This is a genomic window from Streptomyces sp. NPDC051172 (genome assembly GCF_040682555.1).
In the GTDB taxonomy this organism is placed as follows: domain Bacteria; phylum Actinomycetota; class Actinomycetes; order Streptomycetales; family Streptomycetaceae; genus Streptomyces.
Genome location: NZ_JBFBBE010000082.1, coordinates 1 through 41,438, shown reverse-complemented (window position 1 = coordinate 41,438; position 41,438 = coordinate 1). Strand labels below are relative to the sequence as shown.

The following is a 41,438-nucleotide window of genomic DNA, read 5'->3' as shown; positions in this document are numbered from 1 at the left end:
CGCGGCCTGCTGACCCGCACCGCCCCCAACACCTACAAACTGATCCTTCCGGACACCTTGACGCTCGCGGGCAATCCTTAACTTCGCGGCATTGACTCATCAAGGACAAGGACTTCGCGGAGTTCACCGCCATCCGGGACCTGAAAGTGCAGTCGTATCTGAACCTGAAGTACGCGCTGCGCGACGCCCCGCCGCGTCTGTGGTGCAACTTCGGTTCCCTGCTGGGCCACTTCGGGCAGCTCGGCGAAGCGGACTACGCCGCCGCCAACGATTTCCTGAGCAGCGCCGCGACCCACGCGGCGGCCACCTCCGGCCATCCGGAAGTCACCATCGGGTGGACGCTCTGGGGGAGCGTCGGCATGGGCGCGGACGAGCTGACGAAGGCGTACTACGAACGGGCCGGCTCCTACAGCAGCATGCCGGTGCCCGAGGGCGTCCACCACTTCGTGCAGGAGCTGCACGCCCCCGTCCGGCGGCCTTCCGTCGTACACCTGGGGGACGCGGAAGAGGCCACGGTGGAGAAGTTCTACCCCGGCTATCTGGAGCCCGAGGACACCTCGGTGCCCCCGGCCGCGAGGCCCGCGCCTCCCGGTTTCTTCCTGCGCCGTCTGGTGTCCTCGGGCGACCGTTCCGCCGAGTTCGCCTGCCCCTTCGACCTGCGTACCGACGCCTATCTGGAGCACCACACCGTGCGGGGCGAACCGACGCTGCCCGGCACCTTCGTCACCGAACTCGCGGCCGAGGCGGCCCGCCATCTGGTGCCCGGCCGCTCCGTGATCGCCTTCGAGGACCTCAGGTTCGAGCACTTCCTGCGGGTGTACCGCGACGTCCCGACGGCGCCGAAGCGCATCACGGCGGAGATCGTCGAGGACGAAGGGGACACCACCGTCGTCCAGGTCCTCGTCTCCGAGGACGTGGTGTCGCCGGGCGGCGTCGTCCTGGTCGAGAACAGGCCGCACTTCGCGGCCCGGGTGGTCCTCGCGGACGAGTTCGCCCCCGCCCCGCGCTGGGAGCCCTGGGACAGCGCGGACGACACTCCCGTCCCCGATCCGTACCATCAGCCGGGCTCGCCGGTCCGGCTGAGCGGGCCGTTCGTCTCGACGACCGGCACAGCCATCCATCCCCTGGGCAAGAGGGGACGGTACTCCCTCTCCCTTCCCTCGGGCGACCCGGTGTGGCCGCGGTTCACCGTGCCGTGCGTGCTGCTGGACGGACTGGCCAGGGTCGGGGTGCTGGACCTGGTGGACGGCCGGCTGGTGCCGGTCGCCGCACCCCTGTCGATCCGCCGTATCGACCTCTACGAGGAGACGAACGACCACGCCCTGTCGACCGAGCCGGGCCCCGTCGACCTGTACGCCACGCCCCGCGGGTTCGGCCTGTCCGCGGACCGGGTGGACAACCGGTTCGTCGCCGCCCGTTCCGACGGCCGGATGGTCCTCCAGATGAAGGACCTCCGGGCGGCGCTGATCGGCTACGTGGACGCCCGTACGGGCGAGGCCGTGCCCGCCGACGGCGTCCGACCCCCGCGACCGACGTGATCCGCGTGACCAGGAAGGAACGTGAAGCATGCTGACGACTTCGCGGGAGTCGCCGCGTACCGTCGTGCCCGCCGCCACCGGGGAGCCGGTGCCCGGGGACCCGGCGGTGCAGCCGACGACCCGCATGGTGTGGCGGCCCGCCGCGCTGCCACCACTCACTCCGGACTCGTCGCGGCCGGCCGGGATGCGGGTCCTGCTGCTCGCCGGCGACGACGAGAGCGCCGAGCGCGTAGAGCGCGAACTGACCGCGCACGGGGCACAAGTGCGGCGCCGCACACCCGCGACCGCCGCACCCATACCCGACGACGGCGCGGTGGACGCCATCGTCGACCTCACCCTGGCCGGCGAGACACCCGCGCACGGCACCGAGGACCTGACGGGCGTGTGGCGCGAGCCACTGCTGCGGACCGTGACCGCGCTGCGCGAGCAGTACGAGAACTGGGCCGCGGAGACCTCCGCACGGCGGCTGTTCTATCTGGCCGTGACCCAGCTCGGCGGCGGGACGGGGCAGCATCCGGACGACGACCTGGCCCAACCGCTGGGCGGCATCTGGGCGGGGCTCGCCAAGACCCTGCACCGGGAGTTCCCCAACTGCAACGCGCGCGTCGTGGACACCGCGCTCTCGGCGGCAGGGGACCTGCCCGGCGTCGTCGTGAGCGAGCTGGGCCGGACCGGGGAGATCGAGGTCGGCCACCGCGACGGACGGCGCCTGACCCTCTCTCCCGTCGCGGCACCGGTCGGTCCCCCCGTCGTGAGCCTCGGCCCCGAGGACTGCGTCCTGGTCTCGGGAGGCGGGCGGGGCATCGGCTGGGAGCTCGCCCGCACTCTCGCGGAGCAGCACGGTACGCGGGTCGTCGTGACCGGCCGGGAGCCCTTTCCCTCCGCGGACGAACCGTGGTTCGGTGCGGACGCGGACGAACTCAAGGCGTACGAGCAGGAGTTGTGGTCCGGCAGCCGCCGGGGGCGCCCGCTGCCCGAGATCCGCCGCGACATCGCCCGCGTCCGCCGCCTGTGGGAGCTGGCGGGCAACATCACCGGCGCGCGGGCGCGCGGACTGCGCATCGACTACGTTCCGTGCGACTTCACCGACCTGGAGCAGGTGCGCGCGCTGCTGGCGCGAGAGGGCGACGCGCTGACCGGCGTCGTGCACAACGCGGGCGTGGACACCGCGGCCAGGCTGCCCAAGAAGACGGACGACGACATCCTGCGGACCGTGGCGACGAAGATCGACAGCTTCGTCCACCTCTTCGGTGAACTCGCCGACAGCAGGCTGAAGTTCTTCTGCAACGTGGGCTCACTCACCGGGCGGCTGGGCGGCATGGTCGGCCAGCTGGAGTACGCCGGCGCGAACGAGGCGCTCGCCCGGCTGGGCCGGTGGGCGGACCGCCGGGCCGCCTACCCGGTGATGACGCTCGCCTGGCCGACCTGGGACCGTATCGGCCTCATCGCGAACTTCTCGGCGACGCGGCGCTACATGGCGCCGCTCGGCGTCGCGGACGGACTCGCCAAGTGGCAGGCCGAGCTGCTGGCGGGCTCCGCCGGTGAGGTCACCTTCGTGGGACCGCTCGGCGACGCCGTCGACCCCGGCCAGGCCACCGGTTACCCGGTCGTGCCCGACCTGCCCGGATACGCCGAGGTGTACCCGAAGATCCACCACCTCGGCGAGGTGACCTCCTACGAGCCGCACGCCCGGCTGGTGTCGAGGATCCGCTTCGACCGCGACGCGATCCCGGCGCTGACGGACTTCCTGGTGGACGGCGCCGAGGCGGTCCCGGTGAGCCTGCTGCTGGAGAACGCGGTCCGGGGTGCGGAGTGGGTCGTACCCCCGGACTTCCCGGAGCTGCGCCTCGACTGCCTGGAGGACGTCGTCGTCCCCCTGGACCTGTTGCGGCTCGACGGGCCAGTGACGGTTTGGGAGCGGGAACTTCGAGGCGCCTACGACGGACGGTCCTGGACGGTCGAGGCCCGCTTCCGGCGCCCCGGTGGTACGGGCCCGGAGGCGCGGGCGCGGGTCGTGTACGCACCGGGGGACACCCGCTCACCCGCCCCGCCACGCAGCGGGCTCACCCGGATGACCACCTGGCGCTCGGGACCCGAGTTGCTGAGCTGGCGTTCCTCGGTGGTGCCCCGCGCACGGTGGACGCGTACCGAGGAAGGCCGCTGGGCCGGCGAGGTGCGCCCCTGCGCGCCCAACGACCTGTGGGCGACAACGGCCGTCCCGCGCACCGCGCTGGCCATGTCCGCGCTGGAGAACGTGGTGCGGCTGTGCGCGAGACAGGGCGCGGGGATCTCGGTCGCGGTCGACCCGCTGACCGTGGGACGCATCACCGTCCACGCCGAGGAGAACGGAAATTCCGTCATCGAAGGAGATCCCGCGCTCGGCACCTGGAAAATCGCGAGCGCGGCCACCGGCGCCCGCGTCATGACGATAACCGGATTCGAGGGCCCCGTCGCGGGCGATTGACGAACCGACCGATCACCGACATCTCAGAAGACCCCACGAAATGGGAGTGGAGCCAAATGTCGAACACCTTGAAGAACAAGGCAGTTCTGGAGCGCTACTACGAGGAATGCCTCAACAAGGGAAACCTCGACGTCATTTACGAGGGTGCCGCCGATGACCACATCAGCCACGGGACGGCCCCGAACGGCGAAGAGGGCGTGGAACACCTCAAGGAATGGGTGCGGATCCAGCGCGCATCCTTCCCCGATCTCCACGTGACGGTGGACGACTGGATCCTGGAGGGCGAGAAGGTCGTCAGCCGTTTCACCGCGCGGGGCACCCACACGGGCGAGCCCTACGAGGGGATTCCGGCCGGCGGGCGGGAGTTCGCCGTCCCCGGGATCGTCATCGACGAGTTCCGTGACGGGCTGATCGTGGAGAGCTGGTTCTCCCTGGACGCCTTCGATCTCGCGAAGCAGCTGGGTGCCTTCGGCTGAACGCGCGCCGGCACCGGCACCCCGCGGGTGCCGGTGCCGGGCGACGGGGCTAGCGCTTGTCCGTGATGGGCTCGGCGTGGGCCTCGGCGTTCCCCGAGACGGCGATCCGGTCCAGTGCCCGCTCCAGGACGACGGTGTCCTCCAGGGTGTGGATCTCGGTGATGCGCCCCCACTTGAGATACATGAACTGGGTCATGACGTTGTCGTAGCGGGTGCCGTCGGGCAGTGGGCCGCCGATCCGTACCCGGGTGGCCACTTTGGTCAGCCAGGGGCCGCCGGAAATGATGATCTCCTGCGGTTCGAATTCGGCCTCGGGAATGAGCCGGAAGACCCGCTGCCACCACAGGCGCATGGATTCGACGGTATGGCGCTCGCCGGAGAGCGCATGCTCCCCGTAGAAGACGTAGGTGAATTCGGGTGCGAGTGTGTCCACCATGGACTGCCAGTTTCCGGCATTGATGTCGGAGAACGCTTTGCGTAGCTTCGCGGCCACGATCCGGTGATACATGCCCGGCACCTTTCCGTAACGGCCCGCCCTAAACCGTGAAGAGGTAGATCGTGAACAACCGACCGAATCCCGTGCTGATCACGGGCTGTTCGTCCGGCATAGGCCGGGCCTGCGCGCTGCGGATGCACCGCAGTGGAATGCTCGTGTACGCCACCGCGCGCAGGCCGGAAACACTCGCCCCGCTCGCCGCGGAGGGTCTGCGCACGCTGCGGCTGGACGTCACCGACGAGGACAGCATGCGTGCGGCCGTCGACGCGGTCGAAGCGGAGCACGGCGCGGTCGGCACACTCGTGAACAGTGCCGGGTTCGCCGCCTCCGGTGCAGTGGAGGAGATCGAACTCGACCGGATGCGGCGGCAGTTCGAAACCAACGTCTTCGGACTGGCCCGCCTCAGCCAGCTGGTCCTGCCCGGCATGCGGGCCGCCGGCACCGGGACCGTCGTCAACATCTCGTCGATCTTCGGCCGTTACGCGGTCCCGGGCGGCGGCTTCTACCAGGCGTCCAAGCACGCCGTCGAGGCCCTCAGCGACGCGCTGCGGCTGGAGACGGCCGGCTTCGGAATCAGGGTCGTCGTCATCGAGCCGGGCCCCGTGCGCACCACCAACTTCGGCTCGACGTACGTCGACAACCTCCCGTCCGCGGACGAGGTCTACGACGAGTTCCGCGAGCGCACCGCCGAATACTTCGAGGCGATCTACACGGGCAGCCGCCGCACCGTGGCCGGCACCTTCACCGTCCATGCCGACGACGTGGCCCGCGTGGTGGAACGCGCCGTCCACAAGCGGCGCCCCCGCGCCCGCTACACCGTCGGCTTTCTCGCCCGAAGCACCATCGCGCTGCGGCGGCTGGCCCCGGACGCGGTCTTCGACCACCTCTTCGTGCGGCGCGCCTTTCCGGTGCCGCGCAGCACGGCCCAGCCGCGCAGCCTGACCAGGTAAGGACCCTTGATGACCACCACATCCACGACCACGTCCACATCCACCACGGCCCTGCGCACCGCCCCCGGTCCCAAGGGCGCCCCTCTCCTGGGCAGTCTCGGTCCCTGGCGCCGCAACACCGCCGAGTTCCTGCTCGGACTTCAGCGCGACTACGGCGAGATGGTCCGCATGCGGCTGGGACCGATGACGGTCCATCAGATCACCGACCCCGAGGCGGTGCGCAGGGTGCTGGTGGAGAACAACGCCAACTACGTGCGCGGGCCGCTCTACGAGCAGTTCGGCGTGGTCATGGGCAAGGGCCTGCTGACCTCGGACGGCGACTTCTGGCGCGGACACCGCCGGGCCGTGCAGCCGGTGTTCCTCAAGAACGCGGTCACCGACATCGTGCCCAACATCGTCGCGGCCACCGAGGAGATGCTCGACGAATGGGAGGCGAAGGCCGCCCGGGACGAGCCCGTGGACCTCATGACCGAGATGCTGCGGCTCACCCTGGTCACACTCAGCCGCTCGCTGTTCGCCTACGACATCAAGCCCGCGTCGGCCGTGCTGAAGCGGATCGTCGACGACGTCGTGGAGGTCATGTTCCGGCGGGGCACGCCGTCCGAAATGCTGCCGTCCTGGCTGCCCACGGCCCGCAAACGCAAGATCGACCACATCCACCGGGTCTTCGACAAGGTGGTCGCGGACGTCCGCGAGAACCACGCGCGGACCGGGGAGGGCCCACTGATCGCCCTGATGGAGCAGGCCGAGGACCCGGCGACCGGCGAGCCGTGGACCGACCGGCAGCTGCGCGACGAACTGCTCACCATCTATCTGGCGGGCCACGAGACCACCGCCGTCTCCCTGTGCTGGACCCTGCTGTCCATCGCCAACCACCCGCATGTGCAGGCCGAGTTGGACGAGGAGATCAGCGGCGTGCTGGGCGGTGCGACTCCCGACGCCGACCTGGCGGCCGAGCTGACGTACACGCGGATGGTGGTGGACGAGAGCCTGCGGATGTATCCGCCCATCTGGATCTTCCCAAGGGCCGCCGTCGGCCCCGACACCCTGGGCGGCTACGGCATCGAGGCCGGGTCGTCGATCCTGCTCTCGCCCCTGGCCTCGCACCACAACCCGCGCCACTGGGACAACCCGGTGGCCTTCGACCCGTACCGCTTCACCCCGCAGGCCGTACGGGAGCGGCCTCGCATGGCGTACCTGCCCTTCGGGGCGGGCCCTCGGCAGTGCGTCGGCAACAACATGGCGCTGCTCGAACTGCGGATCATCGTCGCGATGATCAACCAGCGGTTCCGGCTCAACCTCGTCCCGGGGGACTCGCTGCAGTACGGATCCCCGGTGATCTCCCTTCGCCCCCTGCGGGACGTGATGGTGCGTCTGCGTCCACGCGAGCGCAGGACGGGCGCCGTCTCCACGTCACGTGGGGGCGTCGGTGCACCGGCGGCCGAGCCGGCGTGCCCGTACCGCCCGGAGGGCGGATAGGCACACACAGGACCCAAGGCGGAAGCGGCCCGTCAGGGATTTCGGCGGCTGTTGAGCCGGGCGGCCTGGCGGGTGAGGTAGTCGCGTTCGGCCAGGTCGGGTGCCTTGCGGGCGGCCTCCGCGTACAGCCGGGCCGCCGTCGTCAGATCACCGTCGCGTTCGTGCAGATACGCCGCCACGGCGGTGTGGCGGGGCAGCGAGTCGTCGTCGAGGGCCGCGAGTGCTGTCAGGCCGGCGCGCGGTCCGTCGGCCTCGCCGACGGCGACCGCGCGGTTGAGGCGGACGACGGGGCTGTCGGTCAGGCGCGTGAGCTCGTCGTACCACTCGACGATCTGCACCCAGTCGGTCTCCTCGGCGGTGAACGCGTCGGCATGGAGTGCCGCGATGGCGGCCTGGGCCTGGAACTCGCCCAGCCGGTCGCGGGCCAGGGCGGCCTGCAGGATCTCGACCCCCTCGGCGATCAGCTTCGTGTCCCACCGGGTGCGGTCCTGCTCGGCGAGCGCCACCAGGCTGCCGTCGGCCGCGGTCCGGGCGGCCCGGCGGGCGTGGTGGAGCAGCATGAGGGCGAGCAGCCCGGCCACCTCGGGGTGGTCGAAGCCGGCTGCGAGCCGGCGGGTGAGCCGGATGGCCTCGGCGGCGAGGTCGACGTCGCCCGAGTAGCCCTCGTTGAAGACCAGATACAGCACGCGCAGCACGGTGGCGACGTCTCCTGGCTGGTCGAACCGCACTCCGGAGACGGTGCGCTTGGCCCGGCTGATGCGCTGCGCCATGGTCGCCTCGGGCACCAGATAGGCCTGGGCGATCTGCCGGGTGGTGAGGCCGCCCACGGCGCGCAGCGTGAGCGCGACCGCCGACGACGGCGTCAGCGACGGGTGGGCGCACAGGAAGTACAGCTGGAGTGTGTCGTCCACCGCTGACGCCGGCCCGGGAGCCGGCTCCTCCTCGATGCGGTCCTCGCGCCGACGGCGTGCGGCGTCCGCCCGCCGCGCGTCGAGGAACTTCCGCCAGGCCACGGTCACCAGCCAGCCCTTCGCGTCCCGAGGAGGGTCGGCCGGCCAGACGCGGAGCGCCTCGACGAGCGCGTCCTGCACGGCGTCCTCGGCCGCGGCGAAGTCGGCTCCGCGGCGGACGAGGACGGCGAGCACACTCGGCGTGAGGTTCCTGAGCAGGGCCTCGTCGATCTGAGTCACTTGAAGGTGCACTCCGTGGTGGTGGACTGCGCGCCCAGGAAGGGGCGCAGTTCCAGCCACTCGTGGATCGGCTTGCCGCCCGCACCCGGTGCGGCCGACAGCTCCCCGGCCAGTTCGACGGCACGCTCGTGGCTGTCGACGTCGATGATCACCCAGCCGGCGATGAGGTCCTTGGTCTCGGCGAACGGGCCGTCGGTGACCGGGGGGTGCCCCTCGCCGTCGTATCGGACGAAGGTGCCCTCGGGGGCGAGCGCCTGGCTGTCGACGAACTCGCCGGTCTCCTCCAGCCGGGCCGCGAAGTCGCGCATGTACTGCACGTGGGCCGAGATCTCCTCCGGCGTCCACTGCTCCATCGGCACGTCGTTGACCGCAGCCGGGGCGCCGCGGTAGTGCTTGAGCAGCAGGTACTTGGCCATCGTGGTTCTCCTCGGTGTGGTGCGGACCATTGTGGTCGCGTTCACCCCGGGGACGGAGCCGGACGCGGGTTCTCGACATCGCCGGCCAGGTTTTTCAGCCGAGTGAACAGTCCTCCTGAGGTGGCAGAGCGGGCACCTAAGATCGTCGGCATGGCACTGCGACCTGTTCAGGTGAACATCAAGGCGGTCGACGCCCCGGCGGTCGGCCGGTTCTGGGCGGAGGCGCTCGGCCGGCATGCCTACAGCCCCGGTGTGACCACCTACGTCGGACCCGCCGGCGGTCTCGTCTGGCCGCACCCGACCGTCCTCGGCATCGACGTCGTTCCCGTCCCGGAGCCCAGGACGACGACGAAGAACCGTGTACACCTCGACCTCGCCACCACCTCCGCGGCCCATCAGGCGGAGCTGATCGCGCGCCTTGAGGCTCTCGGTGCGACGCCCGCCGACGTGGGTCAGGGCCAGGTGCCGTGGACGGTCCTCGCCGACCCGGGCGGCAACGAGTTCTGCGTGCTGGAGCCCCGGGAGGTCTACCGCGACACCGGGCCGGTCGCCGCGGTGGTGGTCGACTGCGTGGACCCGCGGGCCATGGCCCCGTTCTGGGACGAGGCGCTGGGCTGGACCCTGCACGAGGTGAGCGACGATCATGCGTCGCTGCGCTCCGCCGAGGGGTTCGGCCCGTATCTCGAATTCCTCCGCACACCTGACGTGAAAACCGTGCCGGACCGCGTCCATCTCGATCTGCTGCCCCACCCCGGTGACGACATGGCGGCGGAGGTGGCCCGGCTGCGAACCCTCGGGGCCACCGACCTCGACGTCGGCCAGGGCGACGTACCGTGGACGTGCCTGACCGACCCGGAGGGCCACGAGTTCTGCGTCCTCGCCCCCACGGTCTAGCTCGTGGCGTCGGGCTTCCAGTCCTTGACGAGGAGCCCGAGCAGCACCTCGTCCAGGAACTCGCCCATCACCCAGGCGGAGGAGCGCAGGACGCCCTCGCGGACGAAGCCGTTGCGCTCGGCGGAGCGCAGCATCGCGGAGTTGTCCGCCAGCGTCTCGATCTGCAGCCGCTGCAGGCCGAGCACGACGAAACCGTAGTGGCACAGCACCGCGACCACGTCGGTGCCGTAGCCCCTGCCGCGGCAGGACGGCCGCAGGCCCAGCCCGATGTGCGCGGACCGGTTGTGGTTGTCGATGCCCCACAGCGCCGCCGTGCCGAGCAGGGTGTCGCCCTCCAGTGCCACCACGGAGAACTTGACGCTCCCCTCCTTCGTGTCGTCCACGACCAGCCGCGGGTCCTTCGAGCCGGGCGCAACCGGCCGCCACGGCCCGCTCTTGGCCCGCGAGGAGTTGACCACGTCGTCGTAGAGTTCGGCCCGGAGTATCGGGATGTCGTCCTCGTGCCGGGCCCTGAGCCCGACCTTGCTGCCTCTGAGCACGCAAGCTTCCTATCCGACCCGGCCAGTCGGCGGCAAACCAAATAACAACCCTCAACTACCGGATTCGAGAGGCGCGTTGACGCCGTAGCGGCCGGCGATCGCGACGCTAGTGCCCGTAGTCACGCGCCTCGGCGCCGAGGACGTTCAGCAGCGCCAGAGCGTCGGCGCCGGGGGAACCGGGCGGCGCACTGTAGAGCACGAGCTGCTGGTCGCTGTCGGTGAGGGCGAGCGCGTCGCAGTCGACCGTGATCTCGCCGACGGCCGGGTGGCGGAAGGTCTTGGTGAGCGTCGGCGCGGCGTGCACGTCGTGCCGTTCCCACAGCCGGGCGAAGTCCGGGCTGTCGGCGCGGAGTTCGTCGACGAGGCCGGTCACTGCGGGATCCGCCGGATAGCGGGCGAGGGTGGTGCGGAGCTGCATGACCACGTGGTGGCGGAACCCGGCGGCGTCGGAGATCCCGTACAGGGGCGCATTGGCGGACGTCGGCCCGAGGAATGCCCGGCGTGCGAGATTGCGGTCCTCTTCGGCGAGTGCTGCGAAGTCCTCCATGAGCGCGGCCGCGAGGGAGTTCCACGCGAGCACCTCGAACGCGGCGGACATCACGAAGGCCACCGTCTGCGGCAGCCGCTCGAGGAGCGCGAGGATGCTCGGGCGGACGTCCCGCCGGTGCAGCCGGGCACGGGTCGGCGCGGTTCCCGCGAGGACGTGAAGATGGTCGGTCTCGGCGTCGGTGAGCCGCAGCGCGCCCGCGATCCCCCCGAGGACCTCGGCGGACGGCCTGGGCGCCCTGCCCTGCTCGAGCCGGATGTAGTACTCGGTGGAGATGTGTGCAAGGACCGCGACCTCCTCGCGGCGCAGCCCCGGTGTCCGGCGTCGCGGGCCGGCGGGAAGACCCACGTCCTGCGGCTTGAGCCGCTCGCGGCGGCTGCGGAGGAACGCTCCGAGCTCCTGCTTGTCCATACCGCAAGTGTGCCCGCGGCGCGGCGGCGGATCCTGGTACCGGCTGTGCCTGTATCCGGCCGGCAGCCGCGCCGACGCTGCTGTCATGACGAACACCACTGACACTGACATCACACCCGTGGGCCTGCTCACCGGCAAGGTCGTCCTCATCACCGGTGCCAGCCGCGGCATCGGGGCGGCCGCGGCCCGGCTCTTCGCCGCCGAGGGGGCCGCTGTCGTGCTCGCCGCCCGCAGCACCGGCGCCCTCGACGCGATCGTCGCCGACATCCGCGCCGAGGGCGGCGCCGCCGACGCCGTCCCCCTGGATCTCGCCGACCGCGCGAGCATCCGGGCCGCCGTCGACCGCGTCGAGAAGCTGCACGGCCGGCTGGACGGCGCCTTCAACAACGGCGCCGTCCCCCAGCAGCAGGTCGGCCCGGTCGACACCACCAGCGACGAGGACATCGACGAGCAGTTCGCCGTCAACTTCCGTGCGCACTGGACCGCCATGACCGCCGAGGCCGCCCTCATGCGACGAGGCGGCGGCGGGGCGATCGTCAACACCTCGAGCATCGGCAGCCGCCGCGCGAACCCCGTCCTGCCCGCCTACGGCGCCATGAAGCGCGCGCTCAACAGCCTCACCGAGACCGCGGCGGTCAACTGGGCCGGTGACCGCATCCGGGTCAACGGCATCACCCCCGGCGGCACCTCCACCCAGATGATCGACACCTGGGAAGCGGCGACTCCGGGCATCGTCGAGCAGATCACCGCGAGCATCCCGCTCGGCCGGATGGCCGAACCCCGACAGATCGCCGAAGCGGCCGCATGGCTGCTCAGCGACCGCGCCTCGTATGTGACCGGCGCGATCCTCCCGGTCGACGGCGGCGCCGGCGCCTGACGAGAGGTGGTCCCGTTCGTCGGCGTCCGGATGCAGGACGCGGGCAAGGGTTCGAGCACCGGAACGGATGCCTGCACACGGCCCTGTTCGAGTCTGGTGCAGTAGTCGGTGCCGCGCAGCCCGGCCACCCGGCGGGGCCCGCCCGTCTCCGGCAGTCCGACCGTGCGCGGCTGCAGCTCCTGACGGCACTTCTCGAGCCGCATCCGGCAAGCTGCCCTACGTCGTCTCCCGGGGCCGGGTCAGTCGGTCGGCAGCGTCGGCTGGATGCGGCGCAGGAACGTCGCGTTGTCGGGGGTGTCCCGCATGCGCTCCAGGAGGGTTTCCAGGCCTGCCTGGCCGTCGCGGGACTGCAGGACGCGGCGCAGGCCGCGTACGGCGCTCAACTCGGCGGCAGACAGCAGGAGTTCCTCGCGGCGGGTGCCGGACGGGATGATGTCGACGGCCGGGAAGACACGCCGGGCGGCGAGCTCGCGGCTGAGGCGGAGCTCCATGTTGCCGGTGCTCTTGAGCTCCTCGAAGAAGTAGTCGTCGGCACGGGAGCCGGTCTCGACCAGCGCGGTGGCGAGGATCGTCAGCGAGCCGCCCTCCTCGGCCAGCCGGGCGGCGCCGAAGAACCGCTTGGGTCCGAGCAGCGCGGTCGCGTCGACTCCGCCGGTCAGTGTGCGGCCACCGGCGGCGGCCGCGTTGTTGTGGGCCCGGCACAGCCGGGTCAGTGAGTCCAGCAGGATGACGACGTCCTCGCCGGCCTCGACGAGCCGCTTGGCCCGCTCGATGACCAGCTCGGCCAGGGCGATGTGCTGCTTGGCAGGCCGGTCGAAGGTCGAGGCGTACACCTCGCCGCGCACGGAGCGCCGCATGTCGGTGACTTCCTCGGGGCGCTCGTCGAGCAGCACCACCATCAGGCGGCACTCGGGGTGGTTCCCGGCGACGGCGGCCGCGATCTGCTGCAGCAGCACGGTCTTGCCGGTCTTGGGCGGAGCCACCAGCAGGCCGCGCTGGCCCTTGCCGACGGGGGCGATCAGGTCGGCGACGCGGCCGGCGAGGCCGGCCGCCGGGTGTTCCAGGCGCAGCCGGTCGCGCGGGTGCAGCGGTGTGAGGTCGCGGAAGTGGCGGCGGCCGCGCAGTTCGTCGGGCGTGCGTCCGTCGACCCGTACGACCTCGGTCAGGGCGCGCCGGCCGTCGCGTACGCCTTCGACGAGGTCGCCCTTGCGCAGGCCGTGACGGCGGATCAGGGCGGGGGAGACCGAGACGTCGGAGGGCGAGGCCGGCAGGCTCGCGGCGCGCAGGTGCCCCTTGCCGCCCGCATCGATGTCGAGGACACCGGTGGCTGCCTGGGTCGTGGGCTCCTGCTTGACAGGGGCGTGTTCGAGAGTGGTGGTCATGGTGGTCGGTCCTTTCGAGGACGGATGGCATGAGACATGCGGAAGGAAGGGGTGGGAGGCCGCGGAACAGAGGCGGACAGAGCGCCTTCGGCGGCGGGAACAGCACCTCGGGTACGGCACGGCCGTGCCGGTTGCGAGGCGGTGCTGGAAAGCCGGTGCGCCGACCGGGAACGGCGGGCGATGCGGCGAACTGAAGAGGAACTGACACCGGCGCCCTCAATGGGGGCGTACACAAGTGCTGTCAGGACCGTACCACAGCGTGTACGGCGCCAAACCACTCCTCTGCACCGGCCAACGCGTCGACGGCCTCGCTTATTCCGCGGATCCGCGCAACTCGACGAGACGTGGTCGGCCGCCGCCCGGCGCAGGCGGGAAGAACTCCGGATCGGTCACAGTTGGCGTGGGACGAGTGTCCGACGACGGGAAGGGCAAGTCATGCGCGCACTGATCGTGGACCCTGAGGCACCGGGACGACTGCGCCTGGGGGAGGCTCCTGATCCGCGTCCCGCGCCGGGCCAGGTGCTCGTCGAGGTCCGGCACACCTCGCTGAACGCGGCTGAGCTGTGGTTCGCTCAGCAGGCGGCGCCGGGCGAGGTGATCGGCTTCGATGCGGCCGGCGTCGTCGTGGGCGCCGCGGCGGACGGCACCGGGCCGGCGCCGGGCAGCCGGGTCGTGGGATTTGCGGAGGGCGGCGGATTCGGGTCGCTGCGGGCCATGGACGTGGCCGATGTCGCCGTCGTGCCGGACGGCGTCGACCTCGGCGAGGCGGCCGCGCTGCCGGTGGCCGCGGGCACCGCGCTGCGGGCGCTCGACCAGGCGGGGGCGCTGCTGGGCCGCCGGGTGCTGGTGACGGGGGCCTCCGGCGGGGTGGGCGGGTTCGCGGTACAGCTCGCGCGGCTCGGCGGGGCGCAGGTCGTCGCGGTGGCCGGGTCCGAGGACGGGCGGCGGTGGGTTGCCGAACTCGGGGCGGACGAGGTGGTGGGCGGGGTCGGTGAGGTGACCGGGCCGTTCGACGTGGTCATCGACACCGTGGGTGGCGAGCAACTGGCCTCCGCCTACGGCCTGTTGGCGTTGGGTGGCAGCGTGCAGAGCATCGGCTGGGCGTCGGGGCGGGAGGCGGTGCTGCCCGTCGGGTCGACGCTGGGCAGCCCGGCGCCCAAGGCGATCGTGTCGGTCTACAACGGCGGCGGACTCACCGACCGGCAGGCCCAGTTGGGGCGGCTCTTGACCCTGGTCGCCGCCGGGAGGCTGCGGGTGCCGGTGGGCTGGCGCGGCCCCTGGGGCAAGATCGCGGATGCCGTGGAGGCGCTCGGCAGCCGCAGTCTGCGCGGGAAGGCGATCCTCGACATCGAGTGAGTTCCGTTCGCCCCGCACACCAGCGGTACGAACCCCCGATGGCCTTTCACTGACCTGCTTCTTGTTCCGGCACCGGCCGCTACCTAGGCTGCCACCACCGCACTTCGGCAGCCGTGGGCCGCGGGCCGGTTCCGGATCGCCGCCATGCCCGTCACCACCACCTCCCTGGCCGCGTTCATCGGCCCGGTGCTGCTGCTCGACATCGGCTTCATCTGCGTCGTCTCCTCGCTGACCTGGGCGGCCGTGAACGCCGTACCGATCGACATGACCGGCATGGCCGGCGGTGCCACCAGCCTGGTCCGCGAGTTCGGCCAGGCCCTCGGGCCCGCCGTGATCGGCACCGTCGCGATGAGCGCCGCCTCCTCGGTCCTGGCCGGCAGGCTCAGCGGTGCGGATGCCGGCATGGAGGCCGCCGCCGGACCCCTTACCGTCGTCAACGCCGGCATGGCCGGGGTCCGTGACCTGGGCCTCTTCTCATGGGCCCGGCGTTCGGTCAGGCGTTGGGGTCGAACGGGATTCCCGCGGGCATGGAATGGGCCAGGGCGTAGGAGAAATCACCGTCCTTGATCTTGATGGTGGCGGCTCCGAAGTCAGCGCTCAGGAGCTTGTCGCGGAAGCCGTCGGGATAGCCGTTCCAGCCGACCAGACGGGGGTAGAACCAGCCGCCGGTGGCGTTCTCCGGCGGCTCGTCGTTGGTGTTGGCGAAGCGGAAGCAGTGCGTCGAGACGCCGTCCTTGTGGTAGACGATCTTCGGGTGGGTGCCGTCGAAGCGCACCGACGAGCGGGCCGCCACCTGATAGCCGCTGTGCTGCGACACCGACACGTACCGGACCTCGTTGTTGCTGATCCACACGACCACGTGCTCCCAGTCGTGCCGGTGCCCGATGGCGGCCGGTCCCAGGGTGGCCTGGTCCTTCTCGAAGTAGCTGGCGTACATCACGGCGCACCAGCCGTTGTCGCACTTCTCGCGTGAGTAGGTGTTGGCATTGGCCAGTTGGGCGATGTCATGGCAGTGGCCGTTGACGTCGCCGCCCAGCTTCAGACCGGGGTTGATGGTGCCGTCGGCGCCGATGGCGGCGGTGGCGTAGCAGCCGTCGCGGTCGTAGTCGAAGGCCGGGGAGAAGGTCTGCTCCAGGCCGTCGGCGTTCTGCGGCAGCAGCTGCAGGACGTTCGCGCGGGCACTCGCCGGTAGGGCCACGACGAGTGTCAGCGCGCCGAGAGCACCGGCGACGGCCTTCGCGAGGAAGGTCAACTTGCCCATGGCGGCTCCTGGTTGGACGGTTCACGTAAGCCTTGCAGCTGGTCCAGACCATGACAGGGTCCACCGCGACCGTCAATACTTAAGGAAAGAAGTGAAGTTGATGGCTGAAACCGTGGGTCTCATCGTGAGACTGGCTATCGTGAGTGCATGAAGCGGACGTCGTTCTCGAACTGGCCGTGTTCGATAGCCAGAACCATGGACCTGGTGGGTGATGCGTGGACGCCCCTCGTGCTGCGCGAGGCCTTCTACGGGATCCGTCGGTTCGACGAGTTCCAGAAGGAACTGGGCATCGCCCGCAACACACTGGCCGACCGGCTGCGCCTCCTCGTCGACGAAGGGCTGCTCGACAAGCGGCCCTACCAGGACGAACCCGTGCGCCACGACTATGTGTTGACCGAAAAGGGACGGGACTTCTTCGGCGTACTCGCCGCGATGTCCCGGTGGGGCGACCGCTGGCTGGCACAGGGGGCGGGCGCCCCGGTCGTCTTCCACCACGACGCATGCGGCCACGACACCGAGGCCGAGGTGGTCTGCGCAGAGTGCCGGGAGCTTCTGCGGGTCGAGGACACGTCCATGAGGATGGGCCCCGGCTATCCCGAACGGCTGCGGCAACGGCCCGACATCCAGCGCCGGTTCGGGGCGGCCTGACGGTGCCGGCAGCACCGGTGGAACGCCCTGGTCCCCCTTGACAGCTCAAGTTCTATAAAGCAACTCTGATGGTCAGGCCCTTAATGGTGAGGAGGCTGACCGGTGTGAAGTGGACCGGCGCGCACTACACGGACAAACCCACCGTCGAGGTCCGGACCTGGATCGGAGCCCCGCCGGAGCGGGTGTGGGCGCTCGTCACCGACATCGGACTGATGCCGAGCCTGAGTGACGAACTCCAGTCGGTCGAGTGGCTCGACGGCGCCACCGGGCCGGCGGTCGGCGCCCGCTTCCTCGGCCGCAGCAAGCACCCGGCGTTCGGCGAATGGGCCAGCACCTCGTACGTCATCGAGTACGAGCCCGGGCGGGTCTTCGCCTGGGCGGTGCAGGACCCCGCCGAGCCCTCCGCGGTCTGGCGCTTCCGGCTGCACCCGGGAGGCGGCGGCACCGAGCTCTCGCAGTGGATGCAGATGGGACCCGGCCGCTCCGGTCTGTCCGTGGCGATCGACCGGATGCCGGAGAAGGAACAGAAGATCGTGTTCGTACGGATGCGGGAGTTCGAGCACAACATGACCGTCACCCTCGAACACATCAAGAAACTGGCGGAGGCCCACTGATGCGTACCGCGACCACCGTCGAGGCCTCCGGCGGTGAACACTGGTCGGAGCAGTCCGACTTCGTCGTCGAGGCCGAGAAGCTCGGCCTCGACATCTGCTGGGTGGCCGAGGCATGGGGCTCCGACGCGCCCTCCGCTCTCGGCTACTACGCGGCCCGCACCGACCGGATCCTGCTGGGATCCGGCGTCATACAGGTGGGCACCCGCACCCCGGTCGCCGTCGCACAGACCGCGATCACCCTGTCCAACCTCTCCGGCGGACGGTTCCTGCTGGGCCTCGGGGCATCCGGTCCGCAGGTGATGGAAGGGCTGCACGGCGTCCCGTTCGCCCGGCCGCTGTCCCGTGTCCGGGAAACCGTGGAGATCGTGCGCCGGGTGCTCGACGGCGGCAAACTCTCGCACTCGGGACGGGAGTTCACCATCCCGTTGCCCGGCGGCGACACCGTCCCCATGCGGCTGTCCACGCGGGCCGAACACGACATCCCTCTCTACCTCGCCGCCCTGTCACCGGCCATGCTGCGGCTGACCGGCGAGCTCGCCGACGGCTGGCTCGGCACCAGCTTCGTGCCCGAGGGCGCTGCGGGGGCGTACTTCGCCCACCTCGACGAGGGCCTGGCCCTCGGCGGCCGCAGTCGCAGCGACCTGGACGTCTGCCAGGGCGCCGAGGTCGCCTTCGCCCCCGACGAGGAGGCACTCGGCGCGATGGTGGCGGGCCGCAAGAAGGAACTGGCCTTCAGCCTCGGTGGCATGGGCTCGGCGTCCACCAACTTCTACAACCTCGCCTACAGCCGCCAGGGCTGGGCGGAGGCGGCCGCCGAGGTGCGCGAACGGTGGCAGGCGGGCGACCGGGACGGTGCGGCCGGCCTGATCACCGACGAGATGGTGCTCGGTACGACACTGATCGGCACCGAGTCCATGGTGCGCGCACGGCTGCGGGTGTGGCGGGAGGCGGGAGTGGACACCGTACGTCTGTATCCGGCCGGGCGGACCCTGGACGACCGGCTCGCCACCCTGGGCCGGGCGATCGAACTCGTGCGGGAGGTGGACGGCCCCGAGTGAGCCCGTCCAGGGAAGGTTCGTGCGGGGTGTCGATTGCGGCGGCGCCCGTTCGTCGGTGGGGTGTAGGAAGCTCATGACGACCGGGAGGACCCATGAAGTACATGCTGCTCGTCTGCGGCGACGACACCGCCGACGCCACGGGCATGGCACCCGTCGAACCCTGGGTGGAGGAGCTCGGCGACCGCAGCGTCCGGCTGCACGGCCACCGGCTGGCCCTCCCCTCGGAGGCGGTCACCGTGCGGGTACGCGACGGTGAGGTGCTGCGCACCGACGGCCCGTTCGCGGAGACCAAGGAGTACGTCGCCGGATTCGACGTCCTGGAGTGCGACAGCCTGGAGGAGGCCGTGGAGGCCGCCGCCAAGCACCCGGTGGCCACCATCGGGGCCATGGAGGTACGACCGTTCTGGCCGATGTGGGACGAGGAGGACGAGGAGACGTCGATCCGTCGGCTCGACGCCGAGCTGACCGAGGCGGCCCGCGAGCGCGACGTGGAGCGGATGCTGGCCTGCTACGCGCCGGACGTCGAGATCTTCCACCTCGCCGACGGCGGCCGGCGGCAGGGCCTCGACGCCTTCCGCAAGGCGGTGGAGGACGAGTTCGCCACCGTCACCGGGCCCGTCACCCGCGAGGTCCTGGAGCTGCGCATCCACGTCGACGAGAGCATCGCGTTCGCCCATGCCCTCGTGCGGACGCGGGCCACCCGCACGGACGGCACCCCCGTGGACGACGTGCTGCGCGTGACCACCGGCTACCGCAACGCGGGCCTGCGCTGGCTGATCACCCACGAGCACCTCTCGCCCGCCCCGGACGCCCACCCGGCGAAGGACAGGCCGTGAAGTACGTGCTGTTCGTCTGCGCGCCCGCGGACGAGGAGGAGCCCGCCCCCACACGGGTCACCGCCCGCCTGCGGCCGCCCTCCGATGCCACCACCGTGCGCCTCGCGGGCGACGAAGTCCTCCTCGGCGACGGGCCGTTCGCCCGCACCGAGGAGTACATCGCGGGCGTGGACCTCGTGGAGGCCGACGACCTCGACGAGGCCATCGCCCTCGCCGCACGGCACTCCGCCGCCCTCGGCGGCGGCACCGTCGAGGTGAGGCCGGTACGGGAGTGAACGTGCCTGACGTCGAGGAGGCCGTCGCCGCCGCCTTCCGTGAGGAGTGGGGCCAGGTCGTCGCCACCCTGATCCGGGTGACCGGCGACTGGGACCTCGCCGAGGAGTGCGCGCAGGACGCCTTCGCCCAGGCCCTGACCCGGTGGCGGCACGACGGAGTGCCGCGCCGCCCCGGAGCCTGGCTGACCACGACCGCCCGCAACCGCGCCCTCGACGTGCTGCGCCGGGAGGCGGTGGGGGCGGCGAAACTGCGGGAGGCGGCAGTGTTGGCGCGCGACGAGGGACCGTACGACCCCGATCCCGACCACGACGGCGACGACAGCGGCGTCCAGGACGACCGGCTGCGACTCGTCTTCACCTGCTGCCATCCCGCGCTGGCCATCGAGGCGCGGGTCGCCCTGACCCTGCGCACCCTCGCGGGACTGACCACTGCGGAGATCGCCCGCGCCTTCCTGGTCCCCGAGGCCACCATGGCGCAGCGCCTGGTGCGCGCCAAGAAGAAGATCCGCAACGCGGGCATCCCGTACCGGGTGCCGCCCGCGCACCTCCTGCCCGAACGCACCACGGGCGTGCTCGGGGTGCTCTACCTCCTGTTCAACGAGGGGTACGCGGCCACCACCGGCGGCGACCTGGTGCGCACCGACCTGTGCGCGGAGGCAATCCGCCTCGCGCGCGTGCTGGCCCGCCTGATGCCCGACGAGCCCGAGACGCTCGGCCTGCTCGCCCTTCTGCTGCTGCACGACGCCCGCAGACACACGCGCGTGGACGCGGCCGGGGAACTGGTGACCCTGGAGGACCAGGACCGCACCGCCTGGGACCGCGCCGAGATCGACGAGGGCGCCGCTCTGCTGGAGACGGCACTGCGCCGCGGCAGTCCCGGCCCGTACCAGATCCAGGCCGCCATCGCCGCCTGCCACACCGCAGCCGCCACGGCCGAGGACACCGACTGGGCCGATATCGCCGGACTGTACGGCGAGTTGGCCCGCTTCGTGCCCTCCGCCGTGGTCCGCCTCAACCGGGCCGTGGCCGTCGGTATGTCCGAGGGCCCCGACGCGGGACTCGCCCTGGTCGCCGAACTGGAACACGAAGGCGATCTGGCCGGCTACCACCTGCTGCCCGCCACCCGCGCCGACCTGCTGCGCCGCAGCGGACGTACGGCAAGAGCCGCCGAGGCGTACGAACGGGCGCTGGAGCTGGTGGAGAACGACGCCGAGCGGAGGTTTCTGGAGAAGCGGCTCGCGGAGTGTCGATCCGCGTAGGGGCCGTTCGTCGGTGGGGTGAAACAACCCAACGGCACCGGAGGCCTCGATGACCGCTCACGCCCCCCCGCCCCAGCAGGCTCCGCCGGATCCTCGCCTCGCTGCGGCCGGCGCGACCGACCACCGGCACGCCCGACGCCTGGCTGGCCGGCCTCCGGCTGGGAGGCTGACCATGATCGCCGACAAGGCCCGCCGCTGGTACGCGCTCGCCCTGCTCTGCGTCGCCGGGTTCATGGTGATCCTCGACGCGCAGATCGTCCTGCTCGCCCTGCCGTCGATCAGCCGCGGCCTCGGCCTGTCCGCGGACGGTGCCCAGTGGGTGATGAGTGCCTATCTGCTCACCTTCGGCGGGCTGCTGCTCCTCGGCGGCCGCACCGCCGACCTGCTGGGCCGCCGCCGCGTCTTCATGACCGGAACGCTCCTGTTCGGGCTGTCCTCGCTGCTGTGCGGATGCGCGTGGAGTGCCGGAGTGCTGATTGCGGCTCGCGCCGTCCAGGGCGTGTCGGCCGCCGTCATGGCACCCAGCGCACTCTCCCTCCTGGTGGACACCTTCGAGGAGGGCCACGACCGCAACAAGGCGCTCGCCATCTGGTCCGGCAGCGGCGGCTTCGGCGCCACCGCCGCCCTGCTGATCGGCGGACCCCTCACCGACGTACTCGGCTGGGAATGGGTCTTCTTCCTCAACGTCCCCGTCGCACTGCTCCTCCTGGCCCTGAGTCCCCTCCTGCTGCGCGAGAGCCGCACCGGGACACGCTCCCGCGCCTACGACCCGGCCGGCGCACTCACCGCCACCGCCGCGCTCGTCGGCGGTGTGTACGCCGTCGTCGAGGCGCCCCGCGCCGGATGGCTGTCGGCGCGCACGACGGGCCTGCTTGCCGCCGCCGTGCTGCTCGCCGCGCTCTTCATCCGTATCGAGGCCCGGTCCACGTCACCCCTCGTCCCGCTGCGCCTGCTGCGTGCGCGGACGGCCGGCGGCGGCAACCTGGTCGTCTTCCTGCTCGGCGCCGCCGCCTTCGGGATGTCGTACACGCTGTCCCAGTACGGACAGGGTGTCCTCGGCTACTCGCCCCTGCGGTTCGGTCTCGCCGACGTGGCGATGCCGGTCGGTGCCGTCGTCGGCTCCTACGCCGGGCAGGCCCTGGTCACCCGCATCGGCGCCCGACCGGTCGCCGTCGGCGGACTCGCCCTGGTCGGCGCGGGCAGCCTGCTGCTGGCCGGAGTCCCGGTGGACGGCGCGTTCGTCCGCGACCTGCTGCCCGGCCTGCTGCTCTTCGGACCGGGCCTGGGCGCCTGCGCGGTGGCGGGTTCCATCGCCGCCCTGACCGGCGTGGGGGAGCGGGAGGCGGGGGTGGCCTCCGGCATCAACACCGCCGCCTTCCAGATCGGCGGCGCCTTCGGGGTCGCCGTCGTCACCTCCGTAGCCCTCTCCCACAGCGACGGGCCGGAACGGCTCGCGGCCCTGACCGAGGGGTACCGGTCCGCGTTCACGGCATGCGTCGCGCTTGCTGCGGCCGGTCTGGGCTGCGCGCTGGTACTGCTGGGCAGGCCGCGCGGGCCCGAGAGGCGGTCCACGCCGGCAGCCGGGGCCACGAGGCGCAGAGTCCGTTCGTGATCACCTCGCGGCGGAACCTCCGCACCGACGCGAGGCGTTGTGGAGTGGGGAGGTGGGGCATGGGGGCGTTGAGGCCGGGCGAGACCGCAGTTCGACGTGATGTGTTCCGCGCCAAGGTGTGGAGCGCACACGCCCTCCGCGTCGTCGAGGACGGACCCGAGGCGCTCGTCCTCGGGGGGCGGCCCGGGGCGGAACTGCTGGCGCCGACGACCTGGATCGAGTGGCTGCTGACAGGCGACGAGGCTGCGCGGGCCCGGGCGCTGCCGAACCTGGCCGACGGCCGCTGGCAGCTCGACCGCTGGTCGTGGCGGAGCACCGCCCATCTCCAGTGGGTCCCACCCGATGTCTGGTTCAGCGTGCACGCCTTCTACGACCCGTCCGGCGGCCACCGACTGACGCACTGGTACGTCAACTTCCAGCAGCCGATGCGCCGCACGCCGATCGGCTTCGACACCTTCGACCTCCTCCTGGACCTGGTGATCGCCCCAGACTTGTCGCAGTGGAGATGGAAGGACGAGGACGAGTACGCCCACGGCCGTCGGCTGGGGGTCGTGACCGAGGTCGATCACCGGGCGGTCGAGAAGGCCCGCGAGGAAGCGACGGCCATGGTCGAGGAGAGAACGGGTCCCTTCGCCGCAGCCTCGGGCTGGCGGAACTGGCGCCCCGAACCCCACTGGCCGGCGCCTCCGCTGCCCGCCGACACGCTGACCGTCGGCCTTCCCTGACCAGACGTCGAGCGCGTTCGTGATCGCCTTCACCCCGCCGTGCGCCGCGTACCCGCCGTCGACCGTGATCCCCGCGCCGTTGACGTACGACGCCTCGTCGGACGGCAGCCAGACCACCAGGGGTGCCACTGCGGCCCTGGGGCGCCGTCGAACCTCGCGCTGAACGCCTCAGAAAGGAACCGAACCACCCCACGCTGCTCTTCAAGACCGGCTGAGCCGTCAGGCCCGCGCCTGCGCCTCCTTCTCGATCCGGTCGAACTGTGCGCCCATGGCCGCCGCCAGGGCCTGCGCAGCGGACAACGGGCGCACCATCACGGTCAGTTCGTCGATCAGGCCGGCCTCGTCGACGTGGATGAAGTCGCAGCCGCTCAGCTCACGGTCGCCCACCCTCGCCGCGAACACCAGCGCGTGGTCGCGGCCATCGGCCCCGGCGAGCTCGCGCTCGTAGCGGAAGTCCTCGAAGACCTGCGAGACCGCGCGCAGGATCGCTGCGGTGATCGCCTTGCCGGGGTAGGGCTTGAACACCACCGGGCTGGTGAAGACGACGTCCTCCGCCAGCAGCGCCTCGACGGCGTCCATGTCGCCGGCCTCGACCGCCTCGCGGAACGCACGCATCCGATCACCTCATAGTGAACTAGTTGAGTATGTGCTGATGAGAGTAATCAGCTGCGGGGGGCGTGTCCAGGGTCCGTTCCCCTAAGCTGATGCTGATGTTCAGCCCCGAAGGTCCCAGTCTGCGTGAGCTCACCGTCCAGGCGCTCTCGTCCGTCGAGCACGGCTACGACCTGCTCGCCCCGAAGTTCGACCACACCCCCTTCCGGACCCCCGACGCGGTGCTCGAAGCCGTCGCCTCGGCGCTGGCACGGACGGGGCCCTTCGACGCGGGGCTGGACCTGTGCTGCGGCACCGGGGCCGGAGTCGGTGTGCTGGCGCGGGTGTGCCGGCGGAGCGTCACGGGGGTCGACTTCAGCGCGGGCATGCTCGCTGTGGCCCGGCAGGGCGTACGGCCGGCCGCGCCGGCGGTGTCCTGGGTGCGGGGGGACGCCCGCGCGCTCCCGTTCGCTCCGGGCGCCTTCGACCTGGTGGTGAGCTTCGGGGCGTTCGGGCACTTCCTGCCCAGGGAACTGCCGGGACTGTTCGCCCAGGTCCACTCCGTGCTGCGGCCCGGCGGCAGCTTCGCCTTCCCCATCCTGGCCCCGCCGAGGCCAACCTCCCCGGCGTTCTGGATGCTGCTCGGATTCGACGCCGTCATGCGGGTGCGCAACGCCTTGTGGCGGCCGCCGTTCGTCATGTACTACCGGGCCTTCCGGCTCGGGGACGTGCGACGGGAGCTGGAGTGGGCAGGTTTCCGCGTGGGCCTTCAGGAGCTGCCGGAGTTCGGGCGGCGCGGCGACGGCAGCCCGCGCGTGCGGATGGTCGTCGCCGTCCGTTCCTGACCAGGGAGGGAAGAGCGGTCACAGGCCGTTCGGGTCGGCGACTCCGCCCAGCGCCAGTGCGATCGCCGCGTCCGGCCCCAACTCCCGCCCCTCGCGCACCGCTTCGTCGAACCGGACGTCCCCCAGCGAGGCGCGCAGCCGGCGCTCGTACTCGCGGTGGAAGACCGTCAGGTCGGGCCTGCCGAGCTGCGGCAGACCCGCCGCGTGCCACAGGCGCCGGCTGATGCCCAGGAGACGGGCGGCGAGCTCCTCCTCACCGCGCGAGGCCTGCGCGGCCACCAGCAGGTCGGCGACCGCCGCCGCGCCGATCCGGTCGTGCACCCGCCACTTGGCGGTCAGCGCCTCGCGCGCCGAGAGCACCGCCTCGTCCGGTTGGCCGAGACCGATCCCGGCGAGCGAGACGAAGAAGTCGCCCCAGGCCCGCATCCACAGCTCCCCGCGCTTGGCGCACTCGGCTCGCAGCCGCTCCGCGACCGGCGCGCACCGCTCGAAAGCGGCCTGGCTCGCCAGCAGATACGCCTGTACGGCCAGCGTCAGCAGCTGGAAGAATTCGGCGCCGCCGTCCCCGGCAGGCGCCTGCCGGACACTCCCGTACAACACCGCCGAGCGTGCCGACTCGCCCCGCACCGCCAGGCTGGCCCCGGTCAACGGCAGCGCGGGCACCGGCAGTCGACGCTCCTCGGCCAGCCACACATAGGCGGCGCTCACCGACTCGGCCGCCTCCAGGTCGTCCGGGACGACGGTGACCAGCCGGTGGGCCCAGACCGCCAGAGTGTGCTCGGGCCCGCCGTCTTCGGGGGTGTGGCGCAGCGCCCGCTCCAGATAGGTGCGGCCCTCCTCGGCGAAGCCGCAGGCGAACCAGAAGAACCAGAGGGTGCCGGTGAGTTCGAGCGCCGTCTCGGGCTCGCGCGCGGTCAGGCACTCCTCGATCGCCAGGCGCAGATTGGCGTGTTCCGCGGTCAGCCGCTCGGCCCACATCCGCTGGCCGGGCCCCAGCCACTCCGCCTCGCCCTGGCGGGCGATCCAGCGGAAGTAGTCCCGGTGGCGGCGGCGCACCGCCTCCGCCTCGCCCAGCCCGGTCAGCCACTCGGCGCCGAACGAGCGGACCGTGTCCAGCATCCGGTAGCGCACCGCCGCGCCCTCGCCGTCCCGGGTGACGATGGACTTCTCGGTGAGCGAGGCGAGCAGCGCGAGGATCTCCTCCGCGTCCAAAGGGCCGCCGTGGCACACGAATTCGGCCGCCTCCACGTCCCAGCCGCCTGCGAACACCGACAGCCGGGCCCACAGCAGCCTCTCCAGCGGCGTGCACAGCTCATGGCTCCAGCCGATCGCGGTGCGCAGCGTCTGGTGCCGGGCAAGGCGCGGCCGGGCGGGAGAGACAAGCAGGTCGAAGCGGGAGTCCAGGCCCTCCAGCAGACGCTGCAGGGGGAAGCCGCGCAGCCGTACGGCGGCCAGCTCCAGCGCCAGCGGGATCCCGTCGAGCCGGGCGCAGACCGCAGCCACATGCGCCCGGTTGGCGTCGGTGAGCGCGAACGACGGCACCGCGGCCGCCGCGCGGGTCATGAACAGCGCCACCGCGTCGTCGCGTTCCCCGAGCGGCAGCGGCGCCACCGTCAGCAGATGCTCCCCGGGCACACCGAGCGGCTGCCGGCTGGTGGCCAGAACCCGCAACTCCGGAATGCTCGCGAGCAGTTCCTGTGCGACCCGCGCGCACTCGTCCAGGACATGCTCACAGGTGTCGAGTACGAGCAGTACGGGCGCCCCCGCGAGGTGTTCGGACACCGCCTGCAGCAGTGGCCGCAGCGTCTGCTCGGTCAGCCGGGTCGCCTGCGCCACCGTGTTCGTCAGCAGATCCGGATCCCTGAGCTCCGACAGCTCCACCAGCCAGGTCCCGCCCGGGAACCCGGCCTTCGCGACGTGTGCGGCCCGTAGCGCGAGGCGGGACTTGCCGACACCCCCGGGCCCCGTCAGCGTCACCAGCCGCTCGGTCCCCAACAGCCCCGCTATTTCGGCGAGTTCGAGCCGACGGCCGACGAAAGCGTTCGCCTCGGCGGGAAGGTTGCCGATCCTGCCGCCCTGCACAGAGGCCGCCATCGTCCCCCCTCACCCGGAACCGATGGCGGACACGATAACCCCTCACGGCAGGGCTGCTTCCGGCGTAGCGTGGAAGCGGTCCGTCCACCGAGGGAGGTACGGGGATGGCCGTCACACCCACCCTGAAAACCGTGGGGCAGATGCGCCACGGAGACCACCTGCTCCTCGGCTACGACACGGACGAGGAGCGCGAGACCGTCCTTGTCGCGTTTCTGCTGGACGGCCTGGCCAGCGGGCAGCGCGGACTCCTGCTGCCGCCCGCCGACATCCCAGCCGGTGTCGCCCTGTCCTTCCTGGAGGCGCACGGCTGCCGGGTCGACGAGGAACTCGCGGCCGGCCGGCTGTGCGTCGACCCGCACCTCGCCGGCCCCGAGGGACTGTGGGACCTGGACGAGGTGATCCGCCGCGAGACCCGCCGCGCCGTCGGCGACGGCTTCCTCGGTCTGCGGGTGTGCACGGAGATCCTGCGCGCCCGGGCCGGCAGGGAACTCAAGACACTGCACGACAGCGAGCTGCTGCTCGACCCCCGTCTTCTCCTCGCTGCCGGTCCTCGGCATCTGCCAGTACGACCGCCGCATCTTCGACGAGACGGAACTCAAGCCGCTCGCCGGCCTGCACCACGGGCGGGTCGGCGCCGACGACGTGTGGCGCGACGACCTCCTCGCCATCACCCGCACCTTCGCACCCCCCGGCCTCGCCCTCGCCGGAGAGGTCGACGACACCAACGTCACGGCCGTCGCCCGGGCCCTGCACACCGAGACGGCCCGCGCCCGGGCCCGCGCCGCGGACGGCGCCCGCATCCGTCTCGACCTGCACGAGCTGCGTTTCATCGACGTCGGCGCGCTGCGCCTGCTGGTGTTCACGGCACTCGCCCTGTACCCGGCGGGCGGCACCCTCGAACTGTCCGGAGTCGCCCCGCACGTCCAGCGGGTGATGCGGGTGACCGGCTGGGACCGGGTGCCGGGCCTGTACATCGAACCGGAAGCGCAGGACGGAGAAGGACCCTGACCCGCTTCGTCCACCAGGCGCGCACTACGCCTCGGACGACCGGTTCCGCGACACCGCAGCCGCCTTCGTCCGCGGCGGGCTGGCCGCGGGCGACCCGGTCGGGATTCCGCGCCGAGTGCGACGAGCACGCCACGGCCCGCCTGTCCGCCGCGGCAAAGGGATCCCTTTCGCCTGCGGCCGCACCGCCGCCGTCCGCCGCGCCCTCGCCGCGTACGCCCGCCGCTTGTGCGTGACCGAGCGGCAAACGTACGACCGGGTGACGGCAGTGCACGAAACAGTCGTCAACGCCGTCCCCCACGGCGGCGGACACGGCGTGTGGCTGGTGCGGCAGTCGAGTGTCTGGTCGCCGACGACCTCGACTCCTCGGGCTCCGTCGTACGGCTGTACTTCCGCCGCCCGGGGCGCGCTCATCCCGCGGCGGGCAGCGTGAACTCGTAGACCAGCGCGTCCGGTTGGGCGTCCACCACCAGGTCGGTGATCTCCAACGGCCGCGCGTACTGGTCGTGCACGCGCCGTCTGACCCGCACCGAGGGCGCGTCCGCGAGCGGAGTGATGGAGTCCCGGTGGTGCAGGGTCAGGCCCGCCCTGCGCATCCAGTCGTAGGCGCGGCGCAGCTGGGCCGAGGCGGCGCCGTCGGCGCGGTCGCGGTAGCGGGCCAGCTCCTCGACCTCGGCGAGCGCCACCGCGGAGAACGAGGTCACCGCCGTGCGGCGGCCGCGGCCGTCGGCGCCGGCCGACTCGTAGCGGTGCACGAGCGTCTGCGAGCGCGGGGCGAGCCCCAAGGCCTCGGCGTGTTCGGGCGGGGGAGTCTCCCAGGTGACCGTGGCCCGGTCGACGGCACACGGGTCCGCGACCCGGGCGCCGACCGGGAAGGTCAGCGAGGACGCCGTCTCCACCGGCAGGCCGGGCAGCACGGCGTGGCTGCCCCGCCGGTCGGTGGCGACCAGGCCGTCCCGGCGCAGCACCTCCAGTGCCTGCCGGACGGTCTCCCTGCTGACGCCGAAGTGCCCGGCCAGCTGCCGTTCGCCCGGCAGGCGTTCACCTGGTGGGACGGTGCCGTCGCGCAGCTCGCCGAGGAGCTTTGTCGCGACGCGCCAGTACAGCGGGTCCCCTCGGCGATCGCCTTCGGCGAGGGGAGGGTCGTGCGGGGTGGTGCGGGCCATGCCGCGCCTCCTGTTGGTGACAGAACGTAGCCGTGCGGGCTCATTGCGCCACCAGATCTAGCATTGGTCTAAACCACCAGGGAAGACCGACCCGGTGGTTCGGCCGAAACCGGTCCGCACCGAGCGCCGTTCACAGCGCCCGGTACACGGCCTCGATCAGCGCCGTCTTCCGCGGGTCGTCCGCGATATGAGGCCCCATCCGGTTCATCACATAGCCCACCGACACGCCCGCCTCCGGGTCGGCGAGCCCGCAGGAACCGCCGAAGCCGTCATGTCCGAAAGCCCGCGGGTTCGGCCCGTACGAGCCGTTCGCGCCGCTCAGCCACAGGCCGAGACCGATCTCCGTCTCATGCCCGAGCCCGGCGCCGAGCACCAGGTCCACGCAGCTGCCCTGCCCCTCACGCACCCGCTCGGCCGCCTCGGGGGACAGGAGGCGATGGCCGCCGTACGAGCCCCGGCCCGCGAAGATCCCGTACAGCGCGGCGACCGCCCGCGCGGTGCCGTGACCGTTCGCGGCCGGGATCTCCGCGGCCCGCCACTCGGGCGTGTTGGCCTCACTCGCGCCCACCAGCGGATTGGCCAGCGCGGCGAGCGCCTCCGGCCCCAACTGGCTGAAGATCGCTGCCTGTTCGCTGCTGGACGCGGCCGGCGGATGCACCAGCTCGGCCGCCCGCCCGGCCTCCTTCTCCGGCAGCCCGACGGTGAAGTCGATCCCCAGCGGCCCGGTCACCTCCCGCTCCAGAAAGGCCCCCGGCAACAGCCCCGAGACGCGGCGCACGACCTCACCGACCAGGAAGCCGTAGGTGAACGCGTGATACCCGGACCGCGTCCCGGGCTCCCACCAGGGCGCCGTCGCCGCGAGCCGCTGCGTGGTCAACTCCCAGTCGTACAGCTCCTCCAGCGAGTGCGGCTCACGCAGACCGGACAGTCCCGCCCGGTGCGACAGCAGATGCCGTACGAGGACCTTGTCCTTGCCGGCCGCGGCGAACTCGGGCCAGTACGCGGCCACCGGCGCGTCGAAGTCCAGCAGCCCCCGGTCGGCGAGGATGTGCGCGCACAGCGCGACCGGCCCCTTGGTCGTCGACCACACATTGACCAGCGTGTCGCGCTCCCAGGGCCGGGTGCGCGCCGCATCGGCCCAGCCGCCCCACAGATCCACGACGGTCGTGCCGCCGACGCTGACGGCGACCGCGGCGCCGAGCTCCGCCCGCTCCCGGAAGTTCTCCTCCAGTGCCGTCCGCACCACCGCGAACCGCTCGTCGCAGTGACCGTGAACCTCTGGTTCGCGCTCCGCCATGGGGCCCTCCGTCGTCCGCCGGAAACCCGGGTCGCCACGCTGCGGCCCGGCTCCCTGAACGTACCGACTGGTCGGACTGGAGGGAAGCTCAGAGGAGGAACAGCTTCCCGGCAGGCTCCTGGTGACCGTCGGCCGTATGCCAGTAGTCCCGCGTCTCGACGGCCAGGCCCGCCCCGTCGAACCGCACGAACACACAGCCTGCAAGGGCCGAGGCGACACCGTCCTCCTCGGCCAGCACACGGAACTCGGCCACCGCCACCCCGTCCTGGCCCACGACCGGCGGCGAGAACCGCACGTCCGTCACCCGCTCCCGGGCGAACGACCACCGCAGATACCCGGCCAGCTCGCCCCGCCCCCGGTGCGGCTCGCGGAACGGCATCGAGCGGTGGACGCACTCCTCGGCATACAGCTCAAGGAGCGCGTCCACGTCGTGCACCGCCCACCCCCGCTCCCAGACGCGCACGAAGCGTTCGGCGGCCTCAGGCGTATCCATGCCGCTCGCTCCTCACACGTACGACCGCAGCCACTTCAGCTTGGCCGCCTCCTGGAAAGGCCCACCGCCCTCATGGTCGTTGAAGTCGTACACCTCGATCGCCTTGTCGTCGTGCGCCCAGGCGTTGAACGCGGCGAAGACGGTGGACGGAGGGCAGGTCTGGTCCTCCAGGGCCGCCGAGAACAGGGCGGGGGCGCGACCGCGGGAGGCGAAGTGGACGCCGTCGAAGTAGGACAGGGTGCGCAGGGCGTCCGCGGTGCGGCCGCGGTGGGTCTTGAGGAACAGGCCGATCTCACGGTACGGGTGCCGGTCCGTCACCGTCGCCGCGCGCGGGTAGTCGCACAGGAACGGCACGTCCGGGGCGACCGCGGCCAGATCCGGAACCAGACCGCCCACCGCGATCGTGATGCCGCCGCCCTGGCTGCCACCGAGGGCGACCGTGCGGGAGGCGTCGGTCAGAGGGTGTGAGCGGGCCGCCTCGACGGCCCGCACCGCGTCCGTGAACACCCGCCGGTAGTAGTAGTTCTCGGGCGCGTCGATGCCGCGGGTCATGAATCCGGGGTAGGCGGGCGCACCGCCCACCGGGTCCGCGGTGCCGCCGCCTCCGCCCCAGCCGCTGCCCTGCCCGCGCGTGTCCATCACGAAGTGCGCCCGGCCCGTGGACGCCCACAGCAGGTGTTCGTGCGGCAGGCCGCGCCCGCCGCCGTAGCCGATGAACTCCACGACCAGCGGTATCGGCTCCTCGGCCGCGGCGGGCAGCGTCAGCCAGCCCTTCACCGGGTGCCCGCCGAACCCCGCGAACGTCACGTCGTACACGTCGACCGTCGTCAGGCCCGTGTCGACCGGTTCGAAACGGGCGTCCAGGTCGTGCTCGCGGGTCTCCTGCAGGGTCTTGGACCAGAACGCGTCGAAGTCCTCGGGCTCGACGGACTCGCTGCGGTAGTCGCGGAGCTCGTCGAGGGGGAGGTCGAACAGGGCCATGTAGGACCGCCTTTGCGAAGAGACAGTTACCAAGGGACACTGCGGATGATCACACCGTACGTGGGTCCTCGGACGACTCGCCAGGTCTTTCCGGCCGTACCTGTCTACGATGGGCGCCATGACGTCAGCCGTGGATCTGCTGGTCAAGGACGCCGGTCTGCTGGTCGTGGACGGGGAGAGGGAGATCCCGGGCGGCTGGGTGGCCGTCGGCAATGGTCGGGTCACCGCCGTGGGCACTGCGGGGACCGAGCCCGAGGCCCTTACGACCGTCTCCGCGGCCGGACGGCTGGTCACTCCCGGCCTGATCAACACGCACCATCACATCTACCAGAACCTCACGCGCTCCTACGCCCCCGCCGTGCGCGGCACCCTCTTCGACTGGCTGACCACCCTCTACCCGCTGTGGTCCGCCCTCGACGAAGAGGCCGCCTACGTGTCGGCGTATGTCGGCATGGCCGAACTGCTGATGGGCGGCTGCACCACCTCCTCCGACCACCTGTACGTCCACCCCCGCCCGCACCTCGTCGACGCCGAGATCCGCGCCGCCCGAGACATCGGTTTCCGCTTCCACGCGACCCGCGGCTCCATGACCCGCTCCGTCGAGGACGGGGGACTGCCGCCCAGGAGCGTCACCCAGACCGTCGACGAGGTGCTCGCCGACAGCGAGCGGCTGATCAAGGCCCACCACGACCCGGCGCCGGGCGCACTGATCCGGGTCGCGCTCGCGCCCTGCTCGCCGTTCTCGGTGACCAAGGACGTCATGACGGCGACCGCGGAACTCGCCGAGCGGCACGACGTACGCCTGCACACCCACCTCGCCGAGGACCACGACGAGGACACCTACTGCCTGGAGACCTACGGCTGCCGGCCCGTGGAGTACTTCGAGGACTGCGGCTGGATGAGCGACCGCACCTGGGTCGCCCACTGCATCTACCCCGACGACGACGAGCTCGGCCGGCTCGCGGCAGCGGGCGTCGGCGTCGCGCACTGTCCCAGTTCCAACATGCTCATCGGCGGCGGCACCGCGCGCGTCAAGGAGATGCGCGAACTCGGCCTGCCCGTCGGCATCGGCTGCGACGGCTCCGCCTCCACGGACCACGCCTCCCTCTGGATGGAGACGCGGGGTGCCCTGCTGCTGGGCCGCTACCGCGGCGGCCCCGGCGCGATGACCGCACGCGACGCCCTCGACATCGCCACCCGCGGCTCGGCCCAATGCCTGGGCCGCGCCGACGAGTTGGGCCATCTGCGCCCGGGAGCCTGCGCCGACCTGGTCGTCTGGGATCTCCACGAGGTCGCCCTCGCGGGGGCGTTGAGCGACCCCGTCGAGGCGTGGCTGCGCTGCGGTCCGGCCCGTGCCCGGACGACGATGGTCGGGGGCCGGATCCTCGTCGACCGGGGCGAACCGGTGCTACCAGGCCTGACGGACGCGCTGCGGGACCACGGGCGGATCGCGCGGAGGATGCAGCAGGAGGTGTAACCGGAGGACCTGAGCGGACAGAGCGATGCAGAAGCCCGCGGGGCCCGGGTCGGTGGCGGGGCACGTGTGGTCCAGCGTGACGCCGATGGCGGTGCCCCGATGCGGCGCCGGCCCGGGGCCGGAGGTCTTGGCGTTGTCACCGCTCGGCTCTCCGCGCCCCGTCGATGTCCCAGGGATGCACGGCGACCAACACCGCCTGCTCAGGCCGAACGCCGACGCGTTCGACGGCGTGGTGGTAGGCGGCCGGCGACGGTTTCCAACCAGAACGTGGCGGACTCCGGCCGTCTCAACTACGGCCACTCGCGCACCCTCCCGCTGCCCGCCACCTACGTCATCGACCGCAACGGCTCGGGCCTTTCACGTCAACGTCGCCTGGTTCAAGGCTTGTTCGCCCTCGATCGAGACGGGGGCAAGCAGGCGTGGTGCCGACTCGGCCCATCGCCGTCCTGGCAGGATGGCTGCATGGAACGTGTGCTTGGAATCGGTGGTTACTTCCTGCGCGCCGCCGATCCGGCGGCCCTGAGCGCTTGGTACCGCGACTGCCTGGGTCTCGACGCCGACGAGAACGGTCTGTGGCGTCCGGAGGCCGGGCCGACGGTCTTCGCGGCGTTCGAGTCCGAGACCGACTACTTCGGGTCCCGCACCCAGTGGACCATGCTCAACTTCCGGGTCCGCGACCTGGATGCGATGCTCGCGCAACTGCGCGCCAAGGGAGCGGACGTGGCCGAAGAAACACAGGACATGGAGGGCGTCGGCCGATTCGGCTGGGTCACCGACCCTGAGGGCAACAAGATCGAGCTGTGGCAGCCCATGTGAGCGCGCCGCGTCCCTGGCAGGGAGTTCAAGCGGCGCGGCGCCGCGGACGTACTAGGAATCGACATCTCCGGCGAAATGATCGCTGCGGCAAGGAAGTTGGAAGAGCGCGATCCGCTCGGTGTGCGCTACGAGGTCCACGAACAGTGTCTGCGGGCGGCCTGGTTCGGCGAGCCGACCTGGGTCCCGCTGAAGGTCTCCGACGCCGGCGTGCGCACGTTCGGCGCGGATTTCTGGGCGGACTTCACCGCCAACCCTCCGCTTGAGATGCTGCGCTGCCGCGTCTGACGAACGACCGGACACCCGGTGGTCTGCCCGCGGCCGTCCTGGCGGGCAGGTCTCCGCGTGCGTCACGCCCGGCGCCGCGTCCACTCCGGCTCGGTCCGTGCCCACTCCCGTTCCCACTCGGCCGTGCGGTGCCCGGTGGACACCCGGCGTACGACCGTCTGTGCCAGCAGCACACAGGTGGCTGCGCCGCCTGCCGCGCAGATGCCGATGGTCGCGGTGTGCTCCCAGACCTGGGTCTCGCCCGGCGGCGGGGGAACGGCCCTGCCCTCGGCGTCGAACCAGACGTCGACCGTGTCGCCGTGCTTGGTGCCCGCCGGAACGCGTGCGTTCGCGGTGTGCGTGCCGGTCGCGTCCATCCAGCGGACAGCCACGCGGTACGAATGATCCCGGCCGCTCTGCACCGACGGCAGCCTCTCGGGTGTCCCGCCGAAGACCTCGGCCCGCACCCGGTGGCGTTCGGCGCGCTGCGCCGCCGCCAGGGCCCGCGCCTCGTCATGGGCCCACCAACCCGCGAGCGCTCCCGCCAGTGGCGCGCCCACGAACAACAGGACGGCGACGACCAGCGTCGTCCACGCCTCGACCACGTCCGACCGGCGCCGCAGCGGATTGCGCCGCCAGCGCCAGCCGCACACCCGGGTTTGCATGTCCACCTCCTCGCCGTCGCCGGAGCCGGAGGGGCCGTATCGCCTTTGGTCCGTATTGTCCCTCCGCGCCGCGTGTCCGCGCGAGCGCCCAGGAGAATCGGGTACCCAGCCCACGGGAGATCGCTCAATCTCCTGGGCCGCCGGCCCTTGGGAGCGTCAGCCGAAGCGCTCGATCCGGATCCGGTCCACGGGCTGGCCCGCCTCGACGAGCAGTCGCGAGGCGTGCTCGGCGAAGGCGTTCGAGCCGCAGACATAGGCCTCCCACCCGCCTGGGGGTTGCTCGGCCAGGAGCGGTGCCAGATGTGCGGCGGTCATACGTCCCACGGGCGCGCCGGCCGGTGCGCGGCGCGTGAACACGGGTGTCGTCTCGGCGCCGAACTCCCGAGCGTAGATGAGCTCTTCGGGGCTGCGTGCGGACACCAGCAGCCGCAGTGGCACGTCCAGCCCGCGCGCCCGGTGGTGCCGCACCATCGACATCAGCGGTACGACCCCGGAGCCGGCCCCGAGCAGCAGCGCGGGCCGGTCGCCCGGCCAGGCGAAGAAGCCGCTCAGCGGGCCGCGCACCTCGACCTGGTCGCCGGGCTCGGCCACGGTGTGGAACCAGCCGGAGACCTCGCCGCCCTCCACATGGTCCAGGGTCAGTTCGATGTGCCCCGGCTCGTCGGGCGCGGACGCGATCGAATAGTGGCGCTGGGCCACATAGCCGTCCGGTGCGGTCAGCCGCAGCATCAGGTGCTGGCCGGGCAGATGCCCCTCCCAGTCGGGCACCGCGAAGCGGAAGGTGGCCGCGTGCGGGGTCTCGCGGCGGATCTCGGTGAGCGTGGCGGTCTGCCACACCGAGGCCGCCCGGTTGCTCACGGCGATTCTGCCGGGCACCGCGAAACGGGTCGGGGGAGTGAAACCGGGGGAACCGGAAGAAGGGGACGGCTGCGTCAGTTGCTCAGTCACCGGAGTACCGCTGCTCCTGCCAGGGGTTGCCGCGCGCGTGGTAGCCGTTCTGTTCCCAGAAGCCCGGCTCGTCGTGGTCGAGGAGCGTCAGGCCCGCGATCCACTTGGCGCTCTTCCAGAAGTACAGGTGCGGCACCAGCAGCCGGGCGGGACCGCCGTGCTCGGGGGCGAGGGGCTGCCCGTAGTACTCCCAGGCGATCCAGGCCCGCCCGCCGGTCAGGTCCGCGAGGGGGAGGTTGGTGGTGTAGCCGGTGTGCGAGTAGGCGACGGCATGGGTGGCCGACGCATGGGGGCGCACCTCGTCGAGGAAGGCGTCCAGGGACACGCCCGTGAACCGCACCCCGAACTTCGACCAGCTCGTCACGCAGTGGATGTCGCCCTCGTACGACGACGCCGGCAGCGTGTGCGCCTGCTCCCAGTCCCAGGTGTGCGGCTGTTCCACCAGGCCGTCGACCCGGAAGGTCCAGTCGGCGGGCGCCAGTTCGGGAGTGACCTCGGCGGACAGGACGGGCCAGTCGTCGCCCGCGTCGTACTGACCGGGCGGCAGGCCCGGATTGCCGACGCGGGCGCGCCCGGTGAAGCCTCGGGTGACGTTCATACGGATCCAGCGGGACGGAAGTGATTGCTGACGCATTCAACGGTACGTGCTCGTCAGGCGTGCTCCCGTCCCGGGTCGGCCCGCGATCGTTAAGGCCGTATGAAGACTCCGGCGTCCCGGGAATAGCCGGTGCCTGATCGTCCTTGCGGACTGGTGCCGGAACCGGTGCCCCGTACAACCGGTGACCTGGCGGCAGCGAAGGAGAGTGGGAGCAGATGCCCAAGGCGTACGTCTTCACGCGCTACGGCGGACCGGAGGCCGAGGCCCTCGTCGACGTGGACCGGCCGAGCCCCGGCCCTGGTCAGGTGCTGGTCGCGGTGCGTGCCGCGGGGGTGAACCCCGTGGACTGGAAGCAACGCACCGGCTACCGCCGCTCCGGCGAGAGCGGCGAGCGCGACTTCCCCGCCTACTTCGGCAACGAGGTCTCCGGCGTCGTGGAGCAGGTCGGCGAGGGAGTCGAGGGGTTCGCCGTCGGGGACGCGGTCTTCGGCCGTCCCGTCCTCGGCGGGTACTCCGAGTACGCGCTGCTGTCGGTCGACCTGATCGCGCACAAGCCCGACGCGCTCTCCTTCACCGACGCCGCCACCTTGCCCGTCGCGGCCGTGACGGCGTACGACGGAATCCGCCAGCTCGACCTGCCGGCCGGCGCCACCCTCCTCGTGACCGGCGCGGGCGGCGGGGTCGGTGTCGCGGCGGTGCAGATCGCCCGCGCGCTCGGTCTGCGGGCTCTTGGCCTCGCGAGCGAGGCCAAGAAGGACTTCGTCGCATCGCTCGGGGCCGAGCACGTGGCATCCGGCCCCGGCTGGACCGGACGCGTACCGGGAGGTGTCGACGGTGTGTACGACCTGGTGGGCGGCGACGTCCTGGAGGAGGCGGCGACGCTGCTCACCGACCGGACCAGGCTCATCACGGCCGGGGCCCCGCCCGAGGTCGTGGAGAAGCTGGGCGGCGCCCGCGTCGCCCGGGCGTGGACCTCCGAGCGGCTCGCGGCGGCGGCCGACCTCGTGGTGCGCGGCGACCTGGACCCCCACGTGACGCAGACCTTCCCGCTGGAGCGGGCCGGCGAGGCGCTGCGCGCCGTTGAAGAAGGCCACACCCGTGGCAAGATCGTGATCGAGGTCGCCAAGTGAGCCACGTCCTGGACAACCCCGCCCTCGCCTCGCTGACCGGTCCGCACGCGCACTTCGCCGAGCGGCGCGGACGGGTGCTGCGCTACCCCGCCGATGTGTCGCCGTGGCTTGCGCTGCCCGACGATCCCGGCCCCGATGACTGGGCCGACCTCGCGGCGCTCGCGGGCCCCGGGGCGGAGGTGCCGCTCGCCGGCTACTGCGGCGAGCTCCCTGCGGGCTGGGACGTCACCTTCCATGTGGACGGCGTGCAACTCGTCGACGACGGCATCGCCGCCGCACCGGACCCGGAGGCCGTCCGTCTCGGCGCCGCCGACGTGCCCGAGATGCTCGACCTGGTCGAGCGCACCAGGCCGGGCCCCTTCCTGCCCCGCACCGTCGAGCTCGGCACCTACCTCGGTATACGCCGGGACGGCGCCCTGATAGCGATGGCGGGGGAGCGGCTGCACCCGCCGGGCTGGACCGAGATCAGCGCGGTGTGCACCGACCCCGCCTTCCGCGGCGAGGGCCTCGCGACCCGGCTGATCCTCGCGGTGGCCCATGGCATCCGCGAGCGCGGCGAGAACCCGTTCCTGCACACCGGCGCGGGCAACACCAACGCCATCCGCCTCTATGAGTCCCTCGGCTTCCGGCTGCGCCGCACCACCGCGTTCCTGGCGGCCCGTGCTCCCGAACCCCTCACGGACGAAAGGGAGTTGGCGACCTCTTAGCCCTCCCCGTCCGGTGGCGTCCAGGCGTTGTAGCGCACGAGACAGTCCGCGAACCGCCGTAGATCCTCCTCAGGCCACTCCGCCAGCCGCTCCCGGAAGGCCGCCCGGCGGCTGTCCGTGACCTGGGCGAGGATCCGGCGCCCGGCCTCGGTCAGGTGCAGGACCTGGACGCGGTGGTCGTCCGGGTCCAGGCGCCGCTCGATGAGCCGGGCCTGCTCCAGGGCGGCCACCTGGCGGCTGACCGTGGACTTGTCCAGGGCGTAGTGCGCCGCCAGGTCGGTGGCCCGGCAGCCGCCGCTCTCCTCCAGATGTCCGAGCAGCGTGTACGAGACCAGCGACAGCTCGGGGTGCATACGGCCCGCCGACGCGCGGGCGCGGCGGGCGAAGGCCGTCATCTCTCGCTGGATCGTCTCCACGGCTTCGTCTGCTTCCACCGGGCCTCCCTCGTTCACCACGGAATACCATCCCACCGCACTTGGTTGTATAGTACAACTTGAAGACAGAGTTGTATAAGCAAACCATCTGGAGGTTGTGAGCATGAGGTCTCCGGCCCTGCGCCACGTGATCACGCACCTGATCACCCCGCTGCTGATGTGCATCGGCATGGGACTCGCGTACATGGGGGCGTTCGTCACCCCGGAGCCCCACCACCTGCCCGTCGCCGTCGTCGGCTCCGGGCCGCATGCGAAGGTGTTCGCGCAGACCGTCAAGGACAAGGCAGGGGACAGGCTCGACGTCCGCACGGTCGCCACCCGCTCCGAGGCCGTCGGCCTGCTCGACTCCCGTGACATCACGGGCGCCTACGTGCCCAGCGCGAAGACGCCGGAGCTGGTGGTCGCCAGCGCCGCCTCCGACATGGACGCCACGGCCGTGGAGAAGGTCTTCACGCCCATCGCCGCGGGGCAGGGCGTCCCGCTCAAGGTCACCGACGTGGCCGCACCGGTCGAGGACGACCCCACCGGGCAGGGCCTGTTCTTCCTGCTGATCGCGCTGAGCATCGGCTCCTACGCCTCTGTCGCCGCGCTCGGTGCCGCCGGCGCCGCCCTGCCCATGCGGCTGCGGGCCCTGCTGGCACTCGGCGTCTCCGCCGTCGTCAGCGGTATCGGTGCGCTGCTCGCCGGGCCCGTCTTCCACCTCGCCCACCACGACCTCGCGAGCCTGTGGGGGATGGCCTGGCTCTACTCCGCCGGCATCCTCTTCGTCGGCGTCGGCCTGCACACCTTCCTCAAGCGCTGGACCACCCTCGCCATGATGGTGCTGTTCGTCATGCTCAACTTCACCAGCTCCGGCGGACTGTTCCGCCCCGACCTGCAGAACGGCTTCTTCGGCACCCTGCACGCCTTCTGGAACGGCGCCGGATTCGTCGAGGGCGCCCGCAGCCTCCTGTACTTCCACAGCGACGGCCTGTCCCGCAACGTAGGGACGCTCACCGTGTGGCTGCTGCTGGGTCTCGCCGTCACGGCGATCGCCGCCGCCCACGAGCGTGCGCGTGGCCGGGCCGAGGGGCCCGTGACCGCCGCCGCGCCGGTCCGCGTGGCCGAGGAGCAGAAGGCCGGACTGAAGGCCGAGGAGGAAGCGGAGGAAGAGGTCGAGGAGACGGTCGGCGTCTGACGCGTTGCGGTAATGTTGGCGCCCGGCCGTGGAAGCTCCCGGCCACCGAAGACCGAGGAGGTGAGACCCATTACCGCTGTGTCAGGTCGGGTGCTCACCCCTCGAGTCGACGCGGGCCGTCGGCAGTAGGCGACCGCGAGAGCGCCCTTCGCTTACCGAAAGGCTCTCGGCATTCATGCCTCCCTTGTCTCCTTCACCTTCCTCCCTGCCGTCGCCCTCCACCCGTGAATCGGTCGTCGTCGCGCTGCGCGCCGCGGGCTGTGTCTTCGCCGAGGACGAGGCGGAGTTGATCCTGGCCGCCGCGCGCACGCCCGAGGAACTGTCCGCCCTCGTCGACCGCCGGGCCTCCGGAGTTCCCCTCGAACTCGTCGTCGGCTGGGCCGAGTTCCGGGGGTTGCGCATCGCCGTGGGACCCGGCGTGTTCGTACCCCGCCGCCGCACCGAGTTCCTCGTCGAACAGGCCCTCGCCCAGGCCCCCGAGGCATCCGTCGTCGTGGACCTGTGCTGCGGCTCTGGCGCCGTCGGCGCGGCCCTGGCCACCGCGCTCGGCCAGGTCGAACTGCATGCCGCCGACATCGATCCGGCCGCGGTGCGGTGCGCCCGCCGCAATGTCGGTGCCGTCGGCGGCCGGGTCCACGAGGGCGACCTGTTCGCGGCGCTGCCGGACGAGCTGCGGGGCCGTATCGACATCCTCGCGGCCAATGTGCCCTACGTTCCCACCGGCGAGGTCGGCCTGCTGCCCGCGGAGGCCCGTGACCACGAACCGCTGGTCGCGCTCGACGGCGGCGCGGACGGACTCGACGTCCTGCGCCGGGTCGCCGCCGAGGCGTCCCGCTGGCTCGCCCCGGGCGGCTGCCTCCTGGTCGAGACGAGCGAACGGCAGGCAGCGGCGGCCGTGGACGCCTTCACCACCGGTGGGTTGAGGGTGCGCCTGGCGGCCTCCGAGGAGCTGTACGCCCATGTCGTGATCGGTGTCCGCCCCTGAACCCGCCTTTGCGGATTGGACACCGCTCCCGGTCAGGCGGAAGGGGAGAGCTGTTCGCGCACCCATGCCGGATCGGGGTTGGTGTGCGGTCGGCCCGCCACGACGACGGTCGGTACGGTCTCGTTGCCGTCGTTGGCTTCCCGCACCGCCGCCGCGGCAGCCGGGTCGCGCCAGATGTCGACCCAGTACAACTGGCGGGCGCTGCGGCCCAGTCGGAGGCGCAGTCGCAGACAGTACGTGCAGCCGGGGCGCCAGAAGACGACCGGCCGGCCGTCGACCGCGCTGCGGCGCTGTGCCTCCGGCCAACCGATCGACCGCGGGAAGACCAGGGGCGAGTTCACGCCCGCGAACGCCACGAACACCGCCAGGAAGGCCACGGCGGCGGGGGGGGGGCGGGTGGGGCTGGTCCCGCCCGCCGACACCGCGCGCCCGCGCCCCCCCCAGAAAGACACGGGGCCAAGA

General features: G+C 71.8%; 44 protein-coding genes and 3 pseudogenes. 27 read left to right on the top strand and 20 right to left on the bottom strand.

Annotated elements, in window-relative coordinates:
• The first annotated feature begins 98 nt into the window (after positions 1-98).
• Genes AB0N07_RS35660 through AB0N07_RS35650 form a run of 3 tightly spaced genes read left to right on the top strand, consistent with a single transcriptional unit; the run spans position 99 to position 4,478 of the window.
• Positions 99-1,538, top strand: a complete 1,440-nt coding sequence (locus AB0N07_RS35660) for a KR domain-containing protein (RefSeq protein WP_365842370.1) — start codon at positions 99-101, stop codon at positions 1,536-1,538.
• Positions 1,539-1,566: 28 nt separating this feature from the next.
• Positions 1,567-4,002: a KR domain-containing protein gene (locus AB0N07_RS35655; RefSeq protein WP_365842362.1), complete on the top strand. Its 2,436-nt coding sequence runs from the start codon at positions 1,567-1,569 to the stop codon at positions 4,000-4,002.
• A gap of 56 nt (positions 4,003-4,058) precedes the next feature.
• A complete protein-coding gene (locus AB0N07_RS35650; RefSeq protein WP_365842360.1) occupies positions 4,059-4,478 on the top strand; it encodes an ester cyclase in 420 nt (139 codons plus the stop codon).
• A 49-nt stretch (positions 4,479-4,527) separates the two neighbouring features.
• Here the strand turns inward: AB0N07_RS35650 and AB0N07_RS35645 are convergent, their stop codons facing one another.
• Positions 4,528-4,986: a nuclear transport factor 2 family protein gene (locus tag AB0N07_RS35645; protein ID WP_365842358.1), complete on the bottom strand. Its 459-nt coding sequence runs from the start codon at positions 4,984-4,986 to the stop codon at positions 4,528-4,530.
• Positions 4,987-5,036: 50 nt separating this feature from the next.
• Between AB0N07_RS35645 and AB0N07_RS35640 the strand changes: the two genes are divergently transcribed.
• Positions 5,037-5,924 (top strand): SDR family NAD(P)-dependent oxidoreductase, encoded by an 888-nt coding sequence (locus tag AB0N07_RS35640; RefSeq protein ID WP_365842356.1) that lies wholly within the window; start codon positions 5,037-5,039, stop codon positions 5,922-5,924.
• A gap of 9 nt (positions 5,925-5,933) precedes the next feature.
• Positions 5,934-7,403, top strand: coding sequence for a cytochrome P450 (locus AB0N07_RS35635; RefSeq protein WP_365842354.1), 1,470 nt, complete (start codon positions 5,934-5,936; stop codon positions 7,401-7,403).
• A gap of 32 nt (positions 7,404-7,435) precedes the next feature.
• Here AB0N07_RS35635 and AB0N07_RS35630 read toward each other — a convergent pair whose 3' ends face one another.
• Together AB0N07_RS35630 and AB0N07_RS35625 are read right to left on the bottom strand one after the other, a co-directional pair.
• Entirely contained in the window at positions 7,436-8,584 is a 1,149-nt protein-coding gene (locus tag AB0N07_RS35630; protein WP_365842368.1) for a DUF6596 domain-containing protein, read from the bottom strand.
• A 5-nt stretch (positions 8,585-8,589) separates the two neighbouring features.
• On the bottom strand, positions 8,590-9,009 hold the full coding sequence (locus tag AB0N07_RS35625) for a YciI family protein (protein WP_365842352.1): 420 nt from the start codon (positions 9,007-9,009) through the stop codon (positions 8,590-8,592).
• A 150-nt stretch (positions 9,010-9,159) separates the two neighbouring features.
• On the opposite strand from AB0N07_RS35625, the gene AB0N07_RS35620 reads away from it, so the two are divergent.
• Positions 9,160-9,903 carry a VOC family protein gene (locus AB0N07_RS35620; protein ID WP_365842350.1) on the top strand — a complete coding sequence of 248 codons (744 nt, stop codon included), beginning with the start codon at positions 9,160-9,162 and terminating at the stop codon, positions 9,901-9,903.
• Here the strand turns inward: AB0N07_RS35620 and AB0N07_RS35615 are convergent.
• Together AB0N07_RS35615 and AB0N07_RS35610 are read right to left on the bottom strand one after the other, a co-directional pair.
• Positions 9,900-10,442 (bottom strand): GNAT family protein, encoded by a 543-nt coding sequence (locus tag AB0N07_RS35615; protein WP_365842348.1) that lies wholly within the window; start codon positions 10,440-10,442, stop codon positions 9,900-9,902. The two genes, AB0N07_RS35620 and AB0N07_RS35615, sit on opposite strands and share 4 nt — an antisense overlap.
• 106 nt (positions 10,443-10,548) lie before the next feature.
• Positions 10,549-11,400: a helix-turn-helix transcriptional regulator gene (locus tag AB0N07_RS35610; protein ID WP_365842346.1), complete on the bottom strand. Its 852-nt coding sequence runs from the start codon at positions 11,398-11,400 to the stop codon at positions 10,549-10,551.
• Between the two features lie 85 nt (positions 11,401-11,485).
• On the opposite strand from AB0N07_RS35610, the gene AB0N07_RS35605 reads away from it, so the two are divergent.
• Positions 11,486-12,277: an SDR family oxidoreductase gene (locus AB0N07_RS35605; protein ID WP_365842344.1), complete on the top strand. Its 792-nt coding sequence runs from the start codon at positions 11,486-11,488 to the stop codon at positions 12,275-12,277.
• A 3-nt stretch (positions 12,278-12,280) separates the two neighbouring features.
• Here the strand turns inward: AB0N07_RS35605 and AB0N07_RS35600 are convergent.
• Both AB0N07_RS35600 and rho read right to left on the bottom strand, forming a co-directional pair.
• A pseudogene (locus tag AB0N07_RS35600) lies at positions 12,281-12,480 on the bottom strand (transcriptional regulator); the annotation flags it as partial.
• A gap of 36 nt (positions 12,481-12,516) precedes the next feature.
• Entirely contained in the window at positions 12,517-13,659 is a 1,143-nt protein-coding gene (rho, locus tag AB0N07_RS35595) for a transcription termination factor Rho (protein WP_365842342.1), read from the bottom strand.
• 435 nt (positions 13,660-14,094) lie between these two features.
• On the opposite strand from rho, the gene AB0N07_RS35590 reads away from it, so the two are divergent.
• Both AB0N07_RS35590 and AB0N07_RS35585 read left to right on the top strand, forming a co-directional pair.
• A complete protein-coding gene (locus tag AB0N07_RS35590; protein ID WP_365842340.1) occupies positions 14,095-15,015 on the top strand; it encodes a zinc-binding dehydrogenase in 921 nt (306 codons plus the stop codon).
• A gap of 144 nt (positions 15,016-15,159) precedes the next feature.
• Positions 15,160-15,582, top strand: a complete 423-nt coding sequence (locus tag AB0N07_RS35585) for a hypothetical protein (RefSeq protein ID WP_365842338.1) — start codon at positions 15,160-15,162, stop codon at positions 15,580-15,582.
• Here AB0N07_RS35585 and AB0N07_RS35580 read toward each other — a convergent pair.
• Entirely contained in the window at positions 15,509-16,276 is a 768-nt protein-coding gene (locus AB0N07_RS35580) for an NPP1 family protein (RefSeq protein ID WP_365842336.1), read from the bottom strand. The genes AB0N07_RS35585 and AB0N07_RS35580 overlap by 74 nt on opposite strands.
• 147 nt (positions 16,277-16,423) lie before the next feature.
• On the opposite strand from AB0N07_RS35580, the gene AB0N07_RS35575 reads away from it, so the two are divergent.
• From AB0N07_RS35575 to AB0N07_RS35540, 8 genes are all read left to right on the top strand, one after another.
• Positions 16,424-16,924 (top strand): helix-turn-helix domain-containing protein, encoded by a 501-nt coding sequence (locus tag AB0N07_RS35575; RefSeq protein ID WP_365842334.1) that lies wholly within the window; start codon positions 16,424-16,426, stop codon positions 16,922-16,924.
• 104 nt (positions 16,925-17,028) lie between these two features.
• Positions 17,029-17,538 carry an SRPBCC family protein gene (locus AB0N07_RS35570; RefSeq protein ID WP_365842332.1) on the top strand — a complete coding sequence of 170 codons (510 nt, stop codon included), beginning with the start codon at positions 17,029-17,031 and terminating at the stop codon, positions 17,536-17,538.
• A complete protein-coding gene (locus tag AB0N07_RS35565) occupies positions 17,538-18,596 on the top strand; it encodes an LLM class flavin-dependent oxidoreductase (protein ID WP_365842330.1) in 1,059 nt (352 codons plus the stop codon). The genes AB0N07_RS35570 and AB0N07_RS35565 overlap by 1 nt, the downstream gene beginning before the upstream one ends.
• 92 nt (positions 18,597-18,688) lie before the next feature.
• Complete coding sequence (locus tag AB0N07_RS35560) at positions 18,689-19,432, top strand: SgcJ/EcaC family oxidoreductase (RefSeq protein WP_365842328.1); 744 nt, start codon at positions 18,689-18,691, stop codon at positions 19,430-19,432.
• Positions 19,429-19,707 carry a YciI family protein gene (locus AB0N07_RS35555; RefSeq protein ID WP_365842326.1) on the top strand — a complete coding sequence of 93 codons (279 nt, stop codon included), beginning with the start codon at positions 19,429-19,431 and terminating at the stop codon, positions 19,705-19,707. Before AB0N07_RS35560 ends, AB0N07_RS35555 begins: the two co-directional genes overlap by 4 nt.
• Complete coding sequence (locus AB0N07_RS35550) at positions 19,704-20,966, top strand: RNA polymerase sigma factor (protein WP_365842324.1); 1,263 nt, start codon at positions 19,704-19,706, stop codon at positions 20,964-20,966. Before AB0N07_RS35555 ends, AB0N07_RS35550 begins: the two co-directional genes overlap by 4 nt.
• Before the next feature lie 172 nt (positions 20,967-21,138).
• The gene (locus AB0N07_RS35545) at positions 21,139-22,578 is read left to right on the top strand and encodes an MFS transporter (RefSeq protein WP_365842322.1); all 1,440 of its coding nucleotides are present in this window, start codon (positions 21,139-21,141) and stop codon (positions 22,576-22,578) included.
• A gap of 59 nt (positions 22,579-22,637) precedes the next feature.
• Positions 22,638-23,303, top strand: a complete 666-nt coding sequence (locus tag AB0N07_RS35540) for a DUF402 domain-containing protein (protein WP_365842320.1) — start codon at positions 22,638-22,640, stop codon at positions 23,301-23,303.
• Between the two features lie 6 nt (positions 23,304-23,309).
• Here the strand turns inward: AB0N07_RS35540 and AB0N07_RS35535 are convergent.
• A pseudogene (locus tag AB0N07_RS35535) lies at positions 23,310-23,432 on the bottom strand (3-oxoacyl-ACP reductase); the annotation flags it as partial.
• Between the two features lie 90 nt (positions 23,433-23,522).
• The gene (locus AB0N07_RS35530; RefSeq protein ID WP_365842318.1) at positions 23,523-23,918 is read right to left on the bottom strand and encodes a nuclear transport factor 2 family protein; all 396 of its coding nucleotides are present in this window, start codon (positions 23,916-23,918) and stop codon (positions 23,523-23,525) included.
• Positions 23,919-24,013: 95 nt separating this feature from the next.
• On the opposite strand from AB0N07_RS35530, the gene AB0N07_RS35525 reads away from it, so the two are divergent.
• Positions 24,014-24,739, top strand: coding sequence for a class I SAM-dependent methyltransferase (locus AB0N07_RS35525; RefSeq protein ID WP_365842316.1), 726 nt, complete (start codon positions 24,014-24,016; stop codon positions 24,737-24,739).
• A gap of 18 nt (positions 24,740-24,757) precedes the next feature.
• Here AB0N07_RS35525 and AB0N07_RS35520 read toward each other — a convergent pair whose 3' ends face one another.
• Positions 24,758-26,833 carry an AAA family ATPase gene (locus tag AB0N07_RS35520; RefSeq protein WP_365842314.1) on the bottom strand — a complete coding sequence of 692 codons (2,076 nt, stop codon included), beginning with the start codon at positions 26,831-26,833 and terminating at the stop codon, positions 24,758-24,760.
• A gap of 104 nt (positions 26,834-26,937) precedes the next feature.
• On the opposite strand from AB0N07_RS35520, the pseudogene AB0N07_RS35515 reads away from it, so the two are divergent.
• Positions 26,938-27,348, top strand: a pseudogene (locus AB0N07_RS35515) (MEDS domain-containing protein); the annotation flags it as partial.
• A gap of 127 nt (positions 27,349-27,475) precedes the next feature.
• Positions 27,476-27,841 carry an STAS domain-containing protein gene (locus tag AB0N07_RS35510; protein WP_365842312.1) on the top strand — a complete coding sequence of 122 codons (366 nt, stop codon included), beginning with the start codon at positions 27,476-27,478 and terminating at the stop codon, positions 27,839-27,841.
• A gap of 407 nt (positions 27,842-28,248) precedes the next feature.
• On the opposite strand, the gene AB0N07_RS35505 is transcribed toward AB0N07_RS35510, so the two are convergent.
• The 4 genes from AB0N07_RS35505 to AB0N07_RS35490 all read right to left on the bottom strand — a co-directional run bounded on the left by AB0N07_RS35505 (position 28,249) and on the right by AB0N07_RS35490 (position 31,775).
• A complete protein-coding gene (locus AB0N07_RS35505) occupies positions 28,249-29,004 on the bottom strand; it encodes a GntR family transcriptional regulator (RefSeq protein WP_365842310.1) in 756 nt (251 codons plus the stop codon).
• A gap of 130 nt (positions 29,005-29,134) precedes the next feature.
• Positions 29,135-30,301 carry a serine hydrolase domain-containing protein gene (locus AB0N07_RS35500; RefSeq protein WP_365842308.1) on the bottom strand — a complete coding sequence of 389 codons (1,167 nt, stop codon included), beginning with the start codon at positions 30,299-30,301 and terminating at the stop codon, positions 29,135-29,137.
• A gap of 88 nt (positions 30,302-30,389) precedes the next feature.
• A complete protein-coding gene (locus tag AB0N07_RS35495; protein ID WP_365842306.1) occupies positions 30,390-30,794 on the bottom strand; it encodes a nuclear transport factor 2 family protein in 405 nt (134 codons plus the stop codon).
• 12 nt (positions 30,795-30,806) lie between these two features.
• Positions 30,807-31,775, bottom strand: coding sequence for an acetylxylan esterase (locus AB0N07_RS35490; RefSeq protein WP_365842304.1), 969 nt, complete (start codon positions 31,773-31,775; stop codon positions 30,807-30,809).
• 118 nt (positions 31,776-31,893) lie between these two features.
• Between AB0N07_RS35490 and AB0N07_RS35485 the strand changes: the two genes are divergently transcribed.
• From AB0N07_RS35485 to AB0N07_RS35475, 3 genes are all read left to right on the top strand, one after another.
• Positions 31,894-33,252 carry an 8-oxoguanine deaminase gene (locus tag AB0N07_RS35485; protein WP_365842302.1) on the top strand — a complete coding sequence of 453 codons (1,359 nt, stop codon included), beginning with the start codon at positions 31,894-31,896 and terminating at the stop codon, positions 33,250-33,252.
• Between the two features lie 462 nt (positions 33,253-33,714).
• A complete protein-coding gene (locus AB0N07_RS35480) occupies positions 33,715-34,068 on the top strand; it encodes a VOC family protein (RefSeq protein ID WP_365842300.1) in 354 nt (117 codons plus the stop codon).
• Positions 34,069-34,143: 75 nt separating this feature from the next.
• Entirely contained in the window at positions 34,144-34,353 is a 210-nt protein-coding gene (locus AB0N07_RS35475) for a hypothetical protein (RefSeq protein WP_365842298.1), read from the top strand.
• Between the two features lie 62 nt (positions 34,354-34,415).
• Here the strand turns inward: AB0N07_RS35475 and AB0N07_RS35470 are convergent, their stop codons facing one another.
• The 3 genes from AB0N07_RS35470 to AB0N07_RS35460 all read right to left on the bottom strand — a co-directional run bounded on the left by AB0N07_RS35470 (position 34,416) and on the right by AB0N07_RS35460 (position 36,543).
• Positions 34,416-34,997 carry a hypothetical protein gene (locus tag AB0N07_RS35470; RefSeq protein ID WP_365842296.1) on the bottom strand — a complete coding sequence of 194 codons (582 nt, stop codon included), beginning with the start codon at positions 34,995-34,997 and terminating at the stop codon, positions 34,416-34,418.
• 156 nt (positions 34,998-35,153) lie between these two features.
• Positions 35,154-35,933 carry a ferredoxin reductase gene (locus AB0N07_RS35465; protein ID WP_365842366.1) on the bottom strand — a complete coding sequence of 260 codons (780 nt, stop codon included), beginning with the start codon at positions 35,931-35,933 and terminating at the stop codon, positions 35,154-35,156.
• A 4-nt stretch (positions 35,934-35,937) separates the two neighbouring features.
• Positions 35,938-36,543: a sulfite oxidase-like oxidoreductase gene (locus AB0N07_RS35460; RefSeq protein ID WP_365842294.1), complete on the bottom strand. Its 606-nt coding sequence runs from the start codon at positions 36,541-36,543 to the stop codon at positions 35,938-35,940.
• Between the two features lie 215 nt (positions 36,544-36,758).
• Between AB0N07_RS35460 and AB0N07_RS35455 the strand changes: the two genes are divergently transcribed.
• Together AB0N07_RS35455 and AB0N07_RS35450 are read left to right on the top strand one after the other, a co-directional pair.
• Positions 36,759-37,673: an NADP-dependent oxidoreductase gene (locus tag AB0N07_RS35455; RefSeq protein WP_365842292.1), complete on the top strand. Its 915-nt coding sequence runs from the start codon at positions 36,759-36,761 to the stop codon at positions 37,671-37,673.
• Entirely contained in the window at positions 37,670-38,380 is a 711-nt protein-coding gene (locus AB0N07_RS35450; protein ID WP_365842290.1) for a GNAT family N-acetyltransferase, read from the top strand. Before AB0N07_RS35455 ends, AB0N07_RS35450 begins: the two co-directional genes overlap by 4 nt.
• Here AB0N07_RS35450 and AB0N07_RS35445 read toward each other — a convergent pair.
• A complete protein-coding gene (locus tag AB0N07_RS35445) occupies positions 38,377-38,814 on the bottom strand; it encodes a MarR family winged helix-turn-helix transcriptional regulator (protein WP_365842288.1) in 438 nt (145 codons plus the stop codon). The genes AB0N07_RS35450 and AB0N07_RS35445 overlap by 4 nt on opposite strands.
• Positions 38,815-38,917: 103 nt before the next feature.
• Here AB0N07_RS35445 and AB0N07_RS35440 point away from each other — a divergent pair, with 103 nt between their 5' ends.
• Complete coding sequence (locus tag AB0N07_RS35440) at positions 38,918-39,991, top strand: hypothetical protein (protein ID WP_365842286.1); 1,074 nt, start codon at positions 38,918-38,920, stop codon at positions 39,989-39,991.
• Between the two features lie 175 nt (positions 39,992-40,166).
• On the top strand, positions 40,167-40,976 hold the full coding sequence (locus tag AB0N07_RS35435; protein WP_365842284.1) for a putative protein N(5)-glutamine methyltransferase: 810 nt from the start codon (positions 40,167-40,169) through the stop codon (positions 40,974-40,976).
• 32 nt (positions 40,977-41,008) lie between these two features.
• Here AB0N07_RS35435 and AB0N07_RS35430 read toward each other — a convergent pair whose 3' ends face one another.
• Positions 41,009-41,398 (bottom strand): glutaredoxin domain-containing protein, encoded by a 390-nt coding sequence (locus tag AB0N07_RS35430; protein ID WP_365842364.1) that lies wholly within the window; start codon positions 41,396-41,398, stop codon positions 41,009-41,011.
• Positions 41,399-41,438 lie beyond the last annotated feature (40 nt).

What these genes read in the sequence shown, in the direction of transcription:
- AB0N07_RS35490 (WP_365842304.1), bottom strand. Translation starts at nt 31,775, where the DNA reads ATGGCCCTGTTCGACCTCCCCCTCGACGAGCTCCGCGACTACCGCAGC.
- AB0N07_RS35620 (WP_365842350.1), top strand. Translation starts at nt 9,160, where the DNA reads ATGGCACTGCGACCTGTTCAGGTGAACATCAAGGCGGTCGACGCCCCG.
- AB0N07_RS35460 (WP_365842294.1), bottom strand. Translation starts at nt 36,543, where the DNA reads ATGAACGTCACCCGAGGCTTCACCGGGCGCGCCCGCGTCGGCAATCCG.
- AB0N07_RS35525 (WP_365842316.1), top strand. Translation starts at nt 24,014, where the DNA reads ATGTTCAGCCCCGAAGGTCCCAGTCTGCGTGAGCTCACCGTCCAGGCG.
- AB0N07_RS35475 (WP_365842298.1), top strand. Translation starts at nt 34,144, where the DNA reads ATGATCGCTGCGGCAAGGAAGTTGGAAGAGCGCGATCCGCTCGGTGTG.
- AB0N07_RS35520 (WP_365842314.1), bottom strand. Translation starts at nt 26,833, where the DNA reads ATGGCGGCCTCTGTGCAGGGCGGCAGGATCGGCAACCTTCCCGCCGAG.
- AB0N07_RS35435 (WP_365842284.1), top strand. Translation starts at nt 40,167, where the DNA reads ATGCCTCCCTTGTCTCCTTCACCTTCCTCCCTGCCGTCGCCCTCCACC.
- AB0N07_RS35540 (WP_365842320.1), top strand. Translation starts at nt 22,638, where the DNA reads ATGGGGGCGTTGAGGCCGGGCGAGACCGCAGTTCGACGTGATGTGTTC.
- AB0N07_RS35580 (WP_365842336.1), bottom strand. Translation starts at nt 16,276, where the DNA reads ATGGGCAAGTTGACCTTCCTCGCGAAGGCCGTCGCCGGTGCTCTCGGC.
- AB0N07_RS35590 (WP_365842340.1), top strand. Translation starts at nt 14,095, where the DNA reads ATGCGCGCACTGATCGTGGACCCTGAGGCACCGGGACGACTGCGCCTG.
- rho (WP_365842342.1), bottom strand. Translation starts at nt 13,659, where the DNA reads ATGACCACCACTCTCGAACACGCCCCTGTCAAGCAGGAGCCCACGACC.
- AB0N07_RS35480 (WP_365842300.1), top strand. Translation starts at nt 33,715, where the DNA reads ATGGAACGTGTGCTTGGAATCGGTGGTTACTTCCTGCGCGCCGCCGAT.
- AB0N07_RS35530 (WP_365842318.1), bottom strand. Translation starts at nt 23,918, where the DNA reads ATGCGTGCGTTCCGCGAGGCGGTCGAGGCCGGCGACATGGACGCCGTC.
- AB0N07_RS35635 (WP_365842354.1), top strand. Translation starts at nt 5,934, where the DNA reads ATGACCACCACATCCACGACCACGTCCACATCCACCACGGCCCTGCGC.
- AB0N07_RS35585 (WP_365842338.1), top strand. Translation starts at nt 15,160, where the DNA reads ATGCCCGTCACCACCACCTCCCTGGCCGCGTTCATCGGCCCGGTGCTG.
- AB0N07_RS35645 (WP_365842358.1), bottom strand. Translation starts at nt 4,986, where the DNA reads ATGTATCACCGGATCGTGGCCGCGAAGCTACGCAAAGCGTTCTCCGAC.
- AB0N07_RS35500 (WP_365842308.1), bottom strand. Translation starts at nt 30,301, where the DNA reads ATGGCGGAGCGCGAACCAGAGGTTCACGGTCACTGCGACGAGCGGTTC.
- AB0N07_RS35575 (WP_365842334.1), top strand. Translation starts at nt 16,424, where the DNA reads ATGAAGCGGACGTCGTTCTCGAACTGGCCGTGTTCGATAGCCAGAACC.
- AB0N07_RS35440 (WP_365842286.1), top strand. Translation starts at nt 38,918, where the DNA reads ATGAGGTCTCCGGCCCTGCGCCACGTGATCACGCACCTGATCACCCCG.
- AB0N07_RS35455 (WP_365842292.1), top strand. Translation starts at nt 36,759, where the DNA reads ATGCCCAAGGCGTACGTCTTCACGCGCTACGGCGGACCGGAGGCCGAG.
- AB0N07_RS35505 (WP_365842310.1), bottom strand. Translation starts at nt 29,004, where the DNA reads ATGGCCCGCACCACCCCGCACGACCCTCCCCTCGCCGAAGGCGATCGC.
- AB0N07_RS35545 (WP_365842322.1), top strand. Translation starts at nt 21,139, where the DNA reads ATGATCGCCGACAAGGCCCGCCGCTGGTACGCGCTCGCCCTGCTCTGC.
- AB0N07_RS35495 (WP_365842306.1), bottom strand. Translation starts at nt 30,794, where the DNA reads ATGGATACGCCTGAGGCCGCCGAACGCTTCGTGCGCGTCTGGGAGCGG.
- AB0N07_RS35485 (WP_365842302.1), top strand. Translation starts at nt 31,894, where the DNA reads ATGACGTCAGCCGTGGATCTGCTGGTCAAGGACGCCGGTCTGCTGGTC.
- AB0N07_RS35655 (WP_365842362.1), top strand. Translation starts at nt 1,567, where the DNA reads ATGCTGACGACTTCGCGGGAGTCGCCGCGTACCGTCGTGCCCGCCGCC.
- AB0N07_RS35470 (WP_365842296.1), bottom strand. Translation starts at nt 34,997, where the DNA reads ATGCAAACCCGGGTGTGCGGCTGGCGCTGGCGGCGCAATCCGCTGCGG.
- AB0N07_RS35625 (WP_365842352.1), bottom strand. Translation starts at nt 9,009, where the DNA reads ATGGCCAAGTACCTGCTGCTCAAGCACTACCGCGGCGCCCCGGCTGCG.
- AB0N07_RS35560 (WP_365842328.1), top strand. Translation starts at nt 18,689, where the DNA reads ATGAAGTACATGCTGCTCGTCTGCGGCGACGACACCGCCGACGCCACG.
- AB0N07_RS35650 (WP_365842360.1), top strand. Translation starts at nt 4,059, where the DNA reads ATGTCGAACACCTTGAAGAACAAGGCAGTTCTGGAGCGCTACTACGAG.
- AB0N07_RS35605 (WP_365842344.1), top strand. Translation starts at nt 11,486, where the DNA reads ATGACGAACACCACTGACACTGACATCACACCCGTGGGCCTGCTCACC.
- AB0N07_RS35610 (WP_365842346.1), bottom strand. Translation starts at nt 11,400, where the DNA reads ATGGACAAGCAGGAGCTCGGAGCGTTCCTCCGCAGCCGCCGCGAGCGG.
- AB0N07_RS35565 (WP_365842330.1), top strand. Translation starts at nt 17,538, where the DNA reads ATGCGTACCGCGACCACCGTCGAGGCCTCCGGCGGTGAACACTGGTCG.